The following is a 54,079-nucleotide window of genomic DNA, read 5'->3' on the forward strand; positions in this document are numbered from 1 at the left end:
GCCAATTTGAGATTCTCGGTGGCGAACATCGCTGGCGAGCCGCTATGGAACAGGGTATTTCCACGGTTCCCGTTATATCGGTGGGCAAAATAAGCGATCTGGTCGCGAAACAAATGTCTCTGGTCGATAACGAGCGATACGGCGAAGACGATCAGGTCGCATTACAGCGTCTGATCGAGGAAATTCAGTCCGAACTCGATTATCAGCTGTCGGAAATTGCCCCTTACGACGACGAACTGGCGGCCACACTGGCTCGTGAGTCGGCAATCGACCTGGAAATGCTTGAGGCGTTGTCGCGTGGCGACGAAGAGCCCATTGAGAAGGACTCTCGCGAAAAAGCTGAGCGTGTCGGTGCGGAACACCAGACCATGCGCTTCAAAGTGACGTTTGACGCTTCTGATCGCGTTACCGAAACCATTAAATCCATCATCAAAGAGCAGGCGATCAACACCGGCAACGACATGGAGAATGCTGGTGAAGCTCTGGTATGGCTGGTCGATAACTACAAGGAGTGTATTTAATGACCAAAACGTTCGAAATCGTCTACCGAGACCCGGCAGAGCTCATTCCCTATGAAATGAACGCCAAAAAGCATGACGAGCAGCAGATCCGTGACCTGGCCGCAGCCATAAAAAAGCGTGGTTTTGACCAGCCGATCACTGTCGATAAAGACGATGTCATCATTACCGGCCACGGCCGCCGCGAAGCTGCGCTTTTAGCGGGGCTGAAAAGTGTGCCGGTGATCGTTCGCGACGATCTGTCCGATGAAGAAGTGAAGGCGAAGCGTCTGGAGGATAACCGGCTGGCCAGCATTGATTACGATGCCATCAAGTTACAGAAAGAGCTGGAGTCTCTGGTACTTGGTGACGTTGAAGTCTTCGGCTTTGACGAGCGTGAGCTGAACGTGCTTGTCGGTAGCATGACCGAAGAAATGGATACTGGCGCACTGGTTATGGATCTGGGGGAGGAAACCGAGCGCCAGAAAGAAGAGCACACCGAAATCAGTCGCGAAGTCGCCGCCGAAGAGGTTCGAGTGGTCGATGTTCTGGGCTTTAAAACGCTCCCTGCTGGCTCTGCGATTGTCGTGGGGGATTTGCTTGCCCATATGGAAGAAATCACGGGAGAGAGCGGGGTAGACGCGTTCGTTGCTTATGCGCAGAAAGTTTCCTCCGGGGTAGTCGAAGCATGAGCACATATACCATCAACATATCGTTCCAGACCCGTGTCAACAAGACTACTCGCACGCTTGAGATCGCCGAATCGTTTGGGCTTGGCCTGGATGAAAAAGACTGGACACTTTACGACAATCTTGAGCTGGAAGTTGAGCAGGGTGATGTGGTTTACATCACTGGCCAGTCAGGTTCCGGAAAATCTGTCGTGCTGCGTGAGCTACAACGCCAGATGAAAGAGGAAGGGCTTTCAGTCGCCTCCATTGATGACTTTACTTTTGACAACGACGTCAATGTCATCGACCAGCTGGGTAAAACCACCAGCGAAGCGTTAGGGCTGCTTTCGATGGCTGGCTTGAATGATGCCTATCTCTTTGTGCGCAAACCTTCTGAAATGTCGGATGGCCAGAAATACCGTCTCAAGATCGCCAAGCTTATTGAGTCGGGCGCGAAGGTATGGGCTGCGGATGAATTTGGCGCAGTTCTTGATCGTGTTACCGCCCAGGTTGTGGCCTCGAACCTCCAGCGTGCCGCGCGAAAGGTAGGTGCGACGGTAATGGTGGCGACGACCCACGAAGACCTGAAGAACGCGCTGCGCCCGGATATGCAGATCACCAAGCACTACAAGGAGCGAGTGAAGGTTGATTATGCAGATTAAAAAGACTTTCCCGATTTATGAGGGCCCAGATCTGCGCCGCCGCTGGACTACAGAAGCCGAATGGCGAGATTGGCTTCGTGCTCATGGCGCGTATGGTTTTCGCGTTACCCCGTATTTCAATCGCTGCTGTGTCGTCTTTGGTGAAAGACGTTATGTCGAGACGATAAAACAGCTCTATGGCCTCGATGAAAGCGAGTTCGTATATGGGGTTGTCGGCATGGTGACAACTCTGGGCTATATTCAGGCCGACACGATGCTTCATTGCGTCTACCTGCCAGAAAATTACGATGAAACAGTCTACTGGCATGAGGCACTACATGTGGCGCTGATGACCGCAGAATATCACGGCGTGCAGCTCCATGATCAGGAGGCATTGACCTACCTGCAGGGTTATATCGCGGAAGAGTTCAATCGTTCCCGACTACAGTTTATGGCCGACAAGAAAGCTGGTGGACTGCCTGCGATCGAGGGAATCGTGACTCGTCCTGCATCCACTATCTGCCGTGGCGGGTTTTGCAACCGTAAGGTGGTGATGCGATGACTGACATCATCATTAAACGGTATCGCCCGGAGGAGTTCCCGCGCCATCTGGACTTTCTTGAGCGCATGACCGTCACCAGGGGGACGGTAGAAGACTGGCACGCGCTTAAGTCGCTTCACTACAAGACAGATGGGAAGCCGTTCGCCCCTACCTACTATCGTTGTGAGCTAGATGGTCGGTTGGTAGGCGTTGTAGTTATGGCCTTCCCTAAACTGCTGCTGGCGCCGCGGCATCGCATGTTTCCAAAGCTGAAACCCACAACCAACACCACCGTGGCAAATCAGTACTGGGGACGTTACGTAAACAACAACTTCGCTGTGATCAGCCGCTCTGTAGTGGACACCCAGTATCGTGGCGTCGGGGTATCGTATCGCATGATTAATCTGGTTAGCAGGATGCATGACCGGCCAATCATCGAGATCCAGTCGTCGATGAGCAAATATAACCCGTTTGCTATGAAAGCAGGGTTTTGCTTCATCCGTCCTGAACGTCCGAAGAGCTACGAAAGCGCACTTCGCGTCTTTCAGCGCCATTTTCGTTCTGATCCCGGCGACAACGAAGCGATTGTGAAGGAGCTGTTTGCGATGACTGATTCACGCCGGCGCCGCGCACTGCGAGATCTGGTGGCGGACTACCACAAGAATAGTTCTCTGGCAAAAGCAGGCCGCAACCGTGGCACTACCATTCAGGATATCGCGGATAGCCTGGTGGATGAGGCCAGCATCGTGAAACTACTCAAGGATATTCACAATCTGAGCTTCACTTCACCGCTCTATGGGGTTTATCGCAACCCTGATTTTGGTCGCCAGCTGCCTGACACACTGCCACTGCTGGCTTTTGATAAACAACCGCTGAATGCACCACTGGATATTGCGTTACCGGCATAAGGATTTGCCATGACACTGACTGATAAACAGAAAGACATCATTAAGACCATCAACTTAGGCCATGAACGTGGACATTTGCTCGATCTGGACGGGCTGCTGGAAGTGCTGCCTTACCGGACGACAAAGCAGTCTATGCAATTCTCCCTGCGCGCGCTGATCAAGAAAGGTTTGGTCGAAAAGCACGACTGCCGGCCGCGAGAGGATTCTGGCTACCAGCGTCGAACTTTGGGGCTGACGACATTAGGTCGAGCCAGAGCCAAGTTACTGGTGATGTAAGTTGGTCTGGGAGTCAGATTAACAGCCTGCGTCTGTATATATAACTAATAAGTCACTTATTAAATATATACGAAAGCAGGCTCTCAAACAGATTCCCCAGACCTAATTAATACAACCAGAAAACAAATTGTTTAAGAGCGCAAGGAAGCGCTCTGTGTGTGTTTTAGAGGGATCTATGACTGTCGAAAAAGACGAGAGCAAAACTCGCCTGACTCCGGCTGAATGGGCGGAAGCCGAAGCGAAATGGACTTCGGGCGAGTATACGCTCTCAAAACTGGAAGAAGAGTACGGCATCCGTCGTGAAACGCTCTCCAGACACTTCAAAAAGCGTGGATTAGAGAAAGGCGCCGATTCTGTTGGAAAGATGGTGCGCGAGTCTCTCAAGTCCGATGCAGAACTGCGCGCTAAAGCCCGAGCCGAAAAGATAGAAGACCGCCGGACACGCTATGACGGCTGGGCGTATGCCCTTGGTCAGATGGTGATGGTCGAGGTCACTACAGCAAAGCGCGAAGGTAAGCCACTGGCCTCGATTGAGGACGATCTTAAAAGCCTGCAGCGCGCCAGCGGCACGCTGGCGAAATGCTTCGAAATTTCCTCCAAGGCATTGGGCATGGAGAAAGAAGAAGGCGGTGAAGAGGATATTCCGAACCTTGTCTTTGGCGAGCTAACCCCATCACAGGTGGCCCAGCTGCGCAAGGAAGATGATGAGCCCGAAGTGATTGATGACGATCTGTTGGAATCACTCGAAGAAGAAGCGCTGAGCGAAGCTGAGAGCGATTTTGACGCATCGGGCGAAGACGATGATGGAGATGCATAACCATGTCCATCCCGTCGTCTCTAAGTCTCGTACAGCTGCATTCCGGGCAGATGCAAGTCTTCCAGTCGCCACATCGTTTCAAAGTTGTGTGCGCCGGACGACGTTGGGGTAAATCGAGGCTGTCGATCTCAACCATCATTCGCGCTGCCGCTAAGGAGAGAAAACAACGAGTTTGGTACGTCGCGCCGACCTACCAAATGGCGCGCCAGATTCTTTGGGATGATCTGCAGGAAGTTCTGCCGCGTAAGTGGATTCGGAAGAAGAACGACACCACGATGACCATCGTGTTGAAAAACGGTTCGGAGATCGCGCTTAAAGGCGCAGATAAACCGGATACGCTTCGTGGTGTTGCGCTGCATTTCGTTGTGCTCGACGAGTTCCAGGATATGAAGCCAGACACCTGGTACAAGGTTCTCCGTCCGACATTGTCATCCACCCGCGGCGGCGCGCTGATCATCGGTACGCCGAAAGGGTTCTCCGAATTCCATAAACTATGGACTATCGGGCAGAACAAAGAACTGCAACGCAAAGGTCAGTGGAAAAGCTGGCAGTTTGTAACCGCTGATTCACCATTCGTTCCGACGGCAGAAATCGAGGCAGCCAAGAACGATATGGACCCTAAGTCGTTCGCTCAGGAGTACCTCGCCAGCTTCGAAAACATGTCAGGGCGTGTGTATTACCCGTTCGATCGTAGCGTTCACGTTAAGCCGCTGCAGTTCAATCCTAAATTACCGGTGTGGGTAGGCCAGGACTTCAACATTGATCCAATGTCGTCGGTCATCCTGCAGCCACAACCGAATGGGGAGCTGTGGGCTGTGGATGAGCTTGTCTTGTTTTCGTCGAATACGGCAGAAGTGTGCGATGAGCTGGAGCGTCGCTTCTGGCGGTGGAAATCGCAGGTCACAATTTTTCCAGACCCGGCCGGCGCCTATCGTCAGCACGCTCGTGGGGAATCGGACATCGACATCTTCAAGGAGAAGGGCTTTCTGCGTGTTGATTATCCGAAAAAGCACCCACCGATTGCTGATCGTGTGAACTCAGTGAACCGCATGTTGATGAGCGCCTCTGGCGAAACTCGTTTGTATATCGACCCTAAGTGCAAACATCTCATCGATTCACTGGAGAAAGTTATCTACAAACCAGGCTCTCGCGATATGGATAAGAGCGGTGGGATTGAGCACAGCGCGGATGCCTTGGGCTACCCGGTTCATCGTAGGTATCCCGTAAAAAATCGTGTTATTCTTGGTGGCTCAAGATAAGTAAGTACTTACATATCATGGAAGAGAAGCAAATGGAATTGACTGATAAGCAAATTAAGGATCTTGTGGCAAGACGCCACCCCGAATACATAAAGAAAAAAGAGCACTGGGATTTCCTCGCCAGCACATACGCTGGCGGGCGTGCCTGGTTCGATGACAACATTTTCCGATACTTCAAAGAAGGTGATCAGGAGTTCAAGGAGCGTCTGGAACGCGCCTACCGCTTCAATCACACCAGGGAAGTGGTGAACCTGATTAATAAATATCTCTTCAAAGAGGACATCCATCGAAATGTAGAAGAAGCGCCTGAGCCAATTCAGAAATTCTGGAAACGCGCGACACGACAGAATGTTTCCATCGATGGCTTTATGTCCGCGCTTGACCTCCAGTCCTCCATCTATGGCCGTGTCTGGGTGGTGGTCGATAGCACGATGGATAGTGACGCAGAATCCGTCGCTGACGAGAAGAAGAAGGATGTTCGCGCCTATGCCTACTGGATTTCTCCGCAGCAGATGTTGGATATGGCGTGGGACGATGACGGCAATTTGATCTGGGCGCTGATTGTCGAAGTGGCGCGCGATGATCAAGACCCTTTCACCTCATCTGGCCAGGAATATCAGCGTTATCGTCTATGGACACGTAACGAGTGGTTTCTATTTCGGGAAGAGGTTAAGAAAGGCGCCGGGAATGCCGGTCGTCGGACCGCAAAAGTTGTGCTTGAAGATAAAGGCGAACACAAACTTGGCGTTGTACCTGTGTTTCCTGTTGATTGCATAGGGGAGAGCGAATCGCCGTATTTTAGCCCGTCGCTTATTGATGATATCGCCTACCTTGACCGTGCAGTAGCCAACTATCTGTCGAACCTTGACGCCATTATTCAGGATCAGACGTTCAGCCAGCTGGCCATTCCTGTTCAGTCGCTCCTGCCAGGCGATGAGAATCACGCAAAGGTAATGGAAATGGGGACAAAACGCGTCTTCACCTATGACTCGGAAAGTGGCAACCAGCCTTTCTATTTGTCGCCAGACCCTAAGCAAGCTCAGATGATCATCACCACTATCCAGACCGTGATTAATGAGATCTACCACTCCGTTGGGGTCGCTGGCGAGCGAACAAAGCAGGATAACGCTAAGGGGATCGATAATTCATCCGGGGCCGCCAAGTTATATGACTTTCAGCGGGTTAATAGTCTGCTTATTACTAAAGCCGAGCGTCTTGAGCGGGCTGAACGCCAGATGATGTTTTTGGCGGCGAAGTGGATGGGGGTCGATCTCGATGAGGAGCATTCGCTGATTGCCTATCCGGAGAGCTTTGATATCCGCGGTCTGACGGATGAATTTGCCGTTGCCGAGAAACTTGGGCTGCTGGAAGCACCGGATTCTGTGCGTCGATATCAGATGGAAATGCTCATTGAGAAAATCTTCCCGAATATTTCGGCCGCGATGCAGAAAGAATTTGAGAAAGATCTCTTGAATTTTCCGCCAAAAAATGCTCTCAATACTCTTGAAAATAAGTCAGTACTTACTTATCATCGCGATACAGTCCAAGAGAGCGGACAAGATCTATCCCAAGGGAATGGGAACTCATCAACTCAAGCAACCGAGTGATAAGTAATTAAAAGGAATTTTTATGAATCTGTGGCAAATGCTAATGGCCCGTCGTGGCCTCATGGATGTCGCCGAATCACATGAACGTAGTGGCGCAGGTGCTGGAGCTCCCGCTGGTGCAGAAGAGCAGGGCACCCAGGAATCTGGTAAGCAGAACGGCGAGCAGAAAGATCAGCCGAAAATCGAAGACGATGAATTCGGAGGGATGACTCAGGAAGAGTTGCTCGCTGAATTGCGTAAATCCAAGAAAGCCGGTGCTGACCTGCTGAAAGAAAACATGAAACGCAAGGAAAAAGAGCGTGCCATGGCCGATCAGCTGGCTCAGTACGGTGATATCGATCCGGCACGAGCACGCCAGCTTCTGGAAGCTGAGCAAGCCGCAGAAAACGCACGCCGTGAGGCGGAGCAAGCTGAACTGGAACGCCGCGGTGAATTCGATGCTGTGAAAAAGCAAATGATCGAAGCTCACCAGGCTGAGATGGCTCAACGTGATGAACGTTTTTCCGCTCTGGAGAGCGAAAACGCCGCACTTAAAGCCCAGCTGGTTGAAATGACCGTCGGCGCTTCCTTTTCTGGCTCCAATTTCCTGCGTGAAAAAGTTCTGATGACTCCGGCTAAGGCCCGCGTTATCTACGGCTCTCATTTCGAAGTGGGTGAAGACGGTAACGTCGTTGGCTATGACAAGCCGGCAGGTCAGAAAGAGCGTGCTGTTCTGGTTGACGGCGAAGGTAAGCCGTTACCGTTCGAATCCGCGATTGAGCGTATTTTACGTGCAGATCCGGAAGCTGACGCTTTATTGCGCAGCGAAGCTAAGCAGGGTGCTGGTTCAATTAGTAAACCGACCCACAAAGTAACCCAGCCGAAGAACAAGTCGACAATGGATAAGTTGACTGCCGGTTTAGGGAAAATCGGAATCAAGTAACATCTTAAATCATAGGGAAATGAAAGATGCCATTACTGCGTGAAGAAGCTGAAAAGCTGTCTAATAACGAGCTTGAACAGGGCGTGATCGAGACCATTATCGATCGTGACGACCTGTTCGCCGTCCTGCCTTTCATGAAGATCAATTCGAAGGCATATCTGTATAACCGCGAAAAAACCCTGAGCGAAGCTACTTTCATTGATGTGAACGACACCATCACCGAAGGTGCAGCAACCTTCGAAGAGAAAGTTGCGAAGCTGCGCATTCTGGCTGGCGACGTTGACGTCGACAAATTCCTGGCTACCACTATGGCTGATACCAACAACCAGCTGGCTATCCAGGTTCGTCAGAAAGTCAAAGGTCTGGCTCGTGCCTTCCGCCGCAATCTGATTGTTGGCGACTCCTCCACTAACAACAAAGCCTTCGACGGTATTCCGAAGCTGATGCATGACGATCAGAAGATCGACATCTCCGGCGCCTCCATGACTTTCTCCATGTTCGACGAACTGGTCGACGCAGTTAAAGATCTGGGCGCAGACTGCATCATGATGCGTTCTGAGCATCTTCGCGCATATCGTGCGCTGCTGCGAACTGTAAACGTAGGCCCATCCGAAATCATGATGGAAAACTTCGGTCGACCAATGCTGTGCCATAACGGCGTTCCGTTTATCGTAAACGACTTCATTCCGGTTGCGGACTCCACCAAAGCGGATATCTACTGTCTGCACCTTTCTGAAGAAAACGGTGTAACTGGTCTGTACGGCGGCGAAAACGCCGGTATCGTTGTGGAAAACATTGGCACCGTTCAGAACAAAGACGCAGTACGTACTCGTGTGAAGTGGTACTGCTCTCTGGCCAATAAGCACGACAAAGCTATCGCGGCGCTGACTAACGTCAAAATTTAATCCTAATAATAGGTAAGTACTTACCTATTATTTTTAAATGGGTGGGCTATACGCCCGCCCTTTTTATAGGAGCGATATATGTCAGAAAAAAAAGTGAAGATCACTGAAAAGGCCTTCACCGACTTTACGGGGGTTATGTTCCGTACTTCTTTCACTAAATCGGTGTCCGATCATCCAGTAAACGAGCGCATGCAGAACCGTATCACCGCAGCTATGCGAGCGGTTCCGGTGGAGCCCACTGTCGCTGTTACTGGTGTGTCGGTAAGTCCTAAGTCGGCATCGGTGGAGGTGAAAAAAACGGTTCAACTCACGGCTACCGTGGCGCCTGCTGGTGCTACCAACAAGAAAGTTACCTGGGTGTCGAAAAATGCTGAATTTGCAACGGTTGACGCGGCTACTGGTCTCGTGACCGGCGTTGCAGAAGGGACTGCAACAATTGAAGTCACGACCGCAGACGGCAGCCATAAAGCAACCGCAACTGTTCAAGTTACAGCAGCTGCAGCCTGATTCAGTAACAAGGGGTGGCTCTGGCCACCCTGTTCAGAGGAAAACTCATGAAACCAGCAAAAATTCATCTTCTGGAACCTCAGTTCCTTGGATACACGGGCATCCTGTGCGGCGTTTACTTTAAAGACGGCATTTCTGTAGCAGAGCTGCCATTCCTCGATCAACAGCGGATCTGCGCCTCAATGCGTGCCGAAACGATTGATGGGCAAAATGTCTCTCCATCAGCTGCCTTCAGCAATCGTAACGAGCTGGTGGCCGATCAGATTGTGGAGCCTACGGCCCCTGATATTGTCCCTATGAAACGTGGCGTCGCGAAGGAGGAGACAAAACATGTGCAGCGCTTCACCCGAGAAGAGCTGGAGTCCATTGCTGACTGTGAAGGTATCGCCGGCCTGCGCCAGATCGGCAACACGCTTGGCGTGAAAGCGAAGGGCATTGTTGAAATGATCGAGGGCATCCTGAAAGCACAAGGCGGTGAGTGATGGCTCTGATCGACACGTTTCGTAGCGGAGACATCGTGTCTCTGACCTTCGCCTTTAACGTACTGGATATCGACTCCGCCTCTTATACGGTGCGAGATAGTGCAGGCACAACACTTGTGGACGAAGAGCCTCTCGATATTGCAGAAGGCCAAATGTCTATACCGGTTGTGATCTCAGCAGAGCATAACCAGCTGGTCGAAAAAGAGCGTGATCTGCGCTACGTCATCGTGAAGGCCACAGCGGGTGGGCTAACCCACGAAGAGCGGCAGATGTATGTGCTGCTTAATAGCTTTGAACTATCCGTCCCGGGTCAGTCGTTTGCCACCGTAGCCGATGCTCAAATGCAGGCCATTGATATGATCAATGGAGATACATTGCTGGCTGATGGGGAGGGTTTGATGCGCAAGCGGCTAATCGAAGCGACACGGCGAATCAAAACCTTACCTTTCTCTATCCGGAGGATCATGCGCATCGATTTCGACCGGTATGACCGTCCCCAAAACATGCTGAATGTCTATGACATTCCTTGGGGGGGTGACGGTGTGTATCGGCAGGATTTGGTGGACTGGGAGCGGATCACTTCGGAGCAGTTTGCGGAGTTGCCAGACTACTTTAAAGAGGCGCTGCTTCTGGCCACCGTTAATGAGGCATGCGAGATCGCCAATGGCAACGATATTGCGAGTGCGCGTGAAGACGGCATTTTGTCTGAATCTATCGGTGAAACAACCAACATGTACCGCACAAGCAAAGTGGCGAATGTCCGTGTGGCCCGCAGCACCTGGCGATTGCTTATTAGCTACATCAACAATCGGATGATTGTTCGTCGTGCGTAACACACGTCGTACTCTTTACTTCTGGTCGACAGGCCAAAGACGGGAAACCGCGCCTCCGCCTGGTAATGAGTGCGACGACTTCACACAAGGAGAGTGGATGAATATTTCGTGGCAAGCCGAATTGTCGATCTACCGGTTTGGTTCCAAAAACGTCTACGGTGAAGCGCAATTGCAGTTCGTCAGGAAGACGAAAGTAGGCGTCGTTAAATTTGAACAGAGCAATGAAAAATCGTCCGTCAGGGCAGATAGCTCTGGAAGCCGCGGAAAGGCGGCGCTGGAGTTGTTTGACGCAGTACTTATTGTTCCACTTGAAGCCGCTGTTCAACTCGACGACGTTCTTGTGCTGGAGGGACAGAAGCTGAAGGTCTCAAGCGTACATCGGCGATGGGGACTACGTGGCCGCCCTGGGCATCTTGAGCTGGGGGCGAATATATGGGTTTGAAATATGACGCACACCAGTTTAAGCGTGCCGGCGCCAGACTTAATAACAGCCAGAAAGCGTTCAAGCGATATCTAATCAGGGACATGGAAAAGCTGGCGCGTCTGGTTGAACGACTGGCACGAGCCATGGCCCCGCTTGAAACAGGATCGCTGGAGAGCGCCATTTTTGCGCGGGTTGTAAAAGAAGGATACGCGGGGCTTCGTATTGAGCTTTCCGTTTCAGGCGCAAAGCAGCGCGAAGGGCATCCAGGCGTTGAGGTGGGGGACTATGCCAAATACATGGAGCTTGGTAAGTACCGTCTTGGTTATTTGTCTCGTATGAAGAATGTTACTAACCCTCCTGTCGCCGGCGTGAAACCTAAAGTGGGCCCATATTTCCTTGAGCGAGCGACTCAGATCAGCGAAAAGCAATTTTCGCAGACGATCTTGGAAGCTGCCAGAAAAGCAGGATTTACGCGAGGTTGACGTGTTTGTAGAAGCATTCGCAAAATTGATACAAAAAAAGGGACTTGGAAAAGTAGGGACGGACATTTTCTGTCACTACATGCCAGCAAAAGTTAAGTCTGGCATCTTGCTGATTAATCCCAATACAGGCATAGCCATCGACCCGGATTTGCAGGGTTTTTACTTCGACTCATTCACGATAGTAGTTCGCAATGCGAGTATTACAAAATCTGTTGAAATGGCTAACGAAATCATGGACATCCTTCCTGTTAGCAACGTTGAGTCTGACGGGGTATTCTTCAAAATGGTTAGGCCGATGGCGATGCCAATAACGTACCCAATAAATGACGGATCGCTTATTGAAACGGGGATTCCACTTGAATTTGCCGGGTACTTTATTGAACTGAATAAATAAGTAAGTATATACTTACTATTGTGTGTCGGAGTGACACTGTTTTAACGGAAAAAGGAGTTTTCCAATAATGTCCAATACCCATGTTAAAAACATCAAGCTTGGCGCCTGCAAGGTGTCGTTTGGTGGCGTGGATCTGGGTTACACCAAAGGCGGTGTTCAGGTTGAAATCGCAACCGAAACGCTGAAAGTGACCGTAGACCAGCTGGGCCAGACCACGATCTCCGAGCTGATCCAGGGCCGCAACATCACCATTACTGCGCCGCTGGCTGAATCCGTGTTGAAAAACATGGTCGATCTGATGCCAGGTTCCACGCTGAGTTCTGGCGAAGATACCGTAACCATCACGTCTGCGCAGGGAGTGAACCTGATCGACGTTGCGAAAGAGTTGGTGCTGACCCCGCAGGATGCGACGGATTATGTTCTGACCATCCCTAAAGCAGCAACCGCGGGTAACTTCACCATGACCTACCAGTCTGACGACGTTCGCGTGTTCTCAGTTGAGTTTTCCGCTTACCCGGACGACGCTGGCGTGTTGGGGAAAATGAGCCTCCCAAAGCCGGTTGAGAGCGTCACGCTGACCCCGTCTTCACCGACCGTAAAAGTGGGCGCTAAAGTTCAGTTGAGCGCAACCTTTACCCCGGCCGATGCAACCAATAAGACTGGCGTGTGGAGCTCTGATGCGACTGATAAAGCGACCGTAGATCAGAACGGACTGGTAACTGGTAAAGCTGTCGGTTCAGCCAATATCACCTTCACAACTAATGACGGCGCCAAGAAGGCGACCAAAGCCGTCTCTGTAACTGCCGCAAGCTAAATTGTGATAACCCAAGAGGCCCATGGATGGGCCTCTGTATGAGTTTAAAAGGATTTTAACCATGACCAAATTACTCGATCTCGACTCCATTCTGCCGCCGAAAAAAAGCATCAAATTTGGTGGCAAAGAATATCCCATCGTTGAAATGACCGTCGGCCTCTTTGTTTCTATCAAGCAGATGGAAGACAAAGACCTCATGAATATGTCTCCCGTCGACCAGGTAACTGCCTACGCAGAACTGGTACGCAAAGTCATTCCGTCAGTACCTGACTCCGTTCTGGAAAAACTGACTGTCCAGCAACTCCAGCAGATCTTCACTTTCGCCATGGAAGTGATTGATGAAGAGAACGAAAAAGCGGCTGGCGAAGGGGCAAAGTAATATCCCGCGATGAATCCGGGGTAAAGACCGTTTCGATAGATCTCGGATTCTATTTCAGTCGTGTAGTTGCTCACTACGCCGTATCGCCAATAGAGCTACTGAGTGTCCCGTTGACCATGTTCTGGATGCTCAGCCGCAATATCGATCGTCTGCGAGCGGAAGAGGATGTCCGCAATCTGCAGGTCGCCCGCGTCGCCCAAGCGGATGGCGATGGCGTTAAGGCGTTCATGGAGGGTTTGCAACTCAGGATTGGAAGGCCAGTCGTTACTGATAAAGTCTACCGTCCGCATATGGATAAGGCAGACCCCGACGCCAAAGAGCAGCTGATGCAAATTTTTGGCAGAGGATGACAAGGGAATGTCACAAAACGTAGAGTTTATCCTGTCGCTGGAAGACAAACAGTTTACGGCGTCAATCGACCGGGCGGGTAAATTACTTACCAAATTTGGCGAGCGGGCTACCAAACCGGCTCAAAAAATTAAAAACCTCGAGCGCTCTCTGGGTTCGGTCTCCAGCATTCTTGGCGCTCTTGAAACCAGACTCAATTCTACGGCAGACAAACTACAGGACGTAGCTGCCGGTTTTGAGCTCGTTTCCAACACCTCTCGAAAGGCACAACGTGAACTGTCCGCTATCAGCACTGATTTGCGGACATTCACAGATCGCGTTGATTCAGCCACATCGTCTACGCACAAGTTCCTGGCCTCATTGCGGAAGGTTCAGTCGGAACTCAATGAGTTTTCTGATTGGGTTAAATACGCAGGAGACCATGCCGGTAAATTCAACACTGAGATCAAGGGTGCCACTACTTCTCTTGGTGGAATGAACACCAGACTAAATGCGACCAGCAAGCGTCTGAGCAATTGGGGAACAACGACAAGCCAGGCGGCCGAGGGGTTAAAAAAAGTCAAAGATCAGATGGATGGCGTTATTCGAAGCCAGCAGCTGATCAGCCGTCCAGTCAGGGTTAGAACAACCACAACGGGTGGGGGAGGCAGCGGAGGTGGCGCTGATCGATTTACCGCTGCGTCCCATCGCGGTGGCAGTCGTGAAAATGGCGTCTTTTCTGGATTACGCGGCAATATTTTCCTTCTGGGGGAAATTGGGGATGCGGCCAGAACGGTCACTGACATCCTGTTTGGTTGGCAGAAGCCGATCGTAGAGGCTGCGGCCGAGATGCAGCGTATGCGTGTCATGTTGCGTGGGTTGAACAAGGATAAAGTCAATCCTGGAGAAGCCGCTGCTCAAGACATGCAGTATATCGTGAATATGGCGAAAAACGCCCCATTTGCGATGCAGGCCTTAACCGACTCATTTGTGAAATTCCGTTCTGCTGGGCTCGATCCCACTGATGGTTCGTTAAAGGCACTGGTGGACTCAGTCGCACGTTTTGGTGGCGATAGTGAGTTGCTTAAGCGAGCGGCGGTGGCTGTCCAGCAAATGTCTGGTAAGGGCGTCGTGTCGATGGAAGAGCTCCGCCAGCAATTGGGTGAAGCGGTTCCAAATGCGATGAAGGCCATGGCAGATGCGGCCGGTATCACGATGGGGGAGCTAACCAAAGCCGTATCCAGTGGGACCGTTGAAGCGAAACAGGCTCTTTCGTTGATGTTTGTTGGTTTGCGTGCGGAAAACGAAAATGCCGCCAAAGATATGATGCAAACCTACACCGGTGCGCTGGCGCAGCTGCAAACCTCTTTCACTCTGTTTGCCGATCGAGTGGGTCAGGCTGGGTACCTTGACTCTCTGACCAAGGGGATGAAAGAGCTGTCGGCCGTAATGAACAGCGCAGAAGGCATTTCGTTCGCTAATTCATTGGGAGAGGGGCTTACCACCGCGATTGATGGCCTGCGCGAGCTGGCGCAATGGTTGGCTAAGAATCAGGAGTTGGTTATTACGCTGGGCAAAATTGTCGCCGGAATGGTGGCATTTAAAATGCTCAGAGCGGGCATTTTAGGTGTTGTCGGCGCCGGCGGCCAGATGCTTTCCACCTTCATGAAAATGTCCACTGTAATCCAGACACCATTCACGCTGGGAGCGACGGCAGTCACTCGTTTCAATCGTGCTGCACGCATGGGACTGGCACCAATCCCATCGCTCATTTTTGCCATTCGTGGCGCGATTACGGGGCTGAAAGGGGCATTCGCTGGGCTCACTGCGTTTATCGCAGCAAACCCGATTGGTGCTGCGTTTACTGTTGCAACAGTGGCTGTTGCCGGGCTGATCACCTACATGACCATGCTTCGCAACGAAACGTCCAAAGTTGTTGAGGAGATTCGCAAAATCCCCGAAGCGATGACGGCAGCCAAGCGAGCACAAATGGCGGAGCGCGCATCGCAGCTAGAGAAGCAAATTCAGCGGGATCAGCAAGCGCTTAAAACTGGCGAAAGTGTGAACTACATTTCCACTGTCGCCGGCCCTGTTGCCGTTAAGGAGTCTAAAGAGGTTGTTGAGGCTCGACTGAAGAAAAATCAGGAAGAGTACAAGAGAACCACTGACACCATCGCGCTGGGGGATGGCGCTGTATCCAAACGTCTGGCGAAAGAGGCTGCTGAATCCCAGATCGAGAAAATCCGGGCAGATAATCAGCTCTTCTCCGCTACGTTTGTTAAAGCTCGTCAGGAGGCACTGGACAAAATCCAGAAGATCAATGACGACAAAACACTGTCCGATGATGAGAAGAGCAAGCTGCTTGCGCCGCTGCGAGAGACAGTAAACAAATCTTATCTGCAGCCGGCCCAGAAACTTGTCGACTCTTTATCATCGCGTAAGACCGCAACTGAAAAGCAGATCGCACATTTTAGCGATTTGCTGGAAAAGGCGAAACAAGAAGGAAACACAGAACAGGTACAGAAGCTGCAGGGCAGTATTCGCGGCTATCAGGAACACCTGGAGACGATTGCTCAGGAACTGACACAGGCTGAGTTTGAACGCGATAACGCGGCGAAAACCGGGAAGGGCGTGAAGACCAACCAAGGAACAGTGCTTGGGTTGGGCACCAGCGACAAAGGCGCTGACAAAGCGCTCGCGCAGTACATGCGCAACCAGATGGACTCTGCGGTTTACCAGCGAACGCTGCCTGATGGCACACCAATGATGGATTTTGAAGGAAAACCTATCATTGGGCCGAAGCAGCTTAAAACTCAGCTTAACCTGCAGAAAGCCTCAACCGCATCTTCTCTGGAAAAGATGAGCGAGAAGGAGCGTGCAGCCGCCATAGCCGCATTAACCAAAGCTCGTGAACAAGATGCCGCTGCTGCCGAGAGGGCAGGGAAGCGTACTGCGAATGCCTCTGAACGCGCCGCGAAAAGGGAGGAAAGAGCGCAACAGAAGCTGGCTGCCGGCTACCAGAAGGCTCTGGATAAAGCTGATCAGCTCATGGGGCAAATGGGCGAAAGTTCAAAGGCTACTGTGTCGTTTGATCAGTCGCTGCGTGATGTCACCAAGTCACTAACCGATCTTGCAAACGCCACGCCTAACGAGTTTATCTCGCAGGAGATGGTTGACCAGGCCAAAAAACGTCTCGCGGATTTGAGGAACGCTACCCCCGAATACCGTGAAATGTTTAATCGCCGCAACGTCGAGCAAATGATCAGCGCTTGGGCGCCGGAATCGGATTCGATTATCAGCGCAGGCTTGATGCAAAGCCATGAGGAGAAGGCTGCCGAGTTTTCGGATACCTACAATCGCAATCTTAAGGCGCTGATCGAGCTGCGTGATAAGGCGACTGACCCGAAAATCATCTCGCTTTACAACAAGCAGCTTAATCAGCTGGTGGCCGCTGGCAACAATGCGCTGATTAAGCAAACAGGTACAGCGACCCAGCAGTTGGCTCTGGAGTATGAGAACCTGGCTGAGCAGATTGAGGGCACCTGGACAGATCTGTTTAGCGGCTTAACCGACACGTTTACTGACTTTGTTGTTAACGGGAAGATGAGCTTCTCCAGTCTGGCCACATCGATCCTTAAAGACATCACCAACATGGTCGTGAAGACCCAGATCACTCTGCCTCTCATGAATATGTTGGGAATGGGAACGACAAACGCCGGCAATGCACAAAGTGGAAATCTCATGAATGGCGTAGCGTCTGCGATCGCTAATCAAGGGGTTCAGCTAGGTAATTCTGGTGGGTCGGTGGCCAATGGGGATAAATCTGTCGGCGAGGCCACCAAGGAGACAGCCTCCGGCGTGAATTCGATGGGGCAAGCGTCTCAGAATGCGGCCAGTGGTTTAAGTCAGGCGGTGAATGGCGTCTGGGACTGGACTAAGTCATTGTTCACCGGTACTGACGCTACGAAAGATCAAACCAAAGCGGTTAACAGCAGCATCCTCAGTATGGGGAATCTGTCTACCGCGGCGGGGGCACTGGCAGCAACATTCGCCATGGTAGGTGCTTCGTCGTCGAGTTCGTCCAGCCGTTGGCTGAATTTCGGTCTGTCACTGGCCAGTACCGCAGTGTCCGCTTGGGCTGGGTCTTCGACGCCATCAGGCTCAAAGCCAAATGTGAAGAAGCACGCTAATGGCGGCATCTTTGGCAGGGAAGGGGTTGTGCCTCTGAGAGCTTATCAGAAAGGCGGAATTGCCACCTCACCACAGTTGGCGATGTTTGGCGAGGGCTCAATGAACGAGGCTTACGTTCCGTTGCCAGATGGTCGAACCATTCCAGTCACACTTTCTGCAGAGTCGGCTGGAAAGAGCACGGGTAACGCGGTGTCCCCTGTCTCAATTCAGATCAATGTGACCAAGGATGGACGAACCAGCGAGAGCAGCAGTGGAAGCGAGAGCAATCTCTGGAACGGTGCAGCGCGGCAAATTAAGTCGATTGTGCTTGAGACGATTGCCGAAGAGAAACGTTCTGGTGGTTCACTTAATCCGCATACCACCAGAGGGTAGTAAAGCCGGCCGCCTTAGCGGGCGGCCATCACAAGGAAGTGATATGTCGAGGAAAGTATTTAATTGGTATCCAGATTATGAGTCTGAGAAAACGGTAAAGCCTAACGTGACCGTGCTGAACTACGGCGATGATTACGAGCAGCGCCAGTCGCAGGGGCTCAATCGGATTAAAGAAGAGTGGTCTCTCACGTTCACCCGTAGCCATGACGTGGTAAACGACGTTGATGACTTTTTGACTGCCCGCGCAGGGGTGGAGTCATTCGTTTGGACTAACCCAAGAGGCAAAGCAATTATCGTGGTATGTGATAGCCATACGGTAAAGCGTTACCCAGGTTATCAAGTGCTTACGGCAACATTTAGACAGGTTTTTGAGTCTTAATTTGCGACTATAGATAAGTAAGTACTTATCTATTATTATATATCAACGTCACAGGATGTGACGTTGAGTTTTTCAAGGATGAAGTGATGGGTATTAGAGCTGATATTCAGAGTTTATCGCCTTCTGCGCTCATTGAGTTGTTCGAGCTGGATATGTCGGTGACAACCTCCGGCGGCAAGTTGTATTTCCATGCCGGCACCAACGGGCTTAGCCAGCCAATTGTCTGGCAGGGAGTTTCCTATGAGCCGTGGCCAATTAAAGCGTCTGGCTTTGATAAAAGCGGTCAGGGAACACTTCCTCGTCCAAAGATTCAGGTTTCCAACTACGACGGTGTAATTTCTGCCGAGCTGCAGGCCAATGACGATCTGATTGGCTGCAAAATCATTCGCAAGATGACGCTGGCACGTTTTCTGGACGCGGTGAACTTTCCGGATGGAAACCCGACCGCAGACCCAAGTCAGCATTTTGCTGATGAAATGTGGTTCGTCGAACAGAAGACCCTGGAGACGCACCAGTATGTCGAATTCGAGCTGTCCAGCGTCTTAGATCTGATGGGCGTTCAACTGCCGTATCGTCAGATCATCAAAAACAGCTGCCCGTGGAAATATCGCGGAACAGAGTGTGGCTACACCGGCCCCTATTTCGACAAAAACAACCAGCAAACCTCTTTGGCCGGCGCCGACTACTGCACCAAGCGTTACGACGCCTGTAATGCTCGTCGCAACTACTTCGCGCATGGCGTTATTCATTTTGGCGGATTTATTGGGGCGACACGATATGAGTAACCAGACGTTACCTGAGCTGGGCTCAGAAGTCATGCAGGATATCTATCGCTGCGCTATCCAACGTTACCCGAATGAAGCGTGTGGCTTTCTGGTGCGCACACAGGGTGAGAAATATCGCTTTATGGAAGCGATGAATGTCTCTGAAACGCCACGTGAGGATTTTGTCATGCGTGCCAGCGACATTATTGCGGCCGAAGATGCTGGGGAAGTGATCGCTATTTGGCACTCTCACGTTGAGCGCAGCGCAGAGGCGTCAGACCCGGATCGCTCTGGGTGCGAGGCGACGGAACTACCGTGGATGATTCTGGCAATTCGCAAAAATGTGGAAAGCGATATGCCATTCCACTTTAGCGAAATGAACGTCATTTATCCGTGTGGTTTTGAGATGCCCTACCTCGGGCGCCCATACGTATTCGGTGTGTTTGATTGCTGGATGCTGTGCCGCGATTACCTAAAGCGTGAATTTGACGTTGAGCTGAATGCAAACGCCCACCTGCATATTCCTTCCTGGTACACGGGGGACAACGACATCCTCGACCAGAACTACCGAAATGAAGGACTTGTCCGCATGGCGCCGGGGACGGAACCCCAGCGCGGCGACATCTTCTTCATCCAGTACGGGAAAATGCCAGATCACTGCGCGGTATACATCGGCGACGGCATGATCATGCATCACCAGATCGACCGTCTCAGCTGTCGGGCTTATTACGGTGGGATGTATCAGAAGCACACGACGCATCACCTGCGTCACAGGGATTTACTCAAGGGAGACGAGACGTGTCTGAATTAGTTCATGTTCAGCTCGGCGGTGCGATGGCAAAGAACTTTGGCCGCCACTGGAAATTGAAGGTGCGCAACACCAAACAAGCCATCGATTTGATTGAGGCGAATCGCCCGGGCTTTAAAGCCTGGATTAAACGTAACCGTAACCACTTCGATAAGTACCACATCCAGGTCACAAATAAGCAGGGCCACAAGTGGTCAATGGACGACACCGAATACCAGATGATGGGCGAGTCGGAAAATATCGCAAAAATCCGCATTACTCCCGTACCACGTGGCAGCGGTGGTAAGGCGTTTGGGTGGTTCCAGACTTTCGTGGGCGCCGCGATGATCGCTGTCGGCGCTCTGGCCTCAGGGCTGACTTTTGGTGCGTCTTCCGCGCTGGTGATGGGAGGGATGTCATTGATGATGGGCGGTGTGTCCATGCTGATTTCGCCGCAGGCATCAAATGCGTCTGTCAGACAGGCGGATAACACGGATTCGTTTTACTTCGATGGGCCTCAAAACACCAGCAACCAGGGAAACCCGGTTCAGCTTAATTTCGGCGAGGAAATTTTAGTTGGCTCACAGATTGTGAGTTCTTCAATCACCATAGACCAACTGTAAGGGAAGTTTTTTGAACATGGATCAGTTCAAGAAAAAGAGATTGCCACTCCTGATTGCGGGAGCGGGCGGCAAAAAGAGCTCAGGCTCAAGCCGGACACCAGTTGAAGCGGATGATACCGTTAATTCGCGGGCCATGGCGTCTATCCTCGATCTGCTCGGGGAAGGTGTTGTTGGCGGGTTGATTAACGGCGCTAAATCTATCTTCATCGATGGCGTGGCGCTGGAGAACGAAGACGGATCATTCAACTATTCCGGTGTAACCTGGGATTTCCGGGATGGTTCGCAAGACCAAAGCCCGATGCCTGGTTTCGATTTTGTCGAAACGCCAAAGGCCGTTAACACACAGCTGAAAACCACAAACGCGGTTACGGTCGCCATCGATAACGACGACGCTGATCGTGTCCGAGTGATCATGAAGTTCCCGTCGCTGCGTAGCATTGACAAGAAAACAGGGGACACAAACGGTACTTCGGTCCAGTTTAAGTTCCAGCTGGCCAACGGCAATGGCTCTTTCTATGACGTGATTGCTACAGGTGAGAGCAGCTCTGACGTGACGCTGACTGCGAAAAAGACTGGTGTCTACTACCGCAGTTACGAAATACAGCTTCCAAAGCCTGGGCGTGCCTATAAAGTGCGCGTGCTTCGTCTCTCCGCCGACAGCAACGATCAGTATCTCTTTAACGATACTTGGGTCGACTCTATCGGTGAGATCGTTGACACCCCAATGAACTACCCGAACTCCGTTCTGGTTGGCCTCAAGGTTAACTCTGAGCAGTTTGGTAGCTCTATGCCGTCACGTTCGTATCTTATCCGTGGCCTCAAAATCCGTGTGCCTTCGAATTATGATGAAAATACGAACACTTATAACGGCGTTTGGGATGGAACATTTAAGCTTCTGTCGTCTTCCAACCCTGCCTGGATTTTGTTCGATCTGCTGACCAATGCTCGTTACGGCCTCGGCAAATTTGTTTCGGAGTCAATGATTGACCTCGGCCAGCTTTATCAGATCGGTCGCTACTGCGACGAAGAGGTTGATGATGGCTTTGGTGGCAAAGAAAAACGCTTTGCAATCAACACCCAGATCACCAGTCGTCAGGACGCTTATCGTCTGATTCAGGATATTGCCGGCGCTTTCCGTGGCATGGTTTTCTGGGCTGGTGGCATGGTGAATATCATGCAGGACAGCCCGTCTGACCCTGTCATGCTGTTTACCAACGCAAACGTAAAAGATGGCCTGTTTACCTATAAAGGCTCTGCTCGAAAAGACCGGCCGTCCGTTGCGCTGATTACCTATAACAACAAACAAGACGGCTATAAGCAGAACGTTGAGTATGTTGAAGATCAGGAAGCGATGGCCCGATACGGGGAGCGCAAGACCGAGGCCGTTGCGTTCGGATGCACCAGCCGTGGTCAGGCTCATCGTGTAGGTTTGTGGCTGCTCTATACCGCGCGTATGGAGTCAGACATGATCACCTTTACCGCGGGCCTGGACGCCTCGTTCCTGATGCCGGGCGAAACCGTTCTGATCCAGAACAAATATCGTGCCGGCAAACGCAATTCCGGTCGCATTGTCTCTTTCACCAAAAACAGCATCACCCTCGATGCACCTGTCTCTCTGAAAAAGAGCGGTAGCTTCATCCGTATCATCAATCAGGAAGGCAAAATCGTTGAGCGAGACATCAACGAGACCGGCGACAACATCACTAAAGTTACCTTCAAGACGGCGTTGGCCACAGCCGATCAACCAGTAGCGAATGGCGTCTGGACGATCACCGAACCAGACCTGGTTCCAATGCGGGCGCGCGTTGTCGCTATCGCGCAAGGTGAAACCCCGGGGTCGTTTGATATCACGGTGGTGCAGAACAATGCATCTAAGTACCAGGCGATTGATAGCGGGGCCGCGCTCGTTCCAGAAAATACGACGGTTCTTGATCCCACATATTCCAAACCGAGCAATCTGGTCATCTCAGAAGGCACCTATCTGTCCAGTCCGGGCAACTTGTCCGTGAAGCTGATGCTTGCCTGGGAAGGTAAATCACCAGAATACTGGGTCAGCTGGCGCCGCTCCGACGAGGGCAACGTCTCCAACTGGCAATCTGCCCGCGCCACGGAAGAACAATATGAAATCGTCAATGTTGCCGAAAATGGGCGATATGACTTCCAGCTGTATTCCGTTTCCTTCGGCGGCAAAAAATCCGAGATCATTACTGCTGTCTATCAGGTAAAAGGCACGATGACGCCGCCAGGGGCGCCCACATCACTGACCGCGGTGGGGGATTATCGTAACGTGGTATTGAATTGGGTTAACCCTGATTCAGTCGACCTCGCGCAGATCAACGTGTATGCGTCCAAAACAAATAAGCTGGACACCGCAACACTCATTGCTCAGGCCGCCACAACGACTTTCACTCACGCTGGCCTGGGTGACAACGAGACCTGGTATTACTGGATTCGTGCGGTAAACAAACGTGGGATGGTAGGCCAGCCGAACTCGAACCTCGGTACAGAGGCCACCACTCGCGACGTATTGTCTTTCCTGAAAGACAAGATCACATCTTCTGAACTCGGCAAGGAGCTGCTCGACGAAATCGACAGCAAAGCCACTCAGGAGGCGGTAGACAACGCCATTGGCGAGGTTCAGAACTCAGTCAACGAGTCTATTCAGCAAGTTGAAAACGACCTTGCGCAAACCTCCTCCGAAATTAAGGCGCAGGTTGACTCTGTCAATCAGTCGCTGAAAGAGGACATTGATACCGTCAATCAGACAATTGTCGACAATATCGATACGGTCAACCAGACGATCAATACCAACATCTCCAACGTAAACAGCCAAATTGAAGCTGCAAAACAGTCTATTAAAGACGGCGACGCTGCTCTGTCGCAGGAGATTAAGAATGCGCAGTCATCACTGACAACGTCGCTGTCCCAGACCAGCAAAGATCTGACTGCGGCCATTCAGAAAGAGACTAATGACCGTATTGCAGATGTTAATGATGCAGCCAAACAAGCGGCCGACCAACTGCTGAGCACGAAGAATGAGCTGAAAACCTCTATCGATAGCTTGTCTGAGGTTGTGACCTCCGGTGACGAAAATCTCGCGCGACAGATCTCGCAGATTGCCGCCGGCACAGGAGAACAGTTCGACTCTCTGAAAATCTGGTATTTCGACCAGGACGCCGAAGGCTGGACGGAAGATGATAATGGCTACACGCCAATGAGCGTCACCAGCGATGGCTGGCTGAAAGCGAACAATCCGACCTCAACCTGTCGTTCCCCTAACGGCTTGACGATCGATGCCCATGCTTATCGTTTCATTAAGATGCGCATTAAAAAGGTTGGCAACCCAACCTGGAACGCCAAAATGTTCTGGATTGGCGCTGATGAAACCGGCTGGAATGCTGGTCGCTCAGTGGTTATCAGTGAGCCGGAATACGATGACAAGGGTATTGCGATTCTGACCCTGCACGACATTGAGTGGCGAGATTCGACAACGATTCGTCGTTTCCGCTTCGATTTCACTTCAGGTCAGGATGCGGACAATTACCTGTTATTCGACTGGATCGCCGTCGGTCGACCGACGCCGGGCGCAGGCATGGCCGCGTTACAGGAAGAGCAGCAGGCTCGTGCGAATGCGGATACCGCCGAAGCGCAGGCGCGCAGCACATTGGCTGCACAAATCCGGGGTTCCTCTGAAAGCGGAAATCTGGACGACATTCGCTCCGGTCTGATCTATCAGGAGAAAAATGCTCGTATCACCGCCGATGCTGCGGAAGCGAGTGCGCGTGAATCCTTGCAGACTGAATTCAACAGAAACAAAGCCTCTGTTGCAGAAGAGCTGCATACGCTGTCCACTGAACAAGCTTCCCAGGCAAGCAAGATTACCGGGTTGCAAACAAGCCTTGGCCAGAAGGCCGATGCCAGTGCGGTACAGACAATTTCCCAGAAGGTCGAAGAGCAGGGCAACACCCTTAAATCACAAGGGGCGGCATTGTCTACGCTGGATAATCGCGTAGGAAGTGTTGAGTCTGGTGTATCTGCGAATAGCAAGGCGATCACGGGTCTGCAGTCGACCGTAACCCAGCAGGATAAAACCCTTAGCAGCCAGAGTGAAAGCATCACCACCCTGAATAACTCGCTGAGCGATATCCAGAGCGATACCGATACTGCCAAAAGCAACCCGAGCAATTTGCTGGTTAACGCCTCCTTTGAGCGTGACCTGGCAGGGTGGTCTGCAGGGAACCGCGTATCCAGTGTTATCAAGGCGAGTGCGCCCCATTCTGGTAGCAAAATTCTTGTTTGCGCCGCCGGCACGGTGCAAATCACGCAATCTGTAAGCGTCGTCGAAGGGCAGACATACAAGCTGTCTTCTTTTGTGCGGTGCACCACTGATGCGGTGATCAGCAGCCCCGGCAACAACAAACTGCGTATTGGCGCGGCCACGTTGCTCAAAGAGATTCCGATCCGCCCGGAGAATCTGCCCAAAGATGAAACATGGAAGGAGGTCTCTGATACCTGGAAGGCGACGCTGACCGGTAAAGTTGACGTATCGATCATGTCTTCTCTCAAAACCGGTTCTCAGTACTTCGATGATGTTGGTTTTGTTGACGTCACTGATGCTCTGGCGATTGAGGCGAACGCCAGTGCCACCAATGCTTTGACCTCTCGGGTATCGTCTGTTGAGGGCACCATCACCAGCCAGGGGCAGCAGATCACTTCGATGCAGAACAGCATCAAGAACAAAGCTGACGCCTCAGCTGTGACTAATCTGACAAACCGCGTAACTGCTGCCGAAAATCAGATCTCCAGCCAGTCCCAGAGCATCACCAGCCTGTCAAATTCGCTGGATAACGCCAATGCTGATGCGGATGCCTCGAAAGCGATCATCGGCAACATGCTCAAAAACAACTCTTTTGAACGTGGTTTCGAAGGTTGGGAGTATGTCGGCTGGACTCTGTTGGAGGCCCAGAACCCCAAATCGGGTAAATACATCATCCAGGCGGGCAAACTGGCCTCTGGCGGTGACTCGGGCTGCAACCAAACGGTCGAGCTGCAGGCCGGCAAGACTTATCGTATCGGCGCATGGGTTCGCAAATCCGCTGACTTCGCGATCAATAATGCCGGCAACAACAAAATTAGCCTTCGAAACGCAGATCTGACGCCGATAAAGGATATCCCGATCACTGGCGCCGGGCTGTCGACTAACTGGGCGCTTATTAGCGGCGAGTATACGCCAGCCAAAACCGCGAGCGTGGTTGTGTCTCTGCGCGCAAGTGTCGCTTCCGGCTATATGTATCTCGATGACGTCTTCTGCGTTGACGTGAGCAATGAGAAGGCGATTGATGCGACGTCCAATGCGTTATCAACCCTCAACAGTACCGTGACCCAGCAGGGAAAAGACATTACGTCTAACTCCAACAGCATCACTTCGCTGTCAAACCAGATAGTTAACGGCCGCCAGAACATGTGGGTGCGTAGCGTATACAACGTACAACTGGCAAACAGCACTATTGAGCCGACCTTTAGCGATATCAACGGTAAGGCGCCAACCTCGATCGAGGAGGTTCCTGACGCTGCAAAACTGGACTTTGCGAGCGCCGGCAGTTACGTGATCGCGCATTACAAAGCCTTCGTGAAGGTCAATGCTGATACCACCATCACTATGGCACCAGGGGCTCGTGTTTTTGATGATACGGGCGCCGTGTACGTGAACGGTGTTAGGGCTGCCTTTGGTAATGCGAGCTGGAATACGGTTAGCTTTGATCTGAAAGCTGGCTGGAGCACGGTTGAGTTCCTGGTGAACCAATGGACTGGTCAGGCTTACATTAACCTCGGTTTTAAACTGTCCGAGAAAGTAGCCCAGCTGAATTCTGCTCTTGGGATGAACGCGCTTTCGAATGCCATTAGCGCCGTCACCTCAAACGTCAGCACAGTAGGTGATCGCGTCACGAGCACCTCGCAGAGCGTTACTGATCTGCGAAACAGCCTCGAACAGACCAACGCTAATCTGGCGAATAAGGCAGATGCACAGGCGCTGTCTACGCTGCAAAATACGGTCTCCAAGCAGGGGGATACGATTTCCAGCCAGGGTAACAGCATCACGAACCTGAATAACACCCTGACCGCTGCCAGAAACGCCGGTGACAACCTGATCCCGAACTACGATTTCCTGCAGGGTGCAACTGCGTGGGATATCCAGTATCCGGCTGGCGTCGCTTTCGGCAACTTCGGTGATGGTAAGGCTGGGGTTAAGCTGAACCGGACGACCACTACCAGCCCAGGCATTTTCTCCAACAATAACAAGCCGCTGCCGCTTAATGGTCAGCGCAAATATCGTGTTGTGGTTAAAGCCAAGGGCGTGTCCGGGGCGATGAACATGTTGATCCGGCGCCAGAATAAAATCGGCCAGACCGACAGCAATTATGAAGATAAAAACGTCACACTCACCAGTGAGTGGCAGACCATTACTTGGGAAACTGGGCTTACTGCCTCTAACGCTGATGGTCAGAACTTTAAGCTTTACGCGCACCCGGCTAATGCCGAAATCTGGGTTGATACCTTTAAGGTCTTTGATATCACGGATGAGGTGAAGATCAAGGCTAATAGCGATGCGCTGTCTACATTGTCGAGCACGGTGACACAGCAGGGTGACAAGATCACCAGCCAGGGCAACAGCATCACTAAGTTGACCAATGACCTCGAGGCCGCTGACGCAAACATCGCGAAAAAGGCCGATCAGTCGGCAGTCACTACGCTGACAGGTCGGGTAGAGAAGACGGAGTCCGGTCTGACGGCGGCGAACAGCAACATTACGTCGCTTAGCAGCTCTCTGAGCCAGCAATCCAAACGCGGCGCTAATCTGCTTCCTGATGGCACTTTTGAAAGCTACGCGGTTGGCCACAATCTCTCAAATAATCGCGTTATCGTGACCACTGATGACTCGCACGGTGGAAATAAGTGCATCCGTGTGACGCGTCCGAATGATTACAACGCTAACGCAACTGATAACAGCGATAATCACATTTTCAGCGGGTTCCAGGTTCGCGATAACGCAGTCTTCTATATGGAATGCTGGGTTAAGCTGGATGCCAAGAGCACCGCTATGGCCGAGAATGCGCAGATCTCCATTGGCTTGTCGCTCCAGTATCAGGACAGCTCCTGGCAGTGGCCAGCAGTAACCAAAGCGGCGAAAGATCTGTCTACCGCTCAATGGACGAAGGTTTCTGGTTACCTGAAATCAACGAAGAGCGGTATTAAGCAGGCAATGGTGAGGATTTCTATTCCTAACGTTAGCAGCGTTAAGGCGGGAAACTCATTCCTTATTGATGACCTGGTCATTACCGAAGTAACTGATGCCTACAATGCGCAAAGTACAGCAGATGCTAACGCTAATGCGATTTCGACACTGGACTCGACCGTCTCCCAACAGGGTGACCAGATCACCAGTCAGGGTAACAGCATCACCAAACTGACAAATGACCTGGCAACGACCAATAACAACGTCAGTAAAAAAGCGGATCAGAGCGCTTTAAGCGTGTTGTCCGGGCGCGTCGATCAAACAGAGTCGGGCTTATCCTCCGCGAATAGCAGTATCACTGCGCTTAATTCATCTGTACGCGCAGGGAATGCGACAAGTGGCGATTTGATTAGCAACCCGACATTTGACCCAGAGTTTAGTCAGATGGGCTTCACTGTGGTTTCCAGCTCGTCTGAGGGCGTGCCAGCCAATTGCCCATACGCTTATGTTGCACGCATTGCGGCTCGCGACCATCACCCAAATTTTGCTGCTATTCCGGCGACATTGGGGGATGTCTTTGAAATGTCTGCTCTCGTCGCGTGTGGCACCGGCTCCGCTGATTTCAACCTGTATCTCGGAACCGCAACACGGCCAAGCGGCAGCGTGGGCGCGCCTCTGTCATCTGGCGGCAACCGCAAGGCGTCGGCCACATGGCAGCGAGTAACCTGGCGTTTCAAAATTAATCAGGGAATTGTCGATCGCGGCTTCTTCCGTCCATTCCTGCAAATCAACCAGTCCAGCCCGTTCGGCACCGTCTGGTATGTGACCGACTGGCATCTGCGGAACGTAACCGACTCATCCAAAGTTCAGGATTCTCTCGATGCTACGGCGAAAGCGGTTGATTCGCTGACCTCTACGGTAAATCAGCAGGGGGAGAATATCTCCAGCATTGGTACACGTACTACCAATCTTGAGAATAATTTGAGAACAACAAATGCAAACGTTGCTCAAAAAGCGGACGCCAATGCTCTGACGGCACTGACCAACCGTGTTACCCAGACCGAAAAAGACATTAACTCAACGAGTTCTTCTGTCACGAATTTGAACAACAAGGTTGATGCCATTTCTGTTGGCGGTACAAACCTGATCAAGAACTCTGGCGATATGACCGGCTGGTCGAACGTTACCAGCGACACGTATCGTGGTAACTCGGTAATTGGCGCAACTGTAAAAGCCGGCTCCGGTTACAGGGATTTGCGGGAAATCACGCTTGAGTCGCCGGTCGATGCAGGTGAGTACGTTTACAGCTTCTATGCGAAAGGTGGTGTTGCCGGCCAGACGATGACGGCGTTCTTCTACAATCCGAACACCACAACGTCTATCGAGACCAGCCAGGGTGCGAAAGGTAACAACAGTGATGGCCGTGCGCAGTTCACGCTGACCACTTCATGGGCCCGCTATTGGGTTAAGTGGAAACAGACACCTACCACAAGTACCAAGCGCCTGATTCTGTGTCGTATCGAGAGCAATACCTCCAAAGACCAGACGGTGTACATCAACAGTCCGAAATTTGAGGTAGGTAACGTTGTTTCCGACTGGAACGAGTCTCCGTCTGATAGTGCCAGTGCGTCGGCTGTGGACTCGCTGACAACGAAAGTGAATCAGCAGGGCACTTCCATTAGCTCTATCGGGAATCGCACCACATCGTTGGAAAACGGGTTATCGACAGCTCAAAACAACATTGCCAAGAAGGCTGATGCTTCTGCATTGCAGGATCTCCGGAACACGGTGACATCTCAGGGGGGCGATTTAACCGCGGCGAACAGTAGCATTACCAGCCTGCAGGCCTCGATGAACCGTCGCACTGTGTTTACTGTCACTGCACGGGGGAATGGCAACAGCGTAACTCCTGGGGTTTTTGATGAAAGCGGCAAGAACCTGTTTACCCCTGGTCGCAGCTGGGCGCTGGTCACTTTTGCAAAACACAGCGACGGATCAACGGTGATTGCGACCTCCAAAACATACGATGTTTTTGGCAGCGCGAATAATGGCGCCACTATGTCGGCTGATATCGAGGCGCTGGCCAGTGGCACTTACGTTTGCGTCCTGACATTCGATGAGCCATCTGGCAACCGAGGTAAGATATTGTCTGCTCTGGAATCTCTTGGTGGTACATCCGAAGTCGTCAACTCCTTGCCGTATCGTGGTGCCTACATTCTCCTTGGCCGCAAAGGCATGAAGCCTGGCGATGGTCTGGAACTGCGTGCGCCAACCGGTGGCGACGGCACCGCCCACATTTCGACCTCAGTCGAGTTTGTGAACGGGGTAATGATGGGACTGGGCGCCGCCGGCGGTGTGATGATGAAGGCTGATGCGAACGCATCTGCAATTACAACGCTCCAGAACACAGTGAAGACCCAGGGAGATAATATTGACTCCCTGAGCTCCTCGACAACGGCGCTGGAAAACAGCCTTGCGTCCAGTAACGCCAGCGTGGATGCAGCAAGCCAGATCCCCGGGAACCTGATCGTAAACCCGTCTTTTGAGCGTGGTACGGAGGGCTATACAGGCTGGAGCGGGATTGCCACGGTGGTAACGCTGCAGGTTCCACATCTTGGCACCAAAGCCGCCAAACTGGCGGCGGGTGGTTCTGCAGGCGTGGGCCAGAAGATCTCCTTCAAAAAGGATCGGTCGTACAAAATTGGTATCTGGGCAAAGCAGGACCCTAATACCACCATTCAGTCGACTGACAACACAAAATTCCGTGTGGCTGACGGTACTGGCCTGATTGCAAGTAAGGCTTATGGCCCGTTCACCTCTAACTGGCAGGAGGTGTCTTGGACATGGAAGGCGACAAAGGATGTCCTTGCTGACGTTCAGTTCACTGCTTTCTTGTCAGCCGGCGCGATGTACTTTGATGATTTTTACGTCGTTGATGTGACCGACTCAGTTGAAACTCAGGCGAACTCGAGCGCGATCACTAAGCTCGATAGTCGTGTGACCAAGACAGAGAATGACATCACCAGCCAGGGCAGCCAGGTTACGCAACTTAAGAATGACCTTGCGACCACAAACACAAATGTTTCGAAGAAAGCTGATGCGGCTGCGTTAACGGCATTAACGAATCGCGTCACGCAGAACGAGAAAGAAATTGAAACCCAGAGCAGCCAGACAACTTCGCTCAAAAACTCTTTGAGCACTGTTCAGGCAATGGGTAGTAACCCGTGGTTTGATGGTTCTCTGGAGACGTACTCCGAAAACCAGCAGATCAGCGGCTCGCGTGCGGTCGTCGTCAGCTCTCAGAAACGAAGCGGAACGAAGTCGTTGCGTGTTTCCCGCGGCGCCGGTGAGGGCGGAAATAGCGATAAATCCATTGGTAAGTGGATTGCTCTGCGAGAAAATGCGGTATTCCGCATTGAACTCTGGGCGATGATGCCGGCAGATCAGTCGCCATCATCCGGGTGGTCAACAATCGTTGGTTTGCAGACCCAAAACGCTGCCAACAATAACAACTGGCCGTCGGCGATCACCATCACTGAAGGTTCGTTGGGGGGCAGAGGAACCTGGAAGAAATTCACAGGCACGCTCCGTGTAGCGACTGGCCACACTCGCGGCGTATTCTGGATTTCTACCCGCGGAGCAACTGGCGCCGGTACGCCGGGGTATGATCTGTATATCGATGATGTAGTTGTCACCGATATCACGGACGCAAAAGAGGCACAGGATTCGGCTAATGCGAACGCATCCGCGCTCACCAGCCTTACCTCACGTGTTACCAATGTGGAAGGGCAGGTGACATCCCATGCGTCTCAGCTGTCCTCTTTGACGTCCCAGGTGAATGATGCGTCTTCGAAGGTTGATCAGATGGCGCAGACCATCACCAACAACGAGAAAACGCAGTCGTCGCTGAACACCAGTTTGCAATCGCAAATTGACGCGCAGGCATCGGCAAACATCAAAAACCAGACGGAGTTGAATAACGCCACCACCTCTCTGGCGGCAATTAAGTCAACTCAGCAGACCCAGGCCACAACGATAAGCGCACTGTCTCAGCAGCAGACGAATTTGACAGCTCAGGTAGGAGGCCAGTCAGCCGAGCTGCAGGAGCTGAAGAAAACGGTTGTTGAAAACGGCAACGTTAGCAGTACCTGGATGGTCAAAATGGAAACCAACAGCAACGGTAAAAAGTATGCTGCTGGTATCGCTTTAGGTATCGATGGCAAAAATTTGCAGAGCCAGTTTCTGGTTCAGGCTGATCGCTTCGGCTTAATCAATACCTCTAATGGAAATACGACTACACCTTTCGTTATCGAAAATGGCGTTGCGTATATTAATGCCGCTGTCATTAAAGATGGCTCGATCACCAATGCGAAAATTGGTGGTGAGATTAGGTCTGACAACTTCGTAGACGGATCTCAGGGCTGGCGTGTCGGAAAGGATGGTTCTTCTCAGTTCCACAACGCCATTGTCCGAGGACATGTTGAAGCAGAAAGCGGTTCTTTCAAAGGCACCATTGACGCTACTGATGGGGTTTTCAGAGGAACCGTGCAGGCAAGCCGATTTGTTGGTGATATTTGCTCGGCTGGAGTATTCAAACAAGGCGTAAGGCCAGACATCACTCATTATGACTCTGGTTCAGTCGGCGGAACAAAAACATACGTTGTATCAGGCACAGTGGCATGCGATGTAAATTTCGTTGGAAAGATCAAGGTCTGGATTAAGGGGGTTAAGGTTTCCGAGTTTAGCGTTGGCTCGGCCGCATCTAACGCTACTACACGTTACATCCCAGCGGTAGGTTCACTGTCCGGCGTAACTGACCAAAATGTCAGGTGTGAAATTACGGTGGAGGGGAGCGGAATTTATAACTATATCGGCGGCTTTGCTCTCATGACCCGGTCGAGCGGCTCCTGGGCGTAAAATTTAAATGGAGGCGGCTTTTCACCGCTAGTAGTAACGGAGTAATTGGAGGCGCATCATCGGATTAACATGGGGCGCCCTCTATACCGAATTAACTCAAGGAAGAGTAAATTATGTCAATGTATGAAGTTGGCACCATAACGGGTGCAGCAAACCAGGCAAAGGTTACTGGTATTTCAACAAAGTGGTCGGAGTCCGCACTTGGTATTCAGGAGGGCTCGATTCTTGTGGTTTATCGCAGTGGAAGCGCGGATCTGTATGCCATCAAATCAGTAAATAATGACACTCAACTGACCCTGACGAGAAACATAACAACTGCTTTTTCTGGCGCGAAATATGGAATTATCACGTCAGAAACAGCGAGCACATCGTCTTTTGCGAATCAGCTTGCCAGCGCATTTACTCTTTGGCGTAACGTTGTCCAAGGATGGTCTACAGCCCTGACCGGAAGCGGCGACATTACGATGACAGACCCTATAACAGGTACGTCTGTGACTGTTCCTGCTGTATCTGGGATGGCGAAAGCATCTGACCTCGCGGAACTCAGGAACTCACTGAAAGATTCAGCGAAGACGAGCGCAGCAAACACGTTCACACAGACGCAGATATTCAGTAAGGGGGTTACTTTCAGTGCCACTATAACGGCTGCAGGGCAAATTCTCAGGAAGAATAGCAATACACAGTTCACTGCCATCGACGCCGGCAACCTTGAAATTAGCAGCGACACTACGCCGTATATTGATTTTCACCACAAAGGTAGCTCTGCAGATTATACGCATCGAATTATCACCGAAGACGGGGCTTTAGCGGTTTATCCGGGGCTGCGAGTCCGTGGCGGTCTCGGGGTTTATGGCATTGCTACGCAGTACGGCGATCTGTACGGGCAAGCCTTCATTGCCAGATTAAACACTGACCCTGGAAACATAGCAAATGGCACCGTGTTACAAGCGCCACGTTTTACGTCAAGATTTAATACGCGCGGTAGTGATGGCAACGTTGATGGCGGACAGGCGGCTATGTGGTTCGAAGAGCAGGTAGGGACAAACCACCGACTAATTCTTTCTGTTGGTGGATTTTCGCAACCAATACAGTATTGGCAATTCCTGGCCGACGGCAATATCTACGGAAGCCAGCGCGGTAGCGTGCAGTTTCTGGGGACGTCTGACGCTCGCCTGAAGCACGATATCACGCCTACTGATGGGCAGCAGTCAGTAGACCGCATAAAGGCGCTGGAGCTGGTGACGTTCGTCTATAACGACGACGAACAGAACCGCGTCCGCCGGGGGATCATCGCGCAGCAGGCCGAGGAAGTAGACGAGCAATACGTGAAACACGTTAATATTTCGTACCTGGATGGTAATAAGCAGGTTAACAGTGAGCGCCTTCAGCTCGACAACAACGTGATAATGATGGACACGCTGGCGGCGGTGAAGGTACTGATTAAGCGAGTTGAAGCGCTGGAGAATAAAATTAACTCATCAGAAGGGAGCGACGCCATAAATACAAACCAGAATACCTTCGATACAGGCGTGGACATGAGTAGTGAGCAATTAAATTAATCCAATTTGTATGTAAGTACTTACCTACAATTAGTTTCTAATTTATGATATAAATCTGCCATCCGATTTGACTTATTCATGGAGGAAGACATGTCAAACGAGATGGCAGGCGTGACGCCAGAGCAGGTGGAGCGCATTGCCGCAATTGTTGCGCGAGAAGTCGTAGGAAAATTAAGTAAGGAGCTTCGCGATGATATTGGCCAGGAGGTCAACGATCAGCTGCGAACCTACTTTGGCGATATGACTCCGGCGCAACACAGCATTCAGCATTCCAACCTGGACAAACTTCTTAATCGGCTCGACACGATTTCAAGCGGGTTCTTTGGAGGCATTATTTCCAAAATTACCTCGTTCCTGATCACCGTGCTGCTTTTGGGTTTGGCCGCTTATGGCGTGAAAAATGGACTGCAATAACAGGAGAACAAGGATGAGTACTCCAAGAGGCATTCGTAACAGCAACCCTGGCAACCTGGATAAAGGGTCGCCGTGGCAAGGGTTAGTAAACAACCCGGCGGAACCGCGGTTCTGCACTTTTAAAGACCCCGTATGGGGGATTCGAGCACTGACAGTAACGCTCATCACCTACCATGATAAGCGCCGCGCAAAAGACGGTTCCAGCATCGATACGATCCGTGAAGTCATCGAACGTTGGGCGCCGCCGCATGAAAACAACACTGCCGCCTATATCAATGAGGTCTCTAAAGCTGTAGGCGTGACGCCGGACATGATCATCGATCTGCATGACTACAACACTATGCGGCCGCTGGTGGAGGCGATTATTCGTCATGAGAACGGTCGTGGCCCGTTGAAAACACTCAACAGCTGGTATTCGGCCGAAGTTATTGACGAAGGTATGCGTCGCGCTGGTGTCGTTAAACCGGTAACTGCAGTGAAAGCCGTACCTGTCACGAAAGAAACTGCAGGCGCAACGGTGACTGCAGGTATCGGTATTGCGCAGCTGGCGGACGTAATGCCGCAGATCTCCGTTGCGATGGATAAGGCCCAGGGGCATATCACCAGCGGGGATACCATTCGCATTATCTTCGGTATTGCGACCATTGTTGTCGCCGGCTTTATTGCCTGGTCGCAAGTTCGTAAGCATCAGGCAGGAGTGGTGTAACCATGAACGGCAGCCTGCTTTCAAAGGTCAAATCGACCATCATGACTTTGGCTGCCGTCTTCTTTGTGCTCGTTGGGGCGTACACCTGGGGTGGACGCGCTGCCCGGCGGGCCATGGAAGAAAAGGCGCAGAGAGAAACCAACAAACGGCTTCAAGGCACAGTGGATGTGAAAAATGAGACGATTAATGAAGTCAGGACTAAGGATGCTTCTGCCGTTCATCGCGAGCTTCGCGATAAGTGGATGCGTGATTAAACCTCAGACCGTGGGCGTACAATTCTGTGATGGGGCAAACCCTATCTACATCAGCAAGGACGACGCCCTGACAGAAGAAACTGAGAGAGAAATCCTGATCCACAACACGCTGGGTGAAAGAATTTGTGATTGGGGGCGGTAGCATTTTATGCCCCGCCGCATAGGATACGCTGCGTTACACTACCTAAACTATGGCGTATCCTCTTTTCTTCACATCTGTCGTCAGAGCTTGATATTCACGGCATCTAACTGTGCTTCATTCAACCTCATGTTGAATGATCCTGCTTAATGATGTAGATTTGATATGACTACAGTCATAACGTGTAGTCACATTCAAGCTACGCATACTCGTAGCCTCTAAACCCCACAGGGGGTCGCCGCACTGACATGAGATTGTTAACGGCTAAGGTGGAAACATGCATAACGCACTTAACTCATCACGTTCTATTCAAACGATTAGAGACTGTACCAACATGATCGCATCGGTTCCTTTGCGTCATTGGGATGACTCGCTCCAAATCCGAGAAATGAGCAAACCAGGCGAGCTTAAGGATCAGCGTTTCATAGTTACACTTAAGAGTGATGTAGAGGCAGGCAGCTTTACTATCAAATTGTTTGCTGAGTTGATGATTCTGAACAACCGTTTGCGCTTCCTCGTGAAGCCCGAAAAACAGTTCCCAGAAGTCGTTTACTACGAAAGACAGATTTTTTCGGATATCGAGAGTAAAATTGCTACGTTTGTTAAACACAAATACAGCGTAGATGTTAGTCTTGTCCGTACAGATAAACCAATGGAAATGCGGCTTGCAAACTAGATGGCACCTTCACTAATCGCGGCTTACAACAAAGTTCTCGCAGACTTCCCTGAGTGTGAAGAAAGAGAAAAAATCCGAGTCGGCTATACGGTTGGCTCGGATTTTTCAGTTTTACGCCTTACAGAATGGGCGCTAAAGGGTTCAAGTTACCAATATTGCCTAACTGTATCCGTGGTAGGGGCGCCTCACAACGAGTGGTTGCAAGAGGTCGCAATTGACCTTAATGACACTGGTCATGAAGAAAATCATATTGTTGACACCATTCGCTCCTTAGTGGGTTCAGAACCTGAAGATGACGATGGCATACAGATTGCTAGATTTGTCTACAAGGATTTCCTGTTTTGTTCACAACAAGGTTCTCATGTTGGAGTGCAGATAAAAGGGGCTTTTGTTGATCCCGGCAAGGAGCAGAAAGGTCTCGCTCGCTTGATATATGGCTTCCTACTTAACTGGCATGAGCACCTCATTTGCGATGATCATCAAACAGTTTATGGTGCCAGGATATGGGCAGTTGGTATGCTTAACGTTGGTAAAGTAAAAGTTTACGATAACATAAAGAAGGTTTTTGTAGATGTGCTTGCTGAAGGTGGCGTAGGAATAAAAGGATTCAAGCCTTGGGACGCCATGATGCTCAGTGAAGCGCAGCTGCGGCACTGGAACCCTATGCATATTAGCATCAATCCCTCATCGCAAATTTTAACCATCATCTCGGCTTCTGACAGACATGTGGATTACGGGATCACGGTGTTAAACAGTAGACCCGTCAGACCGACATTCTCTGTCACCATTTAAACCCGCTGCGGCGGGTTTTTTGATGCCATCTTTTAACAAGCTCAAAGTACCTAGCATTTCACCTTTACACCGCAGCCGTAGGCATTTAGGCTATATCGCATATAAGAAAACAAGTTGTTTCATACGACGATAAATCACACGTAGGGATATCACGAATGACTCAGATCATTGTGGTGGGCGGCACCAAGGGTGGCCCAGGCAAATCGACTGTTGCGCAGCAAATTGCAGCCTGTCTGAAAATCAAAAAGAAAAAGAAAGTACAGATCACTGATATCGACATCCAGCGCACCACGACAGGATGGTGTGAAGACCGCCGGCACAATGAAGAACTGGAGCTGATCCCGTTCGCCTATGTCCAGGATGACATCATCAAACACATCACTTCGCTTCGCGGCCGTTTCGATTACGTCGTCGTTGACGCTGGTGGTTTCGACTCCGAAATTCAGCGCCAGGCTATGCTGATGGCCAACGTGATCCTTATCCCGCTTCGCCCGAAACGCCGCGATCTGAAATCCTTGCGTGACATCGACCCCATCGTCGACAGCGTTAGCAGCGTGAATGACCAAATCAAAATCCGTGCTGTAATGAACCAGTGCCCGTCTCTGCCCTCCCAGGCTGCGCGCATTATCGCTGCAAAAGAAATTGTCGAAACCTTTGGCATCGAGGCGGTACCGGTGAATCTTTACAACCGCAACGTCTATGACGATGCCGAAGAGGCGGGTCGTTCCATATTTGAGATGACCGGAGCCGAACGTGACAAAAAGGCTGAGGCCGAGATTGAAGCATTAGTAGAATACGTAATGACCTTGGAGGGTGAATAATGTCCATGAAAATGGGTGATCTGGCAAAACGTCCGGCTGCGGAAGCTGCTGCGCCTAAAAGCAGCACCCCGATGCGCCAGCCCGTCCGTCCACAAGGCCGTCCAACACGTGGCAAAGAGAAAATCAAAAGCCGCACGATGTCTCTTGAAGACGAGTATTTCGAATTACTGGAGATGATGAAGTTCATCCCTCGCTTCGAGAAGTTCACCCGTTCTGATGTGATACGTGCAGCCATTTTCCATCTGGCAGAGAAGTCCCCGCAGGAAATTGAGGACATCGTAAAGATGAACGAGGCGATCACCGCTGCTGATGTGACGATGCGTACTGACGAAATAAAACGCGAGTTGATGAAGAAAGGTTGATATGGATAAATTTTTGTCTAGACATTTAGGTTGGTTTATAGGCTTAGCGTTTGCCATATTAGCCGCAATTGTGTTTGGCAAAGTTATCGGCTTGCTAGGAATTTCGAACCAAGGAGTTATTTCTGTTGCTGGTTCAATGATAGGGATGATATGTAGCGGATTATACCGCAACACTTTAAAGTATGTTAAATCCGAAGAATACAGATTAAAAATACAAGAGTATAAAGAGAAACGTGACGAAAGTGTCAAGAAAGAGCGAGAGGAGTTAAAGAGGAAGACAATCGTCGAACTTTATCTCTTGAATGAAAAGAAAACCTTCATCAAGGTTAAGCTTCTCTCTGTGATTATGATATTTTTCGGCGCAGCACTGAGCTACTTATTTGGCTATGGTTATATCATTACCATCACTGGAACTGTAGCCTTTGCTTTACTGGAGCTAAAAGAGAGAATTTTGGCTTATCGTATAGCTAAAGGCTTTTTCGGTAATAATAGCACTGAAGCTATCCAATTACTTAAATTTATTGAGACCAATATCGACACCATTGATACTGGTAGTAGTGGCGGCAAACGTAAAATATTGAATGACCCTGTTTTAGAAGAAATCCCAAATGAGAATTTGGGAAAGGGGGCTTTGGATGCCAGATAAAGATCTGACAAGTAGATATCTCAACAGAGCAATGGATATTTTGCTATTAGGCTATCCACTTAGAACTGTTTTTGGGTCGCTAATCGGCGCTGTACTGTGGGTTGTACTTCATATTTTCACACCATTCTTGCTTACCAAAGGCTTTGCTGTTGACTGGATATATAACGCTGGTTGTTTTGTTGTTGGCGTATTGATCATGAATATCAAAACAATCATTGAAGTGTTCAATGGTGATGCAATTAGCGAGAAATTTGGCAGTTCGTTGAGGCATATCGATAAGCGTCAAGATTTGTCGGATGAACAAAAAAGGTATTTGATTAACAAGTTATTGAGTGAGCATATAGCGAATCTTACTGACAACCAAGTTAAGGAAGTTGAACAAAGAGTTACGGATAAGTAAATTTAATCAATGCTATTAGAAAAGACTTTTAATATTTTCGATGGTCTTTTTATTGGTTAAGATAATTACGTGTTCCATTTTGCGTTTCAATATAAAATAGTGGAAAAAATGCTATACAAATACGTAGGGCATGAAGACCCAAACGAATTAATCAAAATTCTCAAGTTCTTCATCGAAGATGGAACCATCCGAGCCACCCGGCCGCACGAATTCAATGACCCTGCCGAATTCAAAGCCAAATTTAGTTTTGACGCCACGATACCGGAGAAGCGTGTTCGATATCATGAAATGTGGCCCGGCAAAAGCGACGATGACAGTGATAACTGGTTAAGAGGGCGAACCAAAAACGCCGAAGAGTTTGACGCCTATATGCTGCGCGGAAATCTGCTTTTGAATACCGGCGTGATATGCCTCACCAGAACTGACACTAATTACCTGATGTGGTCGCATTACGCCAGATCCCATTCTGGATTTTGCATAGGGTTTGATGACGCTATTGTGGAAGCGCTGGATGACCGACACACAGCGTTAAACGGTGATGTGGAGTACGTAAAATCGCCACCTGAAGTGAACTTCTATACCGCTGATGTTTACGACATTGTCAGAGCCATCTTTCTGCACAAGGGGGAGAGCTGGAAGTACGAAGAAGAATTTCGGATTGTCTCTGAACTGCCAGGGCTTAAAAAGTTCGATACCTCGCTCATCAAAGAGATTTCTATCGGATGTAAACCCTATCGAGAGCTGGAAAATTTTGCCCGCGAGTTGCTGGACAGCAATCTCGCCGTATACAAAATGCTTTGCCCGACTGACTCGTACCAACTGAAGCGTGTGGAACTGGACAAGAACCTTTCTTTTCAAGGTTACTAGTTCTGGCTGCTTCAATTAAGAGCCTGCTTCTCTAGATAAATACTAAGTTACTTATTATTATTTATATGGAAACAGGTTTTTTATACCAACTGTCCCAGACATATTCCCTTCCGTTTTCACTTCCAAAAACAGTCACTAGTCGCTATGATTTGCCAAGCAATAAGTAAGTAATTACCTATCGGTGGGGCATGAGCCAGATCTTTTTTGAAACCATAAACAACGGCCAGTACGACTTCATGACAGAGTGGGACACGGCTGTCATGGACAAGTGGGTTGCGGAAAACATCGGTCTTTCACGATGCCAGGGGGAGGCTGAACTCTTTGATACTAAGTGGTTTGACTATCGCGACATGCACCCGCTGATGGCAACCTGTCTGTTCACCGAAGCCTATAAGCGCGCATACTCACAGATCATGCTGTCTCATGGCCGCGAGCATTTCGAGACGGCGCCATTCAGCACTGGTCTGAAACGCTTACCTTATCAAGAGCTCTCGGTGGTGAACAAAACATCCCTCTGGAAAGCTCGCCAGTTTGCAGATCGATATTGCTGCTCTTACGACTATTTTATATCAACCGTTCTCTCTGCAGCTGCGCGTCGGCTCTGGGACAAATTACCTCGCCCTCAGCATCTCTGGCAGCCAGAACTGATTGAGATCTTCGAAAGCAAACTCGCCAGTCGTGCGGGAACGCGTCTGGATGACTCTGTAGTGAGTTTTAAGCACTTAGGAGACATGCAGCATGACCCAATTCAGGAACGTTACTTTGAATGGGTTCTGGAGCGTTTGAAGCACATCACCCGTGATAAGCGTATCCGCACCATCTTCTCTGCTGTCTGGTTGATGGAGCTGGTGCCTGAGCGCCTTATCTATGCCCATTACCCGGAAGAACTTGAAGAAGCACGGCGACTGTGTTGATTGCCTGCTCCATATATTTACGATTAGAAAACAACTTGTTTAAGCACCAAAGGATAACAAACACATGACCGAACTTTGCCACACGGGACGAGGGTTGTCTGAAGAGTTCGACGACGACTTCCAGAATCGTCTGGCGGCGTATTTTTGCCGCGATCATGAGTTTCTGACTCGTGCCGGCGATCTGGTTGCCCCCAACCAATTCTCCAATGCGGCGAACGCCATACTGGTGAACATGGTATCGGGCTATTTCAGAATGTATAAGAGCGCGCCTTCATCGGCGGCCATCCTCGATATGTTGAAGCGTGCTAAACGCGATAAGACGATCAGAGAAGAGATGTTCCCGGACGTTGTGGCGGCGTTTAAGCGAGTGCTCTCGGAAAAACTCTCTGATACGGCTTACATGGTCGACCAGGTCGCGACGTTCGCTAAAAGTGTAGCGTTCGACGATGCGTTGATTAAAGCGGCCGAGATGAAGGAGAAGGGCGACTTCCAGGGAGCGATGGCCATCATGGCCAAAGTGCAGCAGATCGGTTCTAACGAAGCGACGGGCATTTATGACTATTACGCCTCTGCAGCGGAACGTTACAAGGCCCGTGAATATGAAGCCTCTGATGATTACGTACCGAACAGCATCACCACCGGTCTTCCGCTGCTGGATCGTATGCTCTATCAAAAAGGTTGGGCGAAACGTGAGATGGTGCTCTTCATGGGGTTTGCGAAATCAGGTAAATCGACAGCTATGGGGGAGTTCTCCATTAACGCAACGCTGGCCGGCTACAACGTTTTGTATCTTTCTCTCGAAGTGCATACCTCGATTCTCTCCGATCGCTTCGATGCACGGCTATCTGAAACGGAGATGTCAAAGCTGGTAGAGCAGCGTGACGACGTTCACCGGAAACTCGCGGAGCTTGGCGCGACGAAAGGGGTGGGGAATCTCTGGGTGGTTGAGCGCCCGTCAGGAAGCATGTCGCCTGCAGATTTGGATCGTATGCTCAATAGCATGAAAGCGAATGGCATGATCCCGGATATGGTGGTGGTCGACTATGCGGACTTGATGCGTGCCAGTTACGACCTCCGTGACGACCGGGCGAACATCCGTTCTATCTACACCGATCTGCGTGCTCTCTACGATAAGCACAACGTTGCAGGAATTACGGCATCTCAGACCAACCGTGAAGGTGGTTCATCCGAAGTGGCCACCATGATGCACGCCGCGGACAATATTGAAAAAGTCCGTATTGCCGACTTAGTCATCACTATCAACAAGACTGAGGAGGAAGAAGCCAAAGGTGAAGCACGACTCTATTTTGCTGGTTCTCGTAACCAGAAGGGCGGAGTGAGTATTCGCGTTAAGCAGAACCTCGAACAGATGCGCTTCATCGAGCGGATCATGGAAGTTCTTTAAAAAAATAGGCGTGGGGCAAAGACGGATAACATCCCCACGCTCTTTCAAATTACCTTTTGTTTAATCACAAAAGGAAAAACACATGAGCCTTTATGGTATTCAAAAAACGAGGCTTATTAAGATATTGCCTTTTAAAAACTGCGGTAAATGACAATGAGTGACCTCAAAGAGTTACTGTCCGAGCTGGATTTCGAACAATGGCTGGATATGGAAGGCATCATCTATCGTCGCGGCGGTGTAAGCGCCCGCGGCCGCGAAGTGAATATCAAAGAATGTCCGGTATGTGGAAGCACTAACTGGAAGGTCTATTTCAACCTGACCAACAACGTCGGGAAATGCTTCGCCGGTGATCACCCAGAAGAAATTCAATTTAATAAGCTGGTTTTCCTCAAACACTACAGCGGTAAGTCTCGTCGTGCCTTCGAGGAATACGTACATAACGCACTCCTGTCTCAAGGTTGGGCGCCAATAAAAGAAGAGGTTGTGCTGGCCAGTGCTGTGGAACTTGAAGGCCCGGTGGCTTTACCGCGGCATTATGAGCTACCAATTGACGGTCGGCTGCCGGACTATCTTGTTGAGCGGAACATTACCCCGGAACTGGCCAAATACTTTGACCTGCGTTACTGCGTCGAGGGAAAACATGCTTATGTCGACCCATATACCGATCAGGTTAAAGGGCAGGCATTCGATATGCGCATCCTGATACCGATTTACGATCTGAATGGGGTGATGAAGACATTCCAGGGGCGTGACGTCACCGGCGCAGCAGAACGCCGATATCTCTTCCCAATGCAGCTGCCGGCATCCGGGAGGTTTCTCTATAACGGTCATAACGCAGTTGGTAAGCAGACCGTCGTCGTCTGTGAGGGGGCTTTCGATGTCATGGGGGTTAAGCGAGCGATATTCGACGAGGAAACACTCCGGGAGTACGTAGAGCCCATTGGCACGTTCGGGATGCATCTGTCCGGAAACACGACTGTAGACGCAGAAGACCAGCTGGGCGCGTTTCTGTCGTTAAAGGCTGATGGTCTGCGAAACGTCATCATGATGTGGGATAGCGAGAAGCAAGCGATCCGAAACACAATGGCGGCCGCCAGACGTTTAACCAGTATAGGGTTAAATGTGAAAATAGCCTGTCTTGGAGAAGAAGGGCTAGATCCCGGGGAGGCCACCCAGGAACAAATTCTCAAAGCTTATTATCGCGCAAAACCCTACTCTAAGCAGCTGGAGCTGCAGAGCAAGGTTCTCGGTATAAGAGTGTTTAATTCGTGAGACGCAATGTTGGCTGCCAAAAGAGGGCAGCCAACATGGTTATTTAGAATCTTTGGACAATACTTTTCCAGCTAACTCCGCAATAGATGATGCACCATCCAGTAAAGACGGTATGTTTTCAGAAGTAACCTGTATCGGACTGAAAATTAACTTCTCAAACAATGACCAGGATTCCTTTTCAGCACCAGAGTTATTTTTTGTCTCCACGTAGTCATGTATAAACTCACATAGACTAAGACGCTGTTCTATTTGAAGCATCTGGGCCTTGATGGCCTTGCCCTCAATATAATACAGGCGCATAAAATAAAAGAATAACAATTCCAATGATAATATTGGCAGGAAATAGAATAATGCGTTTAAATTAAATTCTACGGGGAAGAAATTATAGATGTGATTCAATAAAGCAAGTAAAGGTGTAGCAATTAACCATGAAGAAAAGATAATTACACTTCTGTGATTTGTGACGTATTCTGATTTTTTGGTTTTCAAAAGATTTGAGAAAGCTTTGCTCAGCAGAACGAAGTTATATTCACTTTTGTACTGTTTGAGTTTATCGTCATATTCTGCGAGAGACTGTACTGAAGCGCTAGCAGATTTTATAAGTCCTTCAATATCCTTTTTAAGGATGTCTGCCTCTTTGTTTACATCACTGATCCCTCTCTTTATCTCTCTTGTGATTTGTTCTTCGAAAAGACCTACGCTTCCTGCTATCATTCTCAAAGTTGAGAATTGTTCAGATAATAATAAATCCTTAGTCAACGCTGCAGGCATAGAACGTTCAATCCAGATGAAAGAAACTGGGATTTCAGACGGTGGATTGAGTCTGTCCAATCTTTCTAATATAGTTGGCCTTAAAAACATTGGACGGCCAAAATCGTCAGATGCCCAAAAACTGTATTCAAATAGTATTCTTAAAACTTTGTTAAGAAAATAAAACTTATCCGTTATTAATTCCTGTAAACTTGGAATATTTCCTTGTTCCAAAAATTTTTGGTTGTAATGCGTGTATTTGTCAAGTAAGTCTAAACGATTCTTATATAGGTTTTTTAAAGTGCGCCAGCTCACTACTATAATAGAGTCTGCGAAAACTGAATCGTCAATACTATGCAAATCGTCAGGAATTTCATTGTAGTTAATAAGGTTTTGGTCGATAAAGTCGCTTATTTTGTTAAGTTCTGCTTGATAAGACTCATTCCAAAAAGGCATATATTCCTCATTAATGCTGTATGCATATAACCTTTAATTTCATTGAATGGTGTTCACACTAAAATTAGAATGAGTTCACCCAACCTTTACCATGTGCTCGAATATACTAGCAGAGTACGAACAGCATTTGTAAGGTTAAAGTTGCTTCGATGTAATGCTTCTCCCCCTTCCAGAACAAATCAAAACCATCGTAAAACCTCTGTCGATGACAAGTCATGTCATGTACCCTAATTGAACACTTAGATAAGTATCCAATTACTTACTTTATTATGATAATTTACTTTCTGGTTGTGGAGGACATCACATGAAAGAAGATATCGAACAGGCAGTTTTAGAGATGATCAAGAAGTCAGGCGTAGAGCTTGGCGAGGGCGAACTGGAGAGCATCATCGATGCCTCATTCAACACGGCATCAGAGCATATATCGAATGCGCTATCCTGCATTCCTCTCAAAGAAGGGGCGACACATACGTCGGTGTTGGTTTGGTACGCAAAGACGCCTGAAATGCCAGGTACTGTTCAAAAGCGTGTAGCTCTGGTTGCGTTCATCGTCCCGCCGCTTGAGACCGGCATTGGGCCAGTCGGGCGTTTTGGCGCCTGGTATGACGACAAAATCATCTTCTCAAACTGCTACCAGATGGAAAGCAGAGAAACGCTTGAGAAGAGCGTGGACGTGACTCTAAGAGCCGTAGAAAGCAAATGCGAGACAGTAGGAGAGGCTTTCGTCAGCATCATGACTTCTCCCGATGTTGAAAAGCGCCATGTAGATCTGGTGGCACCACCAGGCTTGTTGGAAATGATTGTCTCTGGAGATTACAACAAGGCTATAGCGCGTGTTCGTGAGCTGGACTATGGGCGTATCTGCGACTTGTGTCGTAGTGATCTGGATTTAATCAACGTGATCGTTGAGGCTGGCCGCGTCTGTGATGGGGTGTTGGCGCAATACGCAAGTAAGATCAGTCGTTTGGCCAATGAAATGCCTATGCTGATTCAGGAAGCCAAATCCCACGCCGTTCATGCCGCAAACGACCTGCTAACCCCTTATCGATACGAAGCCGCAAGTGACAAGATGACCGGCTGGGCCACCTGGTAAGCCGTAACTATGTACTGTGTCCCCGTACAGATTTATTTAAACTTAGTAATAAGTAAGTACAAGATTATCATTTAGAGAAATGGCTACCAAAACTGACTTATCAAAAATCCCTTCGATCTCTGGACTCAACGGCTACTCGCTGCGTTGCCCGGAAGTGAAGCTTAACGGACATGCCTCGTTCTGCAGCTACACCGTCTGTCAGCACACGATCATTGCCTTCAAAGAGAAGCGACTGCCGGCGTCATCGTTCACCTCCTGTGCGACCGCTATTTCGGCCGGAAAATGCCAGGCGCTGAAAATGATGGTGGAGGAAATCCGGCAAGGTGAGTCGCTGTATTTCGTCGATATGCCGGCGCTCATTGAAGAGGTGGAGGAAAGAAACCGAACAGCAAGAACTCTGCAGCCGAAGAGAGGCAGTGCATCTATCTACAGTGGAATTAAAGGGAAGCGCCAATCTTCGACCGTTGCTGAAACTGGCCGACTGCCGGATGCCAGCGAGATTTATTCAGAACTTATCAAAGAAACCTTAAAGGAGAAGACCGACTAATGGAGAAGCTGATCGCGCTTAAACATAAGCTGGACGCCATTAAAGCAATGGGAACGAACGCCAAGAAAGAGGCGCTGGCCAGTATGGATGACTTCGAACAAAGAATGGTTTCACTCATGCTGAACCCATTTGTTCGTTTCGGGGTGAAGAAATACAAAGTGGCCGATCCACTTAGCAAGTCCGTACCCAGTGATCAGAAAGCGATAGAGCTGCTGGAGAAACTGGCTGCCCGGGAGCTTACGGGGAACGCAGCCATTACTGCGGTCGAGTCTTTGGTTGCTTCGATGTGTGCAGACGGTCAGGACGTATTTCGCCGGTTCCTGCTGAAAGACCCGAAAGCCGGCGTCGGCATAAGTCTCTGCAATAAGGTGTTCCACAACCCGATCCCGAAGTTTGAGGTGCAGCTGGCCACCGCCTATAAAGAAAAAGGCGACAAGTACCCCTTCAAGGCAAATCCCAAAGCCAGATGGCCAATGATAGGCAGCCTCAAACTGGATGGTCTTCGGGTTATTTGTGAAGTGATCGTGGACGATGAAGAGGTTAACTTTCTGTCTCGTACCGGAAACCCGATCACATCTCTCGATCACCTGAAACCTGCCATGTTGGAGCTGGGCAAGCTCTCCGGCTACAAACACATCTTTTTCGATGGTGAAGGTACTGCAGGTTCTTTTAACAATTCAGTCTCAGCGCTACGTAAGAAGAACGTGAAGGCGGTTGGCGCAACCTATCATATCTTTGATTTCTTCCTACCAGAGTGGCGCGTACAGGCTAAAACAGTTGAATACCAGAAGAACGGTATGAAGCTGAAACAGCGTCTTTCTCTGTTGGTGGCCTGGTTCAGAAATACACGCGGCCAGGATTATGCGGCTGACATTCATATGCATCCCTTCTACATCATCTACAGCCATGAAGACTTTGTAGAGCGGTTTATGAAGCGTCTGGACGATAACGAAGAAGGAGATATGGGCAAAGACCCGGATTCTGTATACGAGTTCAAGCGCACCCGCAGCTGGTGGAAATTAAAAGATGAAAACGAAGCTGATGGTGAGATTATCGGCTTCCTAGCTGGAGATCCGGATGCCGGCTTTGCTCATACCCTCGGCAAAATCGTTATTCGCCTCGAAGATGGAACCGAGGTCCGCGCTTCTGGAATCAAGCATCGCTACCTCGATGAGATCTGGCATAACCAGGACAAGTACATGGGCCGTATTGTGAAGGTGAATTTTCACGAGTACACGCCAGATGGCAGTCTGCGTCATCCGCGGCTTAAGTGGCCCAAATGCCTTCGCGATACCGAAGAACGTGTCGGAGATAAAGAATGATGCTCGGTTGGATGATTGTTTTTTTGGGTGTCGGCTTCGTCATCGGAACTTTGGTGACGCTCAGCAGCATTAACGATTACGTGAAGCGCGGGCTGATGGAAAGACGTGGCCGCGTATACCGCATCATCGACATTACTAACACGCTAAAGGAGACTGGCGATGATCGTCCTGAGTAAGCGAGAGAAGGAAACCCTGCGTGAAATCAGCCAATGGTCATGTTTCTACGCTAACTGGAAACCCAAGACGCGAGCCAAACTCGAACAGATGAACCTGGTGGCCAATGTCGAAACGGAAGGAAAGGTGGAGAACTACCAGCTGACGAATAAGGGGCGAGAGCTGCTGGAGCAACTGATTGAAGCAGGAGAATACACATGATTCCATACATCGTATTGTCTTTTTCTGGAGGCGTCGCCCTTGGCTTCATCATCTGTCATGACTTGATCAAGCAGGAACTGAAGACCAAAACACTACGTATCGGTAAGCGGGTATATCGCGTCGTTCACGAGACAGGGGTATCAAAATGAGCAATCTAACCTCGTTTGACTGGTGGATAGGCTTGTACTTTGTGGCTTCTGGTGTCGCAGTAGCTTTTACGATTGGCCAGTCCCTGGTAAAGCTACTGCTTTTAAGATTCGCCAGTCGCAAGCGTATCGATGACACGCTTTGGTGCCTTGGATCTCTACTTGAACAGCGTTACGGCGAGCTGAAGGAAGGTGCAACCCTTTGCATAAAGGCAAAACGTTTCACGGCCACAATCCAACGGACGCAGGATGAGAAGCCAGTTCTGATCAAAAAAGGAACAAACGAACGCATGAAATAATAGGTAAGTATTTACTTATTAGATTGATACAACTATGATTGGCTTGTTTTCGTTGAGACGCGACTGTTTGAACGTTTAAAGATAACTGCAAACGACAATCAGTACCTGGCAGTAGCTTAAAAAGCTAAACACCAGCGAGGTCAGTTTCCAGCCTCGTCACCGAAATGGGACACACTAAGCGAGTGTGATTGCAAAACGCAGGTAGGGCATCTGGTTAATCAGTGCCCTTACCGATGAGGTAACAGAATGGGCGGTTGGGTATTATGTCCAACACATCCCGGCTCCCAAAGACCCGACCGTCTATCCTGTTACGTCATTTCTGTTACTTATGTCGTTTAGTCTTGGGTTAAAAATGGCGACGTAACCCGGCTGGTTTGGTGAGCCAGCACGCAACGTTGAGACCACTGGTTTTTGCATCACAGAGGCAGAGCCGGCAGACATGTAGGGCCAAGTACATTAATCCGTCCCAGTGGTCTCAACGTTGTGGCCACGGATTCATTATCCTTCTGGTTATAGCCATTGTTGTCACTGCCTCGTGGCCACAACGATTAAATGATTCCATACATCTAAGTAGATCTGAATGAAAACCCTCCTCAACCCTCGGAGAGTATTTAAAGATCTTGGCTTGTAAGCGTTTGGTGAAAACGTAAAGCACAAGTGGCAGAAAGCTGGTAGGACTGCTGCGAACGTCACCGGTGAATCGGCGATACAGCCCCACAAGTCCGTAAATCGACAGGGGCTGACGGTGTCAACTTTAGATGGTGTAGCTCAGTGGTAGAGCGGTTGACTGTTAATCAACTGGTCGGTGGTTCGAATCCACCCACCATCGCCACAACGGTAAGGGTATTTGGACGACAGCAAGGAAGGCGCGCTCTTTGGCTGTTCGCGACGGATCTGATTCCCTGAATGCCCTTACCGTTGTGATGAATTGCAGCTCGTTGAAGCAACCAGAAGATAAGCATCTGGCGTCACAACGAACGGAGGATAGAGGGCATGGCGCCCAAGCGGTCTTGAAAACCGTCCCATTGCGAAAGCGATGATGGTTCGATTCCATTATCCTCCGCCAACACAGCGTTGAGCGGTTTGGTTTTGTTTTTCTTATCGAAAAGACTCCGCCTGTAACATGGCCAGACCGCTCAACGCTGTGATAGACATTACGGCAGACGTTCTTTAACCATAGCTTCTAGCATCTTAGCAACACTTTTTTCAGCGCAAAATCAAAAGGGGCTTCGGCCCCTTTTTTGCTAAATATATTATTTAAAACTGAATGCATTGAGCTCTGATTTGTAAATATCAACCATTTCCTCAACTTTAGTCACTATTCCGTCAATCAATTCCTCTTTCATGGGATTAGTATTGAGGTTTAAATATGCTTTATATAAAAAATATTTATCTAGATTACTTTCAATATCTTCAGCGAATCTATTAGTAACTCCATTAGTCAACAAGATACCTGTCAGTCTGCTATTGAAAGGATGTTTAATATAAATTTTTATTAGCCTTTTTAGCTCTTTTTCGTCCTTGATAACTCTATTTTTGAATCCAGATATATTAAGCTCCCAGCCGATAATATTAGGAAGCCAAGAATCGAACTCGGCCACTTTTTCGGCCGATTTTTCCATATTCAGCTTGATGCTATTTCTCATATGTAGAGGCAAGTCATTGAATATTTGCAACAAATGTTGTTGGCAAGGATTGTTATACGACCACAACACTGCGAACGTAATTCTGTTATGCGGACGTGACACTTTGATATTAGAGGGCACACAACCACGAACCATTTTATCAACATAAAATTCTACGTTTCTTCGATATTCTTTGTTGAAAATTTCAGCAACATAGGAATCCAAGTAATGAATTTTAGATATTGCATCTTCAAAAAAAACTTGATTTTCAAAGAAGTTATATTTATTCAGGAGGTTGTAAAGTTTCTTTGCATCGTAGGTTTTATTATTATCGATATTAAGACCAAAAATAGAAATCAGTAGGCTTACTTTTGGACTAATGCTATTGCGCAGCTGCTCTATGTAAGATCTCTTTTCATTATCCGCTGATGATGGTAGATAGAAATCTTTATCCAAATACGTCAAAATTAAAATTATGTGGTTAATATACTTGATGTAAGCAGGTTTTTTTGTTGCATGATAATAAATTCCCCTGATGATATTCATGCCCAATTTAACATTAAGCTCACTGTCAGCGAGCAAGGTCTTATTTACGTCCTCAAGCAATTTATTATGCTGTTCAAGTAATATGCCGTACCATTCCTTAAAGGAGGCTTTTTTCATTTCAAGGAGTGAATCCGCCGTTAGCTGGGTCGCTTTCATTGCTGCTTTTGCACTATGTCTTGCCTCGTATGCAGCCCAGGCAGTAGCAAAAAAAGCAAGAGAAGTGGCAAGCGTGCCTATAACCTCTACGTTTTCCTTAACAGTATCCCAGAAAATAATCATCACTGTCCCAAGTATAAGGATTAACAAAACAGGCATTTTTCAGTGTCTTTGGTTAATTTTGAAACTGTATGATACCTAATGAAACATACCATTTCAGCTATTTTAGTTTTTCATGACAGCTCAGCGCCCCAACCCACTCAAAACGCGTTCTATCTGGAAAAGTAAATAGGTAACTACTTACTTACATTTGCGTTCTCTTTTAGGTATAGTTCGTCTGGTTACTCACTTGAAAGGACTCAATATGGGAAACAAACGTAAACAGGCGCGACGCGCAGCTCGCCAGGCACTTAAGTCAAAATCGCGTATTCTCGGCTACGAGATCGACACTATTATCGTAGACGAGCTGTCCTCCGCCGCCCCTGCTCTGCCCCCAAAACCGAAGCGTGACACTTCCCCCATAGAGGCACGCAATGAGGCCCAGGCCCACTATCTTATCTCCCTTGATAGCAAAGCACTGACGTTCGCCACTGGCGAAGCCGGCTGCGGTAAAACCTTCCTGGCGACGGCTGTCGCGGCGCAGCGATTACTCAATAAGGAAGTAGACCGAATTATCGTTACGCGCCCTGTACTGCAGGCAGAAGAGGATTTGGGCTTCCTGCCTGGCGATATGGCCGAGAAGTTCGCTCCGTTCTTTCGTCCCGTCTACGATGTGCTGCAGAAACGCCTGGGCGCTTCATTTCTCGAATACTGCCTCAAACCAGAGGTGGCCAAAGTCGAGATCGCACCCTTCGCATACATGCGCGGTCGCACGTTCGAAAACGCTGTGGTCATCCTCGATGAGGCCCAGAACGTGACGGCGTCACAAATGAAGATGTTCCTAACTCGGATGGGTGAGAACGTAACGGTCATCGTGAATGGTGATGTAACCCAATGCGACCTGCCGGGTAATGTTAAATCTGGTCTTGAGGACGCCCTGCAGCGGTTCCAGCCATCTCGCCAGGTAGGGCTCATTGAGTTCACGGCCGAAGATTGCGTGCGCTCAGAGCTGTGTAAAGTGGCGCTTCAAGCCTATCTGTAACAAAGACTTTTGAGGCATATATGACACCAGAGCAATTTGTGTATTGGCTGCAGGGGTTCGCTGAGTTGGGCGACGATCGGCCGACAGAAGCCCAATGGGCTAGCATCAAAGACCACCTGCAGACCGTGTTCGAGGAAATGGCGCCGCCAGCACATGTATCGAACATCGGCATGGCACTGCACAGGACGGAAGAAAACATCACATCTCTATCTTAATAAGGAAGATATGGAAACCAAGAAAGAATTCTTACCTTTGCCGTTCGGTGTGGCCGGCTACTATCCACCTGGTTCTGAGATCGGCCGCAACCCCCAGTTCTCCGAGGATAAACGAGAGAAAACAATGAACTTTGTGATTTATGGACGAGAAAATTGCTCCTTCTGCAAGCGAGCCGTTGAGCTGGCGAAGCAGCTGCAGGGGCATGGATATGGTGAATATCAGTACATCGATATTGTCGCTGCCGGGATCGATAAACAAAAGCTGAGTGACATGGTTGGGAAGCCGGTAGAAACCATTCCCCAGGTGTTTTTGGACGATGTTCCAATCGGCGGTTACGCAGAATTTGCTGCTTTCGCAAGCACTCTGTAATACAATACGGCTCCGTTTGGGGCCGTTTTGATTTGTCGCTTTTGATAACAGAGCGTACACTTAGGTACGAGCCATTTAGCTGTAAAGAGGTTTTATGCATTTAGAAAATTGCTTGGAAGATTTGAGCGTCGTTAGCAACACCCTTGCTACTGTGACCTCTAGTGTTTCACGCTTTTTAAATGATAAGCCTAAGTCTAAAGCCAAAACTTCTGGGCGAATCGTTTTAGAGGTGCGTGCGTACAAACGGTTTAGAGGTACGCTTACTCCTACAGCAAAGTATACGGGCTTTACTGAACGGGATTATGTTAAGACCGAAGGCATACCCGTACAAGAGCATGACGTGGCGTCAGAGCTGGTTAATTTTGAAGAAAAATTGACTTTGCTTACGGCTAAACATGTTCAAATTGCTCGCATTCTCTGTGGGTTAACCGCTGAACAAATCCTGGAACACTACAGTGAAAGCGATTACGAGGGCTTGCAGAATGTCGTCGGTGTTATCCGTAGCCTGGAGTTTGTTGTTAACAAATTCACCAACGAAGCGGCTCAGCCTCATCCTTATCTGAAAAAACTCAGCCATGTCATTACCGAGTATCGACTTGCCGTGTCTGACGTACTGATGATTCTTGATCAGTGTTTTAACGAGGTTAATGTTATCGAATCTCAGACAGGCCTCATCGATGAGGATGTCTTTGCCAACTTCTCTCTTCATTAAGGTCCTTAGATGAAGGTAGAATGGAATCGTGAAAGTTACACTAAATTTTTAGAGCCGACCTTCAGAATTAAACCAGACCTGAAGGTTAGTTTGCTTGAGGATTTTAAGACCTTAAAACGAGGCTTCTTCCCAGACATTTTTGGCAAGAA

Annotated in this window: 53 protein-coding genes and 2 tRNA genes (1 of these 55 cut by a window edge); 53 read left to right on the top strand and 2 right to left on the bottom strand. The window is 49.7% G+C overall.

The genetic code is table 11. The features are described 5' to 3' along the window. From CWM54_RS24670 to CWM54_RS24865, 40 genes are all read left to right on the top strand, one after another. Window positions 1–521 carry the 3' portion of a ParB/RepB/Spo0J family partition protein gene (locus CWM54_RS24670; RefSeq protein ID WP_050484892.1) on the top strand. The gene continues 184 nt to the left of window position 1, outside the view, so 521 of the gene's 705 nt are visible here — the last part of the coding sequence; its start codon lies beyond the left edge, outside the window; the stop codon is at window positions 519–521. After that, window positions 521–1,189 carry a ParB/Srx family N-terminal domain-containing protein gene (locus CWM54_RS24675; RefSeq protein WP_060527999.1) on the top strand — a complete coding sequence of 223 codons (669 nt, stop codon included), beginning with the start codon at window positions 521–523 and terminating at the stop codon, window positions 1,187–1,189. The genes CWM54_RS24670 and CWM54_RS24675 overlap by 1 nt, the downstream gene beginning before the upstream one ends. Next, complete coding sequence (locus CWM54_RS24680) at window positions 1,186–1,827, top strand: ATP-binding cassette domain-containing protein (protein ID WP_100698822.1); 642 nt, start codon at window positions 1,186–1,188, stop codon at window positions 1,825–1,827. Before CWM54_RS24675 ends, CWM54_RS24680 begins: the two co-directional genes overlap by 4 nt. Beyond that, entirely contained in the window at window positions 1,817–2,368 is a 552-nt protein-coding gene (locus CWM54_RS24685) for a hypothetical protein (protein ID WP_100698824.1), read from the top strand. Before CWM54_RS24680 ends, CWM54_RS24685 begins: the two co-directional genes overlap by 11 nt. Beyond that, window positions 2,365–3,255, top strand: coding sequence for a hypothetical protein (locus tag CWM54_RS24690; protein WP_004109872.1), 891 nt, complete (start codon window positions 2,365–2,367; stop codon window positions 3,253–3,255). Before CWM54_RS24685 ends, CWM54_RS24690 begins: the two co-directional genes overlap by 4 nt. Before the next feature lie 9 nt (window positions 3,256–3,264). Beyond that, a complete protein-coding gene (locus CWM54_RS24695; RefSeq protein ID WP_100698826.1) occupies window positions 3,265–3,531 on the top strand; it encodes a hypothetical protein in 267 nt (88 codons plus the stop codon). Window positions 3,532–3,706: 175 nt separating this feature from the next. Beyond that, the gene (locus tag CWM54_RS24700) at window positions 3,707–4,348 is read left to right on the top strand and encodes a DNA-binding protein (RefSeq protein WP_004109866.1); all 642 of its coding nucleotides are present in this window, start codon (window positions 3,707–3,709) and stop codon (window positions 4,346–4,348) included. A gap of 2 nt (window positions 4,349–4,350) precedes the next feature. Then, on the top strand, window positions 4,351–5,607 hold the full coding sequence (locus tag CWM54_RS24705) for a phage terminase large subunit (protein ID WP_004109863.1): 1,257 nt from the start codon (window positions 4,351–4,353) through the stop codon (window positions 5,605–5,607). Window positions 5,608–5,639: 32 nt separating this feature from the next. Beyond that, window positions 5,640–7,214, top strand: a complete 1,575-nt coding sequence (locus tag CWM54_RS24710; RefSeq protein ID WP_065519943.1) for a phage portal protein — start codon at window positions 5,640–5,642, stop codon at window positions 7,212–7,214. A 22-nt stretch (window positions 7,215–7,236) separates the two neighbouring features. Beyond that, window positions 7,237–8,136: a DUF6651 domain-containing protein gene (locus CWM54_RS24715; protein WP_100698828.1), complete on the top strand. Its 900-nt coding sequence runs from the start codon at window positions 7,237–7,239 to the stop codon at window positions 8,134–8,136. A 26-nt stretch (window positions 8,137–8,162) separates the two neighbouring features. Further along, complete coding sequence (locus tag CWM54_RS24720; RefSeq protein ID WP_064343494.1) at window positions 8,163–9,041, top strand: major capsid protein; 879 nt, start codon at window positions 8,163–8,165, stop codon at window positions 9,039–9,041. 78 nt (window positions 9,042–9,119) lie between these two features. Beyond that, window positions 9,120–9,548 (top strand): Ig-like domain-containing protein, encoded by a 429-nt coding sequence (locus CWM54_RS24725; RefSeq protein WP_100698831.1) that lies wholly within the window; start codon window positions 9,120–9,122, stop codon window positions 9,546–9,548. A 47-nt stretch (window positions 9,549–9,595) separates the two neighbouring features. Further along, window positions 9,596–10,030, top strand: coding sequence for a hypothetical protein (locus CWM54_RS24730; RefSeq protein WP_023279433.1), 435 nt, complete (start codon window positions 9,596–9,598; stop codon window positions 10,028–10,030). After that, the gene (locus CWM54_RS24735) at window positions 10,030–10,863 is read left to right on the top strand and encodes a hypothetical protein (protein ID WP_100698833.1); all 834 of its coding nucleotides are present in this window, start codon (window positions 10,030–10,032) and stop codon (window positions 10,861–10,863) included. The genes CWM54_RS24730 and CWM54_RS24735 overlap by 1 nt, the downstream gene beginning before the upstream one ends. A 97-nt stretch (window positions 10,864–10,960) precedes the next feature. Next, entirely contained in the window at window positions 10,961–11,305 is a 345-nt protein-coding gene (locus CWM54_RS24740) for a hypothetical protein (protein ID WP_004109848.1), read from the top strand. Then, window positions 11,296–11,769, top strand: a complete 474-nt coding sequence (locus CWM54_RS24745) for a hypothetical protein (protein WP_021313126.1) — start codon at window positions 11,296–11,298, stop codon at window positions 11,767–11,769. Before CWM54_RS24740 ends, CWM54_RS24745 begins: the two co-directional genes overlap by 10 nt. 1 nt (window position 11,770) lies before the next feature. After that, window positions 11,771–12,163, top strand: coding sequence for a minor capsid protein (locus CWM54_RS24750; protein ID WP_047066294.1), 393 nt, complete (start codon window positions 11,771–11,773; stop codon window positions 12,161–12,163). A gap of 67 nt (window positions 12,164–12,230) precedes the next feature. Then, window positions 12,231–12,977 (top strand): Ig-like domain-containing protein, encoded by a 747-nt coding sequence (locus CWM54_RS24755; protein WP_004109839.1) that lies wholly within the window; start codon window positions 12,231–12,233, stop codon window positions 12,975–12,977. A 61-nt stretch (window positions 12,978–13,038) separates the two neighbouring features. After that, on the top strand, window positions 13,039–13,356 hold the full coding sequence (locus CWM54_RS24760) for a hypothetical protein (protein WP_004109835.1): 318 nt from the start codon (window positions 13,039–13,041) through the stop codon (window positions 13,354–13,356). A gap of 125 nt (window positions 13,357–13,481) precedes the next feature. Beyond that, the gene (locus tag CWM54_RS24765) at window positions 13,482–13,706 is read left to right on the top strand and encodes a hypothetical protein (RefSeq protein WP_014342129.1); all 225 of its coding nucleotides are present in this window, start codon (window positions 13,482–13,484) and stop codon (window positions 13,704–13,706) included. Between the two features lie 7 nt (window positions 13,707–13,713). Continuing rightward, window positions 13,714–18,246: a tape measure protein gene (locus CWM54_RS24770; RefSeq protein WP_100698835.1), complete on the top strand. Its 4,533-nt coding sequence runs from the start codon at window positions 13,714–13,716 to the stop codon at window positions 18,244–18,246. A 43-nt stretch (window positions 18,247–18,289) separates the two neighbouring features. Then, complete coding sequence (locus CWM54_RS24775; RefSeq protein ID WP_004109823.1) at window positions 18,290–18,625, top strand: phage tail protein; 336 nt, start codon at window positions 18,290–18,292, stop codon at window positions 18,623–18,625. A gap of 86 nt (window positions 18,626–18,711) precedes the next feature. Then, window positions 18,712–19,410, top strand: coding sequence for a phage minor tail protein L (locus tag CWM54_RS24780; protein WP_100698837.1), 699 nt, complete (start codon window positions 18,712–18,714; stop codon window positions 19,408–19,410). Then, complete coding sequence (locus CWM54_RS24785) at window positions 19,403–20,200, top strand: C40 family peptidase (protein WP_004109817.1); 798 nt, start codon at window positions 19,403–19,405, stop codon at window positions 20,198–20,200. The genes CWM54_RS24780 and CWM54_RS24785 overlap by 8 nt, the downstream gene beginning before the upstream one ends. Then, window positions 20,188–20,799: a tail assembly protein gene (locus CWM54_RS24790; protein WP_004109814.1), complete on the top strand. Its 612-nt coding sequence runs from the start codon at window positions 20,188–20,190 to the stop codon at window positions 20,797–20,799. Before CWM54_RS24785 ends, CWM54_RS24790 begins: the two co-directional genes overlap by 13 nt. Before the next feature lie 16 nt (window positions 20,800–20,815). Continuing rightward, a complete protein-coding gene (locus CWM54_RS29085; protein WP_100698839.1) occupies window positions 20,816–32,950 on the top strand; it encodes a phage tail tip protein in 12,135 nt (4,044 codons plus the stop codon). A gap of 113 nt (window positions 32,951–33,063) precedes the next feature. Beyond that, window positions 33,064–34,509: a tail fiber domain-containing protein gene (locus tag CWM54_RS24800; RefSeq protein ID WP_047065843.1), complete on the top strand. Its 1,446-nt coding sequence runs from the start codon at window positions 33,064–33,066 to the stop codon at window positions 34,507–34,509. Between the two features lie 90 nt (window positions 34,510–34,599). Then, a complete protein-coding gene (locus CWM54_RS24805; RefSeq protein ID WP_004109805.1) occupies window positions 34,600–34,923 on the top strand; it encodes a hypothetical protein in 324 nt (107 codons plus the stop codon). Between the two features lie 13 nt (window positions 34,924–34,936). Continuing rightward, window positions 34,937–35,629 carry a membrane protein gene (locus CWM54_RS24810; protein ID WP_047065842.1) on the top strand — a complete coding sequence of 231 codons (693 nt, stop codon included), beginning with the start codon at window positions 34,937–34,939 and terminating at the stop codon, window positions 35,627–35,629. Window positions 35,630–35,631: 2 nt separating this feature from the next. Continuing rightward, complete coding sequence (locus tag CWM54_RS24815) at window positions 35,632–35,883, top strand: hypothetical protein (protein WP_032422981.1); 252 nt, start codon at window positions 35,632–35,634, stop codon at window positions 35,881–35,883. Between the two features lie 416 nt (window positions 35,884–36,299). Further along, window positions 36,300–36,698 carry a hypothetical protein gene (locus CWM54_RS24820; protein ID WP_047065841.1) on the top strand — a complete coding sequence of 133 codons (399 nt, stop codon included), beginning with the start codon at window positions 36,300–36,302 and terminating at the stop codon, window positions 36,696–36,698. Beyond that, window positions 36,699–37,490, top strand: coding sequence for a hypothetical protein (locus CWM54_RS24825; protein ID WP_100698841.1), 792 nt, complete (start codon window positions 36,699–36,701; stop codon window positions 37,488–37,490). Between the two features lie 155 nt (window positions 37,491–37,645). Then, window positions 37,646–38,311: an AAA family ATPase gene (locus CWM54_RS24830; protein WP_021313115.1), complete on the top strand. Its 666-nt coding sequence runs from the start codon at window positions 37,646–37,648 to the stop codon at window positions 38,309–38,311. A 5-nt stretch (window positions 38,312–38,316) separates the two neighbouring features. Next, window positions 38,317–38,673, top strand: coding sequence for a hypothetical protein (locus tag CWM54_RS24835; RefSeq protein WP_014342115.1), 357 nt, complete (start codon window positions 38,317–38,319; stop codon window positions 38,671–38,673). Between the two features lies 1 nt (window position 38,674). Continuing rightward, window positions 38,675–39,319: a hypothetical protein gene (locus tag CWM54_RS24840; protein ID WP_047065839.1), complete on the top strand. Its 645-nt coding sequence runs from the start codon at window positions 38,675–38,677 to the stop codon at window positions 39,317–39,319. After that, window positions 39,309–39,719 (top strand): hypothetical protein, encoded by a 411-nt coding sequence (locus tag CWM54_RS24845; RefSeq protein ID WP_047065838.1) that lies wholly within the window; start codon window positions 39,309–39,311, stop codon window positions 39,717–39,719. The genes CWM54_RS24840 and CWM54_RS24845 overlap by 11 nt, the downstream gene beginning before the upstream one ends. 108 nt (window positions 39,720–39,827) lie before the next feature. Further along, window positions 39,828–40,586 (top strand): DUF2971 domain-containing protein, encoded by a 759-nt coding sequence (locus CWM54_RS24850; RefSeq protein ID WP_047065837.1) that lies wholly within the window; start codon window positions 39,828–39,830, stop codon window positions 40,584–40,586. 188 nt (window positions 40,587–40,774) lie between these two features. Next, window positions 40,775–41,500 carry a hypothetical protein gene (locus CWM54_RS24855; RefSeq protein ID WP_100698843.1) on the top strand — a complete coding sequence of 242 codons (726 nt, stop codon included), beginning with the start codon at window positions 40,775–40,777 and terminating at the stop codon, window positions 41,498–41,500. Between the two features lie 64 nt (window positions 41,501–41,564). After that, window positions 41,565–42,905, top strand: a complete 1,341-nt coding sequence (locus tag CWM54_RS24860; RefSeq protein ID WP_004110189.1) for a DnaB-like helicase C-terminal domain-containing protein — start codon at window positions 41,565–41,567, stop codon at window positions 42,903–42,905. A gap of 147 nt (window positions 42,906–43,052) precedes the next feature. Further along, complete coding sequence (locus CWM54_RS24865; protein ID WP_165785962.1) at window positions 43,053–44,177, top strand: DNA primase; 1,125 nt, start codon at window positions 43,053–43,055, stop codon at window positions 44,175–44,177. Between the two features lie 39 nt (window positions 44,178–44,216). On the opposite strand, the gene CWM54_RS24870 is transcribed toward CWM54_RS24865, so the two are convergent. Next, a complete protein-coding gene (locus CWM54_RS24870) occupies window positions 44,217–45,383 on the bottom strand; it encodes a hypothetical protein (RefSeq protein ID WP_100698847.1) in 1,167 nt (388 codons plus the stop codon). Between the two features lie 304 nt (window positions 45,384–45,687). Here CWM54_RS24870 and CWM54_RS24875 point away from each other — a divergent pair, with 304 nt between their 5' ends. The 9 genes from CWM54_RS24875 to CWM54_RS28920 all read left to right on the top strand — a co-directional run bounded on the left by CWM54_RS24875 (window position 45,688) and on the right by CWM54_RS28920 (window position 50,231). Continuing rightward, window positions 45,688–46,476 (top strand): hypothetical protein, encoded by a 789-nt coding sequence (locus CWM54_RS24875; protein WP_100698849.1) that lies wholly within the window; start codon window positions 45,688–45,690, stop codon window positions 46,474–46,476. A 79-nt stretch (window positions 46,477–46,555) separates the two neighbouring features. After that, entirely contained in the window at window positions 46,556–47,023 is a 468-nt protein-coding gene (locus tag CWM54_RS24880) for a hypothetical protein (RefSeq protein WP_100698851.1), read from the top strand. After that, window positions 47,023–48,345 (top strand): DNA ligase, encoded by a 1,323-nt coding sequence (locus tag CWM54_RS24885; RefSeq protein WP_100698853.1) that lies wholly within the window; start codon window positions 47,023–47,025, stop codon window positions 48,343–48,345. The genes CWM54_RS24880 and CWM54_RS24885 overlap by 1 nt, the downstream gene beginning before the upstream one ends. 11 nt (window positions 48,346–48,356) lie before the next feature. After that, complete coding sequence (locus CWM54_RS28190) at window positions 48,357–48,521, top strand: hypothetical protein (RefSeq protein WP_162822972.1); 165 nt, start codon at window positions 48,357–48,359, stop codon at window positions 48,519–48,521. Then, window positions 48,505–48,720, top strand: coding sequence for a hypothetical protein (locus tag CWM54_RS24890; RefSeq protein WP_100698855.1), 216 nt, complete (start codon window positions 48,505–48,507; stop codon window positions 48,718–48,720). Before CWM54_RS28190 ends, CWM54_RS24890 begins: the two co-directional genes overlap by 17 nt. After that, entirely contained in the window at window positions 48,717–48,869 is a 153-nt protein-coding gene (locus CWM54_RS24895; RefSeq protein ID WP_023279478.1) for a hypothetical protein, read from the top strand. The genes CWM54_RS24890 and CWM54_RS24895 overlap by 4 nt, the downstream gene beginning before the upstream one ends. Further along, window positions 48,866–49,165, top strand: coding sequence for a C-type natriuretic protein (locus tag CWM54_RS24900; protein ID WP_100698857.1), 300 nt, complete (start codon window positions 48,866–48,868; stop codon window positions 49,163–49,165). The genes CWM54_RS24895 and CWM54_RS24900 overlap by 4 nt, the downstream gene beginning before the upstream one ends. Before the next feature lie 757 nt (window positions 49,166–49,922). Then, window positions 49,923–49,997: transfer RNA gene (locus CWM54_RS24905), tRNA-Asn, on the top strand. A 147-nt stretch (window positions 49,998–50,144) separates the two neighbouring features. Then, window positions 50,145–50,231: transfer RNA gene (locus CWM54_RS28920), tRNA-Ser, on the top strand. A 187-nt stretch (window positions 50,232–50,418) separates the two neighbouring features. On the opposite strand, the gene CWM54_RS24910 is transcribed toward CWM54_RS28920, so the two are convergent. Next, a complete protein-coding gene (locus CWM54_RS24910; protein WP_133123770.1) occupies window positions 50,419–51,615 on the bottom strand; it encodes a hypothetical protein in 1,197 nt (398 codons plus the stop codon). Window positions 51,616–51,856: 241 nt separating this feature from the next. Here CWM54_RS24910 and phoH point away from each other — a divergent pair, with 241 nt between their 5' ends. The 4 genes from phoH (at window position 51,857) to CWM54_RS24930 (ending at window position 53,930) form a co-directional block, all read left to right on the top strand. After that, the gene (gene phoH / locus CWM54_RS24915; RefSeq protein WP_047065828.1) at window positions 51,857–52,633 is read left to right on the top strand and encodes a phosphate starvation-inducible protein PhoH; all 777 of its coding nucleotides are present in this window, start codon (window positions 51,857–51,859) and stop codon (window positions 52,631–52,633) included. A 20-nt stretch (window positions 52,634–52,653) separates the two neighbouring features. Next, window positions 52,654–52,848: a hypothetical protein gene (locus CWM54_RS24920; RefSeq protein WP_100698859.1), complete on the top strand. Its 195-nt coding sequence runs from the start codon at window positions 52,654–52,656 to the stop codon at window positions 52,846–52,848. Between the two features lie 124 nt (window positions 52,849–52,972). Continuing rightward, entirely contained in the window at window positions 52,973–53,218 is a 246-nt protein-coding gene (locus tag CWM54_RS24925) for a GrxA family glutaredoxin (protein WP_100698861.1), read from the top strand. Window positions 53,219–53,312: 94 nt separating this feature from the next. Continuing rightward, on the top strand, window positions 53,313–53,930 hold the full coding sequence (locus CWM54_RS24930) for a hypothetical protein (RefSeq protein WP_072059428.1): 618 nt from the start codon (window positions 53,313–53,315) through the stop codon (window positions 53,928–53,930). Window positions 53,931–54,079: the final 149 nt, after the last annotated feature.

Source organism: Klebsiella sp. D-Nf1, assembly GCF_002810515.1.
Classification (GTDB): Bacteria; Pseudomonadota; Gammaproteobacteria; order Enterobacterales; family Enterobacteriaceae; genus Klebsiella; species Klebsiella variicola.

Excerpts from the sequence above, each read along its gene's own strand:
- CWM54_RS24675 (WP_060527999.1), top strand. The coding sequence starts at position 521 with ATGACCAAAACGTTCGAAATCGTCTACCGAGACCCGGCAGAGCTCATT.
- CWM54_RS24680 (WP_100698822.1), top strand. The coding sequence starts at position 1,186 with ATGAGCACATATACCATCAACATATCGTTCCAGACCCGTGTCAACAAG.
- CWM54_RS24685 (WP_100698824.1), top strand. The coding sequence starts at position 1,817 with ATGCAGATTAAAAAGACTTTCCCGATTTATGAGGGCCCAGATCTGCGC.
- CWM54_RS24690 (WP_004109872.1), top strand. The coding sequence starts at position 2,365 with ATGACTGACATCATCATTAAACGGTATCGCCCGGAGGAGTTCCCGCGC.
- CWM54_RS24695 (WP_100698826.1), top strand. The coding sequence starts at position 3,265 with ATGACACTGACTGATAAACAGAAAGACATCATTAAGACCATCAACTTA.
- CWM54_RS24700 (WP_004109866.1), top strand. The coding sequence starts at position 3,707 with ATGACTGTCGAAAAAGACGAGAGCAAAACTCGCCTGACTCCGGCTGAA.
- CWM54_RS24705 (WP_004109863.1), top strand. The coding sequence starts at position 4,351 with ATGTCCATCCCGTCGTCTCTAAGTCTCGTACAGCTGCATTCCGGGCAG.
- CWM54_RS24710 (WP_065519943.1), top strand. The coding sequence starts at position 5,640 with ATGGAATTGACTGATAAGCAAATTAAGGATCTTGTGGCAAGACGCCAC.
- CWM54_RS24715 (WP_100698828.1), top strand. The coding sequence starts at position 7,237 with ATGAATCTGTGGCAAATGCTAATGGCCCGTCGTGGCCTCATGGATGTC.
- CWM54_RS24720 (WP_064343494.1), top strand. The coding sequence starts at position 8,163 with ATGCCATTACTGCGTGAAGAAGCTGAAAAGCTGTCTAATAACGAGCTT.
- CWM54_RS24725 (WP_100698831.1), top strand. The coding sequence starts at position 9,120 with ATGTCAGAAAAAAAAGTGAAGATCACTGAAAAGGCCTTCACCGACTTT.
- CWM54_RS24730 (WP_023279433.1), top strand. The coding sequence starts at position 9,596 with ATGAAACCAGCAAAAATTCATCTTCTGGAACCTCAGTTCCTTGGATAC.
- CWM54_RS24735 (WP_100698833.1), top strand. The coding sequence starts at position 10,030 with ATGGCTCTGATCGACACGTTTCGTAGCGGAGACATCGTGTCTCTGACC.
- CWM54_RS24740 (WP_004109848.1), top strand. The coding sequence starts at position 10,961 with ATGAATATTTCGTGGCAAGCCGAATTGTCGATCTACCGGTTTGGTTCC.
- CWM54_RS24745 (WP_021313126.1), top strand. The coding sequence starts at position 11,296 with ATGGGTTTGAAATATGACGCACACCAGTTTAAGCGTGCCGGCGCCAGA.
- CWM54_RS24755 (WP_004109839.1), top strand. The coding sequence starts at position 12,231 with ATGTCCAATACCCATGTTAAAAACATCAAGCTTGGCGCCTGCAAGGTG.
- CWM54_RS24760 (WP_004109835.1), top strand. The coding sequence starts at position 13,039 with ATGACCAAATTACTCGATCTCGACTCCATTCTGCCGCCGAAAAAAAGC.
- CWM54_RS24765 (WP_014342129.1), top strand. The coding sequence starts at position 13,482 with ATGCTCAGCCGCAATATCGATCGTCTGCGAGCGGAAGAGGATGTCCGC.
- CWM54_RS24770 (WP_100698835.1), top strand. The coding sequence starts at position 13,714 with ATGTCACAAAACGTAGAGTTTATCCTGTCGCTGGAAGACAAACAGTTT.
- CWM54_RS24775 (WP_004109823.1), top strand. The coding sequence starts at position 18,290 with ATGTCGAGGAAAGTATTTAATTGGTATCCAGATTATGAGTCTGAGAAA.
- CWM54_RS24780 (WP_100698837.1), top strand. The coding sequence starts at position 18,712 with ATGGGTATTAGAGCTGATATTCAGAGTTTATCGCCTTCTGCGCTCATT.
- CWM54_RS24785 (WP_004109817.1), top strand. The coding sequence starts at position 19,403 with ATGAGTAACCAGACGTTACCTGAGCTGGGCTCAGAAGTCATGCAGGAT.
- CWM54_RS29085 (WP_100698839.1), top strand. The coding sequence starts at position 20,816 with ATGGATCAGTTCAAGAAAAAGAGATTGCCACTCCTGATTGCGGGAGCG.
- CWM54_RS24800 (WP_047065843.1), top strand. The coding sequence starts at position 33,064 with ATGTCAATGTATGAAGTTGGCACCATAACGGGTGCAGCAAACCAGGCA.
- CWM54_RS24805 (WP_004109805.1), top strand. The coding sequence starts at position 34,600 with ATGTCAAACGAGATGGCAGGCGTGACGCCAGAGCAGGTGGAGCGCATT.
- CWM54_RS24810 (WP_047065842.1), top strand. The coding sequence starts at position 34,937 with ATGAGTACTCCAAGAGGCATTCGTAACAGCAACCCTGGCAACCTGGAT.
- CWM54_RS24815 (WP_032422981.1), top strand. The coding sequence starts at position 35,632 with ATGAACGGCAGCCTGCTTTCAAAGGTCAAATCGACCATCATGACTTTG.
- CWM54_RS24820 (WP_047065841.1), top strand. The coding sequence starts at position 36,300 with ATGCATAACGCACTTAACTCATCACGTTCTATTCAAACGATTAGAGAC.
- CWM54_RS24825 (WP_100698841.1), top strand. The coding sequence starts at position 36,699 with ATGGCACCTTCACTAATCGCGGCTTACAACAAAGTTCTCGCAGACTTC.
- CWM54_RS24830 (WP_021313115.1), top strand. The coding sequence starts at position 37,646 with ATGACTCAGATCATTGTGGTGGGCGGCACCAAGGGTGGCCCAGGCAAA.
- CWM54_RS24835 (WP_014342115.1), top strand. The coding sequence starts at position 38,317 with ATGAAAATGGGTGATCTGGCAAAACGTCCGGCTGCGGAAGCTGCTGCG.
- CWM54_RS24840 (WP_047065839.1), top strand. The coding sequence starts at position 38,675 with ATGGATAAATTTTTGTCTAGACATTTAGGTTGGTTTATAGGCTTAGCG.
- CWM54_RS24845 (WP_047065838.1), top strand. The coding sequence starts at position 39,309 with ATGCCAGATAAAGATCTGACAAGTAGATATCTCAACAGAGCAATGGAT.
- CWM54_RS24850 (WP_047065837.1), top strand. The coding sequence starts at position 39,828 with ATGCTATACAAATACGTAGGGCATGAAGACCCAAACGAATTAATCAAA.
- CWM54_RS24855 (WP_100698843.1), top strand. The coding sequence starts at position 40,775 with ATGAGCCAGATCTTTTTTGAAACCATAAACAACGGCCAGTACGACTTC.
- CWM54_RS24860 (WP_004110189.1), top strand. The coding sequence starts at position 41,565 with ATGACCGAACTTTGCCACACGGGACGAGGGTTGTCTGAAGAGTTCGAC.
- CWM54_RS24865 (WP_165785962.1), top strand. The coding sequence starts at position 43,053 with ATGACAATGAGTGACCTCAAAGAGTTACTGTCCGAGCTGGATTTCGAA.
- CWM54_RS24870 (WP_100698847.1), bottom strand. The coding sequence starts at position 45,383 with ATGCCTTTTTGGAATGAGTCTTATCAAGCAGAACTTAACAAAATAAGC.
- CWM54_RS24875 (WP_100698849.1), top strand. The coding sequence starts at position 45,688 with ATGAAAGAAGATATCGAACAGGCAGTTTTAGAGATGATCAAGAAGTCA.
- CWM54_RS24880 (WP_100698851.1), top strand. The coding sequence starts at position 46,556 with ATGGCTACCAAAACTGACTTATCAAAAATCCCTTCGATCTCTGGACTC.
- CWM54_RS24885 (WP_100698853.1), top strand. The coding sequence starts at position 47,023 with ATGGAGAAGCTGATCGCGCTTAAACATAAGCTGGACGCCATTAAAGCA.
- CWM54_RS28190 (WP_162822972.1), top strand. The coding sequence starts at position 48,357 with ATGATTGTTTTTTTGGGTGTCGGCTTCGTCATCGGAACTTTGGTGACG.
- CWM54_RS24890 (WP_100698855.1), top strand. The coding sequence starts at position 48,505 with ATGATCGTCCTGAGTAAGCGAGAGAAGGAAACCCTGCGTGAAATCAGC.
- CWM54_RS24895 (WP_023279478.1), top strand. The coding sequence starts at position 48,717 with ATGATTCCATACATCGTATTGTCTTTTTCTGGAGGCGTCGCCCTTGGC.
- CWM54_RS24900 (WP_100698857.1), top strand. The coding sequence starts at position 48,866 with ATGAGCAATCTAACCTCGTTTGACTGGTGGATAGGCTTGTACTTTGTG.
- CWM54_RS24910 (WP_133123770.1), bottom strand. The coding sequence starts at position 51,615 with ATGATTATTTTCTGGGATACTGTTAAGGAAAACGTAGAGGTTATAGGC.
- phoH (WP_047065828.1), top strand. The coding sequence starts at position 51,857 with ATGGGAAACAAACGTAAACAGGCGCGACGCGCAGCTCGCCAGGCACTT.
- CWM54_RS24920 (WP_100698859.1), top strand. The coding sequence starts at position 52,654 with ATGACACCAGAGCAATTTGTGTATTGGCTGCAGGGGTTCGCTGAGTTG.
- CWM54_RS24925 (WP_100698861.1), top strand. The coding sequence starts at position 52,973 with ATGAACTTTGTGATTTATGGACGAGAAAATTGCTCCTTCTGCAAGCGA.
- CWM54_RS24930 (WP_072059428.1), top strand. The coding sequence starts at position 53,313 with ATGCATTTAGAAAATTGCTTGGAAGATTTGAGCGTCGTTAGCAACACC.